The following is a 57,671-nucleotide window of genomic DNA, read 5'->3' on the forward strand; positions in this document are numbered from 1 at the left end:
ACCGGGCGTTCAGCGTCGCGCTGACCGTGCTGCTGGTCGGACTCGTGGGTATGGGCGGCACCATGTACCTCGTCACGCAGTACCTGCAACTGGTGGAAGGGTTGAGCCCGTTCGTGGCGGGCCTGTGGATGGGGCCGCCCGCGCTGGCGATGTTCACCGCCGGCATCGGCGCGCCCGTGCTCGCCCGGCGCATCCGGCCGGGCTACGTCATGGGCGGCACACTGGGCGTTTCGCTGATCGGCTATGCCCTGTTGGCCACCGCCGGCCTGGACGACGAGCTGCCGGTGGCCGCGGGGTTCGCATTCGTCTACCTCGGCCTGGGCGCGATCGCCGCCCTGGGCACCGACATCGTCGTCGGCGCCGCACCGGCAGCGAAGTCCGGTTCGGCAGCGTCGCTGTCCGAAACCGTCCAGGAACTCGGCATCGCCGTCGGCGTGGCCATCCTGGGAAGCCTGACCACCGCGATCTACCGCACCCACCTGACCGTGCCAGCCGGCCTGTCCGACGGAGAGGCAACGGCGCTGACCGACAGCCTCAGCAGCGCCGTCGCGATCGCCGATGACCTCCCACCCGCCGCGCTGGTCGATGCCCAGCTCGCCTTCACCACGGGGCTGAACGTCTCCACCGTGGTCGCCGGGCTCGCGATCGCCGCCGCCACGGTGCTGTGCCTGCGCATGCTGCGCCACGTGCCCCAGCTCGGACAGGCGCAGCACACCGACGCCGACGTTTGAACGATGGTCCGACTATCCTCGGGATGAAAGTCGTGAGGAGGTGGAGATGACCGGCCGGGACGACGCCGAACACGCCGACGGACGCTTCGCCCGCGGCGCGCGACGCCGAGGCGAGATCATCGAGGCCACGCTGGCGGTTGTCACCCGTGACGGCGCCGCGGGCGTCACCCACCGCACCGTCGCCAAGCAAGCCGGCATCACCACGTCCCTGAGTACGTACTACTTCTCGACTCTCGACGACCTGCTCGTCGCTGCCCTGACCAGCGTCGCCGACGTCTACACCGCCCGCATCCGCCAGATCATCGACGCCCCCGGGGACAAGCTAGCCGGCTTGGCCGAACTCATCGCCGAGACCGCCGGTGCGGGCCGCGAGCGTGCGCTGGCCGAACGGGAACTCGCCACCCTCGCAGCCCGCCGGCCCGCACTGCGGCCCGTGGCGCGCCGGTGGCGGGAGAACGTCGCCGAACTCTCCGCCACCCTCACCGACGACCCCGTCGCCATCGCTGGAGTGGTCGCTGCCTCCGACGGGCTTTGCACCGCGATACTCCTCGACAACGGACCCGCCGACCCGGAGCACCTTCGCGCGGTCCTGCAACGAGCACTCCACAACTGACCATCTCGACGCGCGGCGTTCTTGGCCGGTCTGGTGGGGCCCGCCTTCGTCAGGTCACACGAGGTCGGGCGTGGCGCCTTCCGTCGGGCGCGGGGGCGCCGCATGGTGCGCGCACTGGTCAGCCTCGGCGCCGTAACGGTCTTGCAGCCGCATCCAGGAGTAGGTCGGCTCCTGCGGCCACCCCTCGGGGGAGTCCTCCCAGGACTCCTGTCGTCCGTAGGGGGTGAGATCGAGGAGGTCGAACACGAGCATGAACGGCTCCTCGCCCCGGGCAAACGTCGACCACGAATGGAACACGCGGTCGCGGCGTCGGATGAAGACGCTGATCGCCTGCCGTTCCTCTCCGTCCTGTGTGGCCCCGAAGTCGTCGTTGAAGGTCGTTCCTCCGGAGGACACCCACGGCAGATCCCATCCCATCCGCGTGCGAAATGCCGTGAGCTTCTCGATCGGTGCACGGGACACGAGCGCGAACGATGTGCGTCGCGCCCGCAGGTGGCTGAGAGGGCCGATGTGGTCGGCCATCATCGAGCAGCCGTCACATCCTTCCTCCCAGTCATCGGCGAACATGAAGTGCTGCACGATGAGCTGCGGCCGGTCTCCGAAGAGGCCGAGGAGACTCACCGGGCCATCGGCCCCTTCGAAGACGTAGGGGGTGGTGACCTCCACGACGGGCAGCCGCCGCCGCATGGCCGCGACGGAGTCCTTCATCCGCGTGAGCGCCTTTTCCTGCAGGAGAAGCACGCGCCGTGCTTCCGCCCACGCTTCGGCATCCACGACGGGAGGCAGAGGAAGGTCGATCTCTGTCATGTGCCGCTCCATCCGTTTGTCCGTACACCTTGTCATGGCGGTGTGCGGCCCGTCAGGCTCGGCGGATCGGGGGCCCGGACGCTGATCGCGATCGCGCAGCAGACCAGGAGCACGATGAGGTCGCGTCCGCTGGGGGTAAATGTGTCAGACGCAGTCCGGCGCGGATCAGGTCTGCGGCCGGCCGGAATGGCAGGACGTCATGCACGGCCTGAAACCAGGCGGAAAGCTGTCCCGCCGGGAAGGTCACCGGAGAGAAGAGCATCACCGGGCGGCACGCGAACGGGAGCCGGGTGGGCGGGTCACCGGTCGACCGGTGACCCGCCCACCGTCCTCAGCAGGGGCCGTTGTCGGCCCAGACGTCCTGCGTGCCCGCGCCCGGCACGTCACCCTGCGTCCACCACCGGGCGGTCCACCGGCGGCCGGCGTACGAGACCTGGGCCCCGCCGGTGTACGCCGTCCCCGCCGACCAGGCCGGCGCGGTGCAGGACCCGCCGGGCGGGGTGGTGGTCGGCGACGGGCTGGCCGGCGGGGACGCGGTCGGGCTCGCCGGCGGGACGGTCGGGGACGCCCCCGCGCAGGGTCCCTCGTCGGCCCAGACGGCGGCGCTGCCCGGGGTCTCGCCCTGCGTCCACCACCTGGCGCTCCAGGTGCGCCCGCCGTGCGACACCCGCACCCCGCCCGAGTAGGCGGTGCCCGCCGACCAGGCCGGGGCGGTGCAGCTGCCACCCGGCGGGGTGGACCCGGTCGGGCTCGGCGTCGGGTTCACCGGCACGGCGCCCCGGGCGTGGTCGCTGGCCAGCGAGTACGTCTGCCCGCCGAAGGCGAGGGTGAAGTTGGCCGGGCCCGAGATCGGCAACTGGTAGTTGAGGGTCACCTCGGCGTACGCCCCCGGGGCGATGGCGGCCGGCACGGTGAGCCGCACCCGGTGGTAGTCGCCCCGCAGCCCGCCGACGTTGCTGCCCGTGTGCCCGGTGGAGACGACGCTCAGGGCCCAGCCGGACTGCTGGGTCAGGGTCGGCGTGGTGGTCGGGTAGTCGAACTCCAGTTGCGCCCCGGCCGGGATCGGGCTGCCGGTGTTGTTGGTCAGCCGCAGCTCGGGGTTGATCGGGTAGTTGTTGTCGCCGAGGGCGAAGCCGCCGAGCGTGGCGGTCACGGCGATGGTGCGGCTCGGCAGGGCGGTGGTCGCCCGCCGGGCCCCGTACGCGGGCGCCGCGCGGAACTTGTCGTGGAGCAGGCCGGTGAGTGTCTCGCCCATCACGTACTGGCCCTTGGCCTGGTCGTAGGCGTAGTCGCCGGCGAGTTCCCAGATCATCACCCCGCCGAGGCCCTTGTTCACCACGTAGTCGGCCTTGGCGCCGAGGGACTGCTCGTCCTCGGTGGAGAGGAAGACGCTCTTCTGCGCGTTCCACAGCCAGGGCGCGACCAGCGCGGAGGAGTAGTTGCGGGCGTAGCTGCCGCTGATCCGGTCGGCCGGGTCCGTGGCCGGGGTCAGGCCGTACGCCGACAGGTAGTCCGGGGTGATGCCGCGTTCCAGGTTCTTGGCGTGCCACATCGGGTTCGCCCCGGCGGGCACCTCCCTGCCCGCGTCGTCCAGGTCGTGCCAGAGGTTGTCGATGCCGACCGCGCCGTTGCCGCAGGGGGTGGTGGAGCCGATCGACGAGCCGGTGCCCGGCGGGCACTTGGTCTGGTCGGGCAGGGCGGCCCGACCCCACAGGCCGTTGGTGCCGCCGGTGACGCCCTGCCAGCCGCGGGTGTAGTAGGGCACGCCGATGTTGACCCGCCCGCTGGGCATCGCGCCCCGGAAGTAGTGGTAGGCCCAGTCGGTGTTGAGGTAGCCGATGTTGCCGTAGGCGCCGTAGACGCCACCGGCGATCAGCTCGGCGTCGTCGCCGTTGTCGTAGAGGGCGGCGTTCGGCCCGACGTGGTGGTTCCAGGACCCGTGCAGGTCGTACGACATGATGTTGACGTAGTCGAGGTACTGCAGCGCCTGGGAGGACTCCATCCCGCGCAGCAGCCACCCGGAGGCGGGTGCGGCGACGGTGAGCAGGTAGTGCTTGCCGTCCGTGGCGGCAGCCGCGTCGAGCTTCTCCCGCAGCGTCCTCATCAGCACCTGGTACGAGGCGTTGAGCCCGGCCCGCTTGGCGTCCGCCTGCGCGAAGTCGAGCGGGTGGCCGGCCTTGTTGTTCGAGGTCGGGTACTCGTAGTCGATGTCCACCCCGTCGAAGCCGTAGGTGCGCAGGAAGGCGACCACGGAGTCGGCGAAGGTGTTGATGCCGGCGGTGTTGATCGTGTTCGCGCCGCTCGTGGTCATCCGGTAGAAGCCGCCCGCGTCGATCCGGGTGCCGTTGGCGTCGATGTAACCGCCGGTCTCGGCCCACCCGCCGACGCTGATCAGCGTACGCACGTTCGGGTGCTGCTTCTTGTACTTGTTGAGCAGGTTGAAGTGCCCGGTGTAGGCGTACTGCGGATCCATCTCGGCGCCGGCGACGCCCGGCCAGGTCATGTTGGTGGCCGGGTTCTCCGCCGCCCTCGGGTCACCGACGGAGATCTTGTTGGCCGCGTCGACGTGTGCGAAGGCGTAGTTGATGTGGGTGATCTTGTCCCAGGGGATCTGGCTGGCCAGGTACGCCGGGGCGCCGTTGCGCCCGGTGCGCCAACTGGTGAAGTAGCCGATGATGCGCCGGGAATGGTCGGCGCCCAGCTTCTCCCGCCCCTCGGCGTCGTAGACGGTGCAGTACGGCACCGCCGCGCCCGGCGCCCGGTAGAGCCCGTCCGGCCGGCACGCCTCGTCACCCGCGGCGGAGTGCGCGGCGGGGGCGACGACCAGCACTGTCGCCGCGGCCAGCAGACCGACGGCGCCGCCGACGAGCAGCTTGTTCAACCGCTTTCGCAACGCGCCACCTCCAATGCTAAACAAACTTAACTATTAGGATAGTTAAATGTATACCTGGATGCCGGCCCGCGGCGCAAGGACGGGGTGTAGGCGGCGTCGCGCCGCCAGCGCCCGGCTGCCCGCCGGTGGGGTCAGCCCCGCACCGAGCGCCAGTCGTGCGACTCCAGCGAGTTGGCCTGCGGACCCATCATCAGCATGCCGCCGTCGACCGACCAGGAGGCGCCGGTGACGTACGCGGCGGCGGGCGAGGCGAGCAGCGCGACCACGGCGGCGACCTCCCGCGCGTCCCCCGGCCGCCCGACCGGTACGCCGGGACGTTCCTCGGTGAACGGGTCGACGTCCTCCTGCCCGGTCATCGGGGTGGCGATCTCGCCGGGGGCGACCGCGTTGACGGTGATGCCGTCGGCGGCCAGTTCCTGCGCCATCACCCTGGTCAGCAGGCCGAGCCCGCCCTTCGCCGCGCAGTACGCGGCCGAGCCGACCCGGGGCGCGTGCTCGTGGACGCTGGTGATGTTGACGATCCGGCCGCCCAGCCCGGCGGCCCGCATCCGCCGGGCGGCCCGCTGCCCGCAGAGGAACGGGCCGTCGAGGTCGACGGAGAGCACCTCGCGCCACTGCTCCCAGCCGGTGTCGACGAAGGGCGTGGACGCCCCGGTGCCGGCGTTGTTGACCAGCACCCCGAGCCCGCCGAGGCGCTCGGCCAGCTCGTCGACGACTGCGTCGGCCCCCGGCAGCCGGGTCAGGTCCAGGTGGGCGACCTCGCAGCGCCGGCCGGCCGCGCGTACCTCGGTGGCGGTCCGTTCGGCGCCCCCGGCGTCGCGGTACCAGGTGACGCCGATGTCGAAGCCGGCCCCGGCGAGGGCGACGGCACAGGCCCGGCCGATGCCGGAATCGGCGCCCGTGACGATGGCGATCCTCGGATAGTGCTCGTAACGCGATGGCATGCCGGCGCACTACCCGTTCCACGCGGACGCAACCCTGCGTCGATGCTCGTTCACGCAGGGGATTGTCTGCGTCGATGCGCTCTGACATCCTCCATCGTGGATGCTGCCAGCGGCGGTCGCCAATCCGGAGGGCCGCGCTGAGGTGGCGCCGTCACCTGCCGGAGGGACCTCGTGAAGCGCAGACGTCGCCATCTGCTCGCAGGACTGGCGGTCGGTGCCCTGGTGGCGTCGACCGGTCTCGTCGGAATCCACTTCGCCGGCGCCGAGGTGCCGACCCCCGCCGCCGCGACCGGCGACGGGGAGATGCCGGGGGCGCTCGGCGCCCACATGGAACGGCTGCGCCAGGCCGTGCCTGGCAGCGACGGCATGTCGCCGGACGGGCCCGGCAACGCCGCGCAGCAGGAGTTCCTGGAGCGCGCGTACCCGGCCAACACGATCAGCATCGCCCAGGTCGACCGCTCCAAGTCGGCGTACGCCGCCGCCGAGCGGCGCGCCGGCGGCACCCGGGGCTGGACGAACATCGGCCCCAGCGAGGCCCTCTACCCGTTCACCGAGTTCCGCAACGCCGGCAACTACGTCCCGAACGCGTACGTCGCGGGCGGCCGGGTCACCTCCATCGACATCGCCCCGGACTGCACCGCCCTGCTCTGCCGGGCGTACGTCACGCCTGCCGGCGGCGGCGTCTGGGGCACCCTGAACGTCCTCGCGGCCGAACCGAAGTGGTTCTACCTGGGCGGGCCGCTGGGCATCAACGCGGCCGGCTCGGTCAAGATCGACCGCAACGACAGGACGGGGCTGACCATCTACGTCGGCACCGGCGAGGCGAACACCTGCGCCTCCGGCTGCGTTGCCGGCGTCGGGCTCTACAAGTCCACGAACGGCGGCGTCACCTGGAAGGGCCCGCTGGGCAAGGACGCCCTCGCCGGCAAGGGCATCGGTGAGATCACCATCAAGCCGGGCGATCCGAAGACGCTCTACGTCGCCACCACCACCGCCCTGCGCGGCATGTCCGGCGCCTGCTGCACCGGTGTCACCCGGCCCGTTCCCGACGCCGAGAAGTGGGGCCTCTACAAGTCCACCGACGGCGGCGCCACCTGGCGGTTCGTCCACAACGGCTCGGCCGACGCGACCCAGTGCACCGGCAGCGCCGCGGAATACGCCAACACCGCCGCCTGCTCGCCGCGCGGGGTGCGCTACGTCAAGCTCGACCCGCGCGACGCGAACGTCGTCTACGCCTCCTCGTACGCCCGGGGGGTGTGGCGCTCCGCGGATGCCGGCGCCACCTGGACCCAGATCAAGCCGTCGCTCAACCCGGCGGTCTTCCAGACCCGGGCCGCGATCGACGTCACCGCCCTGCCGGACGGCAGGACCCGCATGTACGTCTACGAGGGCAACCTCGGCAACCCGTACTCGCGGCTGTTCCGCAGCGACGACGTGGCCGGCGGCGTCCCCGCGTTCGCCGACCTGAGCAGCGCCAACCCGGCCGACCCGGGCTACGCCACCTACAACCAGTGCACCGGCCAGTGCTGGTACGACGTGTTCGTGCACACCCCGGCCGGGCATCCCGACATCGTCTACACCGGCGGCTCGTACGTCTACGGCGAGACCGTCGCCCACAAGCGGGCCGTGGTGCTCTCCACCGACGCCGGCGTCAGCGGCACCGACATGACCTACGACGGCACCGACGAACTGCACCCCAACGGCCTGCACCCCGACCAGCACGCCCTGGTCACCAACCCGCGCGACCCGTACCAGTTCTTCGAGGCCAACGACGGCGGCGTGATGCGCTCCAGCGGCCAGTTCGTGGACCGCTCGGCCTGGTGCGACAACCCGGACCGCAACCTGGCCACCGACGCCCAGAAGAACCGCTGCCGGCAGATGCTGTCGAAGATCCCGTCGAAGCTGGACGGCATCAACACGGGCATGAACACGTTGCAGTTCATCGGCCTCTCGGCCAGCCCGCACGACCACCGCCTGCTCCAGGGCGGCACCCAGGACAACGGCACCTGGGAGAACAAGGGCGAGCGCCGGCGCTGGGTCAACACGATGATCGGTGACGGCGGCGCGTCGGGCTTCGACGTCGGCAGGCCGGAGTTCCGCTTCCACACCTTCTACGACGCCTCGCCCGAGGTGAACTTCGCCGGTGGCGACATCGGCAGCTGGATCTCGATCTCGGACCCGGTCTTCGGGCACCCGGGCACCCTGTTCTACGCACCCGTGGTCAGCGACCCGAAGGTCAGCGGCACGATCTTCGCCGGCACCTCGCGCACCGCCTACCGGACGAAGACGTTCGGCCTGGGCGACCGCAGCCTGGCCGAGGCCGACCGCATCTGTAACACCTGGACCGGCACCTTCGAGGCGCAGTGCGGCGACTTCGCGCCGCTGGGCACGGTCAACCTCACCGACGCCGCGTGGGGCGACCGGGCCGGCGGGGCCGTCTCGGTCGTCGAGCGCGTCGCCTCCGACTCGTCCACGGCGTACGCGGCCACCAGCACCGGCCGGGTGTTCGTGTCGCGCAACGTCGACGCCGAGCCGGCGTCGGCGGTCACCTGGACGCGCATCGACACCGCCGCCACGCCGAACCGCTTCGTCACCGGCGTCCACGTCGACCCGGCCGACCCGGCCCACGCGTGGGTCTCCTACAGCGGGTTCAACTCGAACACCCCGGCCACGCTGGGGCACGCGTTCGAGGTGCGGCTGGCGGGCGCGGGCGCGACCTGGACCGACCGGTCGTACGACTTCGGCGACCAGCCGATCACCGACCTGGTCCGCGACGACGTCACCGGTGATCTCTACGCGGCCACCGACTTCGGCGTGCTGCGGCTGGCGAAGGGCGCCACGACCTGGGCGAAGGCGGCCCGGGGCATGCCGAACGTGGAGGTCGCCGGGCTGACCATCGTGCCGGGCAAGCGGGTGCTCTACGCCGCCTCGCACGGCCTCGGCGCCTGGCAGCTCGCGCTCTGAGGAAGGCGACCATCGGCAACGACACGGTGCGGGGCCGCGCGCGCGGCCCCGCACCGCTGCCCGCGGCGGCCGGCCGCGCATGGCGCACCCTGGGCGCGGCCTTCGTCCTGCTCGTCTTCGTCCCGCCACTGCTGCTGCTGGTCTCCGGTTCGCTCACCGAGCCGGGCCTGCCGCCACCGCCCACCCCGCAGCTCGTGCCGCAGCCGGTCGCCACCACCGGCTACCAGCAGGCCGTCGAGCTGGGCGGGCTGCTGCGCGCCTCGCTCAACTCGGTAGTGGTCGCGGTCGTCGCCGTGCCGCTGAGCGTGCTCGTCGCCTCCCTGGCGGGCTTCGCGCTGACCCGGATCGCCCCGCGCGCCACCGGCGTGGTCGTGGCGGCGTCCCTGGTGGCGCTGATGGTGCCGGCGACGGCGCTGCTCGTGCCCCGATTCGCGATCTTCCGCGTGCTCGGCCTGACCGACACCCTGGTGCCGCTGGTCGCCCCGGCGCTGCTGGGCACCTCGCCGCTCTACGTCCTGGTCTATCACCTGGCGTTCCGGGCGTTGCCCAGCGACCTCTACGACGCCTGCCTGGTGGCGGACCTCTCGCCGCTGCGTACCTGGTGGCGGGTGGCCCTGCCGCTGGTGCGCCCGGTCACCGCCGGCCTCACCGCGCTGACCTTCGTGCTCACCTGGTCGAACTTCCTCGACCCGCTGGTCTACGTCTACGACCGCGAGCTGTTCACCCTGCCGCTGGCGCTGCGCTCCCTGTCGGTGCTGGACCCGACGAACTTCCCGGTGTTCCTGGCCGGTGCGGTGCTGGCCACGGTGCCGGCGCTGGCCGTCTTCGTGCTCGCCCAGCGGCGCTTCCTCCACCACGACGACCCGACGGGACGAGACTGACGATGCGACCGAGGACGGGACCGACGATGCGACCGAAGGCGCTGCTCGCGCTGCTGCTCACCGCGGTGCTGGCCGCCACCGGCTGCGGCTCCGGCGCCGGGTCGCCCGCCGACGGCCCGGTGCGGTTGCTGGTCTTCGGCGCCCCCGAGGAACTCGCCGCCTACCGCACCCTCGTCGAGGCGTACGAGAAGGCCCGCCCCGGCGCCGACGTGCAGCTCGTCGAGGCCAGCGACCGCAAGGACCTGCTGGCCCGGCTGGCCACGTCGGTGGCCGGCGGCGCCCCGCCGGATCTGTTCCTGATGAACTACCGCTTCTACGGCCAGTTCGCCGCGAAGGACGTCATCGAGCCGCTGGACGACCGGCTGGCCGCCTCGCAGGCCGTCGACCCGGCCGACTACTACCCGGTGGCCTGGAACGCGTTCCGCTGGCAGGACCGGCAGCTCTGCCTGCCGCAGAACGTCTCCAGCCTGGCCGTCTACTACAACCGCACCCTGTTCGCGAAGTACGGCGTGCCCGAGCCGAGGGCCGGCTGGACCTGGAACGACCTGGTCGCCACCGCGACCGCGATGACCCGCGACTCCCGCGGCGTGGTGGTCAGGGCCACCGAGAGCGAGGGCGCGGCGCTGCGCCCCGCCGTGCACGGCCTCGGCGTCGAGCCGTCGATCATCCGGCTCGCCCCGTTCGTCTGGTCGGGCGGCGGCGAGATCGTCGACGACCCGGTGAGGCCGACCAGGCTGACCCTGGACGGCCCGGCCGCCCGGGAGGCGCTGAAGAACCTCGTCGACCTGCGGCTGGCGTACGGGGTGGTGCCCACCGACGAGGAGGTGGAGGCCGAGGACGACGAGTCGCGCTTCGCCAACGGCCGGCTCGCCATGCTGATGAGTTCCCGCCGTTCCACCACCACGTTCCGCTCGATCACCTCCTTCGAGTGGGACGTCGCCCCGCTGCCCGTCTACAAGGAGCAGGTCGGCGTGCTGCACTCCGACGCGTACTGCATGACCCGGGGCGCGAAGCGCAAGGACGCCGCGTGGCGGTTCCTGGAGTTCGCCATCGCCGAGGAGGGGCAGCGGATCATCGCGGCCACCGGCCGTACCGTCCCGTCGCACGTCGGGGTGTCGCGGTCGCCGGCGTTCCTCGGCCCCGCCCAACCGCCGCGCAGCGCGAAGGTCTTCCTCGACGCCATCCCCACCGTCCGGGCGCTGCCGACCGTCTCCACCTGGCCGGAGATCGAGGACGTCACTTACGGCATCCTGGAGAACGCCATGCACCGGGGTGACCGGCTCGACGACGTCGTGCGCGAACTCGACCGGCAGACCCGCCCGATCTTCGCTCGCGGGGAGCACGGGTGAACGAGCCGGGCCTCGCCCTGACCGGCGTCTCGGCCGCGTACCGGGGCGCGACCGTGCTGCACGAGGTGGACCTGGCCGTCGCCCGGGGCGAGCTGCTGGTGGTGCTCGGTCCGTCGGGGGCCGGCAAGTCGACAGTGCTGCGGGTCGTCGCCGGCCTGGAACCGGTCACCGCCGGCCGCGTGCGCATCGCCGGCCGCGACGTCACCGCCGAGCGCCCGGGCCGGCGCAACGTGTCGATGGTGTTCCAGTCGTACGCGCTCTTCCCGCACCTGAGCGTCGCGGAGAACATCGCGTTCGGCCTGGAGGTACGCGACACGCCCCGCAGGGTGGCCCGCGAGCGGGCCCACGCGGCGGCCGAGACGGTCGGCTGCGCCGGGCTGCTGGACCGGCGGCCCGCGCAGCTCTCCGGCGGCGAGCGGCAGCGGGTGGCGCTGGCCCGGGCGCTGGTGCGCGAGCCGGACGTGTTCCTGCTCGACGAGCCGCTGTCCAACCTCGACCAGGCGCTGCGGGTGCAGATGCGCGCCGAGCTGCGCGCCCTGCACGACCGGCTCGGCGCGACGATGCTGCACGTCACCCACGACCAGACCGAGGCGCTGGTGCTCGCCGACCGGATCGCCGTGCTGCGCGACGGGCGCGTCGAGCAGGTCGGCACCCCCGACGAGATCTGGCGCACCCCGGCCACCACCTTCGTCGCCCGCTTCGTCGGCTCCCCGGCGATGAACCTGCTGCCGGCCGACGGCCCGCTGCACCCGCACGGTGCCGCCCCAGCCGGCCTGGGCGGCATGGAGCTCGGCTTCCGCCCCGAGGCGGTGGCCCTCGACGCCGCCGAGGGGACGGACGCCACCGTCGAGCGGGTCGAGGTGGTCGGCGAGGACGCGTACGCGTACCTGAGCCTCGCCGGCGGGCACCCGGTCGTCGCCCGGGTGCCCGCCGCCCGCCGGCCGGCCCGGGGCGCGACGGTACGCGTCGGCGTGCGCTGGGCCGACGTGCACCTCTTCCACGCCGGCTCGGGCCGCCGGTACGCCCCGTGACGGCGACCGACCGCCGCTCGCGCCGGCAGCTGGCGCTGATGCTGACGCCGTACCTGGTGGGCCTCGTCGGGCTCGTGCTGCTGCCCGCCGCGGTCACCCTGGCGCTGGCCTTCACCGAGTACGACCTGCTGCGCCCGCCGCAGTGGGTGGGCCTGGCGAACCTCACCGCGCTGCTCGACGACCCGGTGTTCCGGGTGTCGCTGACCAACTCGCTGGTCTTCGCGCTGGTGGCCGTACCGCTGCGGGTGCTCTTCGCCCTCGGCCTGGCGCTGCTGCTGCACCGCCGGGCGCTCGGCGTCGGCAGCGCCCGCACCGCGGCGGTGCTGCCGACCGCGGTCCCGGAGATCGCCTACGGGCTGCTCTGGCTCTGGCTGCTCAACCCCCTCTACGGTCCGATCAACCAGCTGCTGCGCGCGGGCGGGGAGAACGGCCTGACGGCGCTGGGACGCACCCCGCCGCAGTGGCTCACCGACCCCACCGACGCCCGGGCGGCGATCGTCGGAATGAGCCTGTTCACCATCGGCGAGACCTTCGTGGTGCTGCTGGCCGCCCGCCGTGCGCTGCCCCGCGACGTCTACGAGATGGCGGCGATCGAGGACGCCACCGGCTGGGACGTGTTCCGCCGGGTGACGCTGCCGCTGATGGCGCCGGTGCTGGGGCTGCTGGCGGTGCGCGACGCCATCCAGAGCCTGCACTTCTCCTTCGTGCCGGCCTTCGTGGTGACCGACGGTGGCCCGCCCCCGTACGCCACCACCTACCTGTCGCTCTTCGTCTACCGCACCGGGTTCGAGTACCTGCGCTACGGCTACGCGGCGGCGGCGACCCTGGTGATGATCCTGCTGACCGTGGCGGCGGTACTGGTGCAGTGGCGGCTGATCCGCCGCTACCGGGCGTTCTACCGGCTCTGAGCACCCGAAGATCCCGGGCGCCCGCCGCGGACGCCGTAGCAGCACCGGCCGACCGCTCGTGGCCGGAGGGGCACGGGGCGGTTTTCCCGTCGCGTGGTGGAGATCGTGACGGGTATCGTGGCCGGGCCGGCCGCGGGACTCCGGTGCGACTTCCGGAACCCGCCTCTAAAGCGATGCTTCGCAGTTCGTGCCCCCATTCCCCGGCCGGCCCCCAGGAACATCGCGTGAAAGGTGGGGTCACGGCCGTGTCACGGGCGGATCGGGTCGCGTGCGAGGACGTGGTCATGTTCGTCAACGCCGCGATCGCCTCGACGGCCCAGCGTGAGTTCCGCTCCGCCGCCGTCACCCAGCGGCTGTCGTTGGCGTTCCTGCACGAGTACGTGTTGGGCAACTACCGCGACCTGTATGCCGCGACCCTGGCCCTGGACGTCAACCACCTGAACACCGCCATGGTCGTGACCAACCTGCTCCGCACCGCGCGGGAGGCGAGCGACCAGCAGCGCGCGGTGGAGGGGCGGCTGATCGCGGCGCGGCTGCGGTCGTTGCCGCCGCACCGGGTGTACGGCGTGTTCCGGCAGCTGCGCCGGTTGGGGGTCAACAACCGGCGTACCCGCGCCATCGTGCGTGACTGGGTGGCGGCCCGCCCCGACCCGGCCTTCGACGCGGTCAAGTACCGCCGGTCGTTGTCGGTCGCCGCCCGGCACGCCCACCTGCCACTTCCCGGCGAGGTCGGCACGGTGCTGTTCGACTGGCGTCGCCCGAGACGCTACGAGACGCCGATCCTGGAGACGTGGCGACGCGCCCACTTCGAGCAGCGGGCCCTGTACGAGCTGCCGTACACCGTCGCCGAAGGGCTCGCCGCCCAGCACGGCATCGCCCGGGCCTGGTTCCTGTCCGGCATCGCGCCCATGCTCACCGCCGGCGAGCGGCTGCGGCTGCAGGGGACCGCCGCGCGGCACAAGGTCGAGGCGGTCGCCATGGACCTCGCCACCGCACCCCTGACCCGCCTCGCGATCTACGTACTGTCACTGGCCCGCCCGGAACGCGCCCGGCGTCGCGACGAGCTGACCGGCGCGCTCCGGGCCGCCGCGCGCCGGGCCGCGCGCCGGCAGGCCGGCACCTGGGGCCGGGTGGTGGCGGTCCTCGACGACAGCTACTCCGCCGCCGGCTCCGGCGTGAAGCACCGCCGGCCGCTCGCCGTCGCCTTGGCCACGCACTATCTGCTGGAGGTCCTCGCCGCCGACTACACGGGGCTGTGGCTGCACCACCGTGGCGATCCGCTGCTGGTGCACCCCGTCGGCGCCACGGGGCTGGGCGCGCGCGTCGTCGACGCCCTCGAACGCCGCCCCGACCGGCTCGTCATCGTCTCCGACGGCTGGGACAACGACCCACCGGGGCAGGCCGCCGAGGTGCTGCGGGTCTGGCGTACCCGCCTCGATCCCCGGCAGGCCACGAGCGTCGTACACCTCAACCCCGTCTACGACGCCGACACCTTCGACGTGCGCCGCCTCGCCGCCGGCGTGGCCACCGTGGGCGTCCGCGACGCCGAGGACGCCGCCGCGCTCGTCGAGCTGGCCCGCTTCGCCACCGGCAGCGCCGGCTTCGACGAGCTACGCCGCCACCTCGCCGACCGGGTCGAGCGGTTCCTCGGGACCGAGGAGACAGCGTCGTGACGGCCGCCACCGACAGGATCGATCTGACCGGGCTGACCGCCGGGCCCGCCCAGACGTGGGGCGCGGTCCGCCTCGTCCCGCTACTACGGTCGACCCCCATCACCGATCTGCGCCTGCACCCCCGCCTCTACGACTCCGGCGAACTGCCGATCGCCAGCACCGGGCCACGCACGACCTACCTTGCCTATGTCCCGCACGCGTTCGTCGCCACCTGGAGCACCGACGCCACCCCGGCCGCCGCCTACGGCACCCAGCTGCGCGAGCCCGACGACACGGGCGCTCCCACCGGCATCCGGCTGGCGTTCCGCCGCCGACTGGCTCGCCGTGAGGACAGGCGACGGCTGCGCTTCCTGCCGCTGCACCTGGCGATGGAGGGTTACCTCACGCTGCAGTTCGGCGGCCCGACCATCGCCTGGCAGGACTGGACCCGCAACGCCGTCACCCGTGGCCTGACCCCCCGCGTGGAGGCCAGCTACACCGGCGCCGCCATCACCGGCCTCGACGACGCGCTGCGCGCGTTCGAGATCCACCACGACCAGTGCGGCATGGTGCTCTACGTCGCCGACGCCCTCGCCGCCGCGTTCGTCGTTCCGCACCCGGACGACTACCGCGCCCTGCACCCCACGCTGTTGCAGGACTTCTACGGCGAACTGCTGTTCCACTACAACTATCTCTATCCGGCCGTACCGGAATTCACCGCCCGCCTCGACGACACCCGCATCGCCAGCATCGCCGACCTGCGCGACCAGTTGGCCCAGGTGGGCGCCGACTGGAGGGCCTTCCACGGCCTCATGGCCGAGGGGCTCTTCGGCGCCGAGCGGCTCACCGTCACGCCGGTACAACGGATGGGGCGCTTCACCCTGGCCCGGTTCCTGCCCGCCTTCGACCCCGAGGCAGAAAACCACATCGGTGAAACCATCACCGACGAGATCGGCCAGACGGCCTACCTCAAGACGTTCCGGCTGTCGGCGGCCCAGACCCGCCGCGGACACCTGCTGTCCCAACTCGCCGCCACCGACTGGGACCTCGACAGCACCGCCACCGCACTGCGCACCGACCGCGACGGACTGGTCCGACGCCTCGACCGCGCCGGTTTCGGCCACCTGCTCCGCCCCGACATCATCGATGCCTGCCGCAGGCGCGCCCGAGAACTGCGCAGCCAGGCAACGAAAGCAGGACCACCGAAGTGACAAGGCGCGCGCCGTGTCATCCCGCCCTCACGTCCTCGCGTTGTCGCACACGCCGCCGCCCGGCGTGAACCGTTGTCGCAGACCCCAGTGTCAGGCTGAGGAATGGTGACGGAAATTTGACTTACCGCTCAGGGCGGCGCGTACGCCGAGTAGCCGGCCGATAGTGTCACTCGCGGCATTGAGCTGAACTCGTGTTGCTACCGCAGCGGATCACCTTGGGGGGCCGATGGCACCGAGCAGACGTTGGGCAGTCCTGATCGGAGTCGATCAGTGTGGCCGTGATGTCCAGTTGCCTCCGCTCCGGTACGCCGAGAGCGATGCTCTCGCCCTGCGGGACGTGTTGTTGGACCAGGAAATCGGTACCTTCGACGACGGCGCGGTAAAGATGTTCGTGGGTCCCGACGCCACCTGGCGCGAGATCAAGGTTTTCCTCCGCGACCTGGCCCTGAAGTCCGCGCCGTCAGATGTCCTCTTCGTCTACTTCGCTGGCCATACGCTGGTCCCGCAGTGGAGTGATCAACTCGATGCGTACCTGGTCACGTCTGACCTTGATCCGGAGGGACTTTCCCGCGAGCCCGACAACGGGTTGCGGATGTCATTCCTCAAGCGGGACATCTTCGACGCCTTCGCGGGTGCCTCATTCCTGGTGCTCGATTGTTGCCACGCGGGTGTCTATGCCGATGCGGACCGACGCAGCATCAAAGTCCTGCAGACCTACGCGGAAGCGGTGGACCGTCCCCGGCACAATGCCCTGCTCGCCTGTCCCAGTGGATCGGTGACCCGGGAGAGCACCGAGCATGAGCACGGGACGTTGACCTACCACGTGCTGCGGGCGTTACGGGGCAGGGCAGGTGACGAGGCGGGACGTGTGTCGTTCGCGCAGCTGGCGACGTTCGTGGCCGAGCAGGGCATGAATCCGCCGCCTGTGCACACGGCACACGTCTACGGGGCCACCACCGTGCTGACCCAACCGCCCATGTCCCGGCACGACCGCCAGGCCCTCAACAGCCCGGCGAACCCCGGCATCACGCGCCCCTGCCTCAACCCACTCGAGGATCAGACGAGCTCGATCCGGCAGTTGCTGGGGCGTATGTTCCGCGCGGACGCACGCCCGGCGCACCGGGATCCTCAGAGCGAACGCGACGGACGTGTCGAACTCATCCGGCACGCGCTCGACGCGGAGTCGGCCGCGGTCGTGGAGTTCGTTGGCAGCAGCTTCGGTGTGGTCAACCGAACGGCGCGGTTCGACAAGGACACACTGTCGCCAATGCTCGAGGCCGCTGCCGTTGACGGGGCGAAGCATCCGAGGGCGACGCCCGGATACGTCGTTTCGCATGGGGTCGGCCGCCGAATGCTCTGCGTGCCTCTGTCATTCGCCGGCGGCCGTACTCTCACTCTTGCCGTGGTCGACCCGGCACTTGCCCAGCTGGATATAGGTGAACCGTTGGCCGTGATGCTTCGCGCGGTGTGGGAATCCGATCCGGTGGCCGATCCCATGCAGTCGGAGATGACCGTACTGACTGCCCTGCGCACCTCTTTCGGCCGACTGCCGCTCAAGCTGTACGAGGATGCCTTCAGCCTCTACCAACAGCTGGTCGGGTCGATGACCATGGTGTTTCAACCGGTCGTCGAGCTGGACCAGCGCGCGACCGGCGTGAGCGTCCAGAGTTTCGAGGCGTTGGCCCGGCGTAACGATGGTGAGCTGCGCGCACCCTGGTCCGCGCTACGGATGGCCCACGACTGGGGCGACCGGTTCGTCGTCGAGCGCGATGCCATCCTCGTGGCCAAGGCGATCCACTCCTACGCCGAGGCCGACGTCGCCTCGGGATGGCAGGGGACCAAGCCGTTGTCGGTCAACGTGGCGGTTCGTTCGCTGCTCAGCGACGCGTATCTCAAGCAGGTGAGCAAGGCGCTCGCCGAGGCGGGTCTGCATCCCCGCACCCTGACACTGGAGATCTCCGAGCAGGATCCGATCACCCCGGAGCCGGGCGAGCGATGGCCGCAGGAGCCCTTGGTCTACTTCCACAACCGGCTCACCACGCTCGCGAGAGAGCTGCGGATCAGCTTCGCGGTCGACGACTTCGGAGTCGGTTACGCATCGCTGGCGCGTATGGCCGAGCTGCCGCTCACCCAGATCAAGGTCGACCGCGCGATCCTGCACCACCCCATGGCCTTGGAGGAACTGACGCTCGTGGCGCGGGTCGCCCGCTACGCCAGCGACCAGGGGCAGACCGGGCAGCCAAGGACGGTCATCGTCGAGGGTTTCGACGATGACGCACCAGTCAGCCTGCACGAGATCTTTCGCTTGGGTATCCATCACGTACAGGGTTACTTCAGCGGTGCGGTCGCCTCGACCACACTGCGTGAACTGGAGCCAGCGGTTCAAGAGCGGATCGCATCGCTCGTGAGAGGGGAATAGTGACGAGTGTCAAGTTGCTGCTGCCGCCGGAAGTGATCGAGGAACTCGATCTTCCCTATGAGGGGGTTCGCGACGGCGGTGCCATCACCATGGCGATCGGGGGGATCGCCGTGCTGGCGAACCTCGCCAGCCTGGCCACGCTCCAGCCGCAGGCGGAGGCACTGGTTGCCGCGATACGCAACTGGCGCCTGCGCAACAGCCAGAGGCCGGCGGTGCTGACGGTCGAGGGTGCGAACATCAGTCTGCGGATCGAGTTACCGCCCAACGTCGATCGGGCGACCCTGCTTCGGCAACTGGAACCACTGCTCGAGGAAGAGGGCCGGTAGCCGCACCACATGCCTCCGCGGCAGCCACAAGGGACAAGAGACGCGTCGCCGAAGGCGCCCGAGGCGAAGGTTGACACAGAAACCCTGCGGGCCGATCGTGGTATCGATGCGGATCACTCAGTCCCGGACTGGGCCGCCATTGGTCCCTTCCCTGAACGCCGTCCCGGAAGGACATCCATGCGCAAACGCGCCAAGCGAGTCGCCGCGGGTCTCGCCGCCGCCCTGATCACCACGCTCACCGCGACGCTACCGGCGTCGTCCGCAGCCGCTGGCGAGCCGATCAAGAACCCCGACGAGGGCCTGGTCTTCTACTCGAGCTACCCGACCGAGGTGGTCGGCAGGCAGGCCACCCCTGACGACGTCTGCCGTCGGGTCCCGGCCGACGCGACCTGGCTGCTCGCCTGGAGCGGCGGCTTCCGTGCCGTCCCCGGCTACCGGACCCCCGACTGCAGCGGTGAGGCGTCCGAGCTCAACAACTTCCACAGCTGGCCGAAGGGCCACTACCTCACATACAGGGCCAGCTGACCAGTGTTCCCGGTGGTCGTGCGCGGACGACCACCGGGAGGGCGGCAGAGCGCCAAGTCCGGTCCCGACCGGGCTCGTACCGGGAACTGGCCGCCCTGAACTCGATGTCCTAGGACGGTTAGGGGCTGTGCCTCAGCGCCGTCTCGGCAGCGTGCGCCAGGACGACCGGTGGCGTGTGGCATCGTGGCGCGGATGATCGACAGTGCGGAAGCGTTGGAGGCCGTGGTCCGGCATGCCACGGAGTTTGAGGACGACTACGACGACATCGCGCCGATCCTCACCGAGTTGGCGGCGTGCGGGGACGTCACCCTGGTGTCCCGGTTGCACGAGGCGCTCGACCAGTTCCTCGACGAGCAGAACTTCTACGGTCGCGACCTCATCGCCGGCATTCTGGCCGGCGTACAGGGTCTGGCCGCGCTGCCGGCGCTACTGCGCGCGTCGGCCCGCGATCTCGGTGACGACCAGGACAGCTTGACTGCCGAGATCATCGACCTGCTGCACACGGACAAGGCAGCCGCGCGTCACACAGTGCTGGACCTGGCCGCCGGTGGCACCCCCGAGCTGCGCCGGGTAGGACTGTGGGCGCTCGGATTCGTGGTCGAAGCACAGGACGTCGAACTACTGGCCGCAGCCGCGGCCGATGCCGATCCGCGGGTCAGGTCCGTGGCGATCGGCTCGATTCCCGACCCTGCTGGCGATGACCGGGCATTTCAGGTGCTCGTCATGGCGCTGGGTGACCTCGACGATCAGGTACGCGTGTCGGCGGTCAGTAGGCTCGGCTACGCCGGCCGGGCAGACGCGGTCGCACCACTCGTCGCCCTCGCTGCGGACCCCGTGCCGCGGGTACGGTCCATGGTCGCGTACGCCCTCGGCAAGCTTCGCGAGGTCGAGGCAACCCCGGCGCTGCTGCGGCTGCGACACGACCCCGATCGGCACGTCCGCGAGAACGCGCTCGAAGCCCTCGGCTCAGTCGGCGGAGCGGCTGCCGTCGACGCGCTGCTCCTGACCGCCGTTGGCGAAAACCCGTTGCTGCGAGCCCAGGCCGCCCAGGCGCTCGCGAGGGCGGTGGACTCGGATCCGCGCATCCCACCGCAGCTCATGACGCTGACGCAGGACGACGAGCCGGCGGTGCGTGCTGCCAGCATCAGCGGACTCATCAGCACCGATAGCGAGCGGTCGCGCTGGGCGCCACTCGTGGTCGGGCTGGCGAACGACCCAGACCCGCTGGTCCGCCAGCGCGTCGCTGTCGCGGCACGCCGCCTCGCGCCCGACGCCGCCCCCGACATCCTCCGCCACTACGTCAGCGACCCTGATTCGACGGTGCGCCGCATCGCCGATCTGGAACTCGCTCGGCTGACTGATGCCGCCGCACGCTGAGCCGCGGTGACGACGCAGCGGCACCCGCTGGAGCCGGAGTTCCCCGGAGACGCTCGCCGACGGTGACCGGCCGGACCCGCACCATCGCGCTGCGCCGAGCTGAATCGAACGTCCGCATCCCCGGTCGGATCGACGCACGGATCGCGGACATGGGCAGGTTAAGCCCCGTCGACGGCGCCGGGCCGGCGCCGAGTTCAGCGCCGGGTTCGTCGCTGCTGGTCGCTGGAGCGGCGCACGACCAGCTCCGGCTGGAACACGACGTGCCGGTGCTGGTGGGTCCCGCCGAACTCGGCCTCCTCCAGCAGCAGTTGTGCCGCGGTACGGCCGAGCAGCTCGCGGGGTTGCCGCACCGACGACAGCGGCACCGCCGCCGCGCCCGCGAACTCGATGTCGTCGTAGCCGACGATGGCCAGGTCGGCGGGCACCCTCATGCCGCGCGCCGTCACCTCCTGCAGCACGCCGAGCGCGATCAGGTCGTTGGCGCAGAAGACGGCGGTGGGACGTTGCCGGGCGGGCAGGGCCAGCAGGTCCTCGGCGGCGCGTCGCCCGGCGGCGACGGTCAGGCTGGTGGTCGTCGCGACCCGCAGTTCGGCGTTGTCGCCGTGTTCGTCGAGCGCGGCGGCGGCGCCGGCGTGCCGTTCGGCGACCTGGGCGATGGCGAACGGGCCACCGAGGTACGCGATGCGGCGGTGGCCCCGATCCAGCAGGTGTTCCATGGCCAGCCGGCCGCCGAGCACGTCGTCGACGGCCACCGAGCAGCTGCTGGCCCGGCCCGAGCCCCGGTCGACGAGCACCACCGGGATACCGCGGTCGATCAGCCTGTCCAGGTCGGGCTGGGAGCCGTGCCGGACCGGGGTGACGAGTACGCCACGGACCCGCTGCTCCTCCAGTAGTTCCAGGTGCCGGCGTTCCCGGGCGCTGTCCTCGCCGCTGTTGCAGACGACGAGCATGGCGCCGGCCTCCTCGACCACCTGTTCGGCGCCGCGCACCACGTCGGTGAAGAACGGGTTGGCCACGTCCAGTACGACGATGGCGATGGTGCGGCTCTGCCCGGCGCGCAGTTGACGAGCGGAGTCGTTGCGGACGTAGCCGAGCTCGGTGATGGCCTCGAGTACCCGCTGGCGGGTGGCGGGGGCGACCGTGTCGGGCCGGTTGAGCACGTTGCTCACCGTGCCGAGGGAAACGCCGGCATGCCGGGCCACCTCTTTGATGTTCGCCGCTGCCATGGCTTCCTCGACGATCGGGTGCGGTGGTTGGTCGCGGCCCGCGGTCGGGTGCGGGCACCCGGTCGCGGTGCCGCCCGCTGCCGTACCGGCGGGTCGGGACGGGTCCGGCCGGGTGACGACCGGGAGTCTATAGCGCCTAAAACGTTTCATCCAGCGACGGACGGCTGTCGCGCTCCCGAGTTCAGGTCGAGGGGCGGATCCTGATCGCCTCGTGTGGGTTCCGCGCGGGCGGCAGGCGATGAATCGCCTCGAAGCTCTTGACGCTCGTCAATGTCTGCCTCTACGGTCCATTCAGGAGATTGAAACGATTCAGGAGGTCCGATGAGCCTCGGCGTACCGGGCGCGGAGGGCGCTCCACTGCTGGTACTGGACGGCGTGACGAAGTCCTTCGGAGCCGTCGCCGCGCTGCGCGGGGTGCGCCTGGCGTTGCACTCCGGTGAGGCCCACGCCCTCGTCGGTGAGAACGGGGCTGGCAAGTCGACCCTGGTGAAGATCCTGGCCGGGGCGCACGCCCCGGACTCCGGCCGGATGACCCTCGACGGCCGTCCGCTGGAGCTGCGCGGCCCCGCCGATGCGCGGGCCGCCGGTATCGCCGTGATCTACCAGGAGCCGACCCTGTTCCCGGACCTCTCGGTCGCGGAGAACATCTTCATGGGCCGGCATCCACTGCGCGGCCTGCGCCGCATCGACAGCCGGGCGATGAACCGCGACGCCGAGCAGCTGTTCCAGCGGCTGGGTGTCCGGATCGACCCGAGCCGGCCCGCCCGTGGGCTTTCGATCGCCGACCAGCAGCTCGTCGAGATCGCCAAGGCGCTCTCCTTCGACGCCCGCGTCCTGGTCATGGACGAGCCGACCGCCGCGCTCTCCGGGGTCGAGGTGGAGCGGCTCTTCGGCGTCGCCCGGTCGCTCTGCGAACGCGGCGCGGCGGTGCTGTTCATCTCGCACCGCTTCGACGAGGTGTTCGACCTCTGCCAGCGCGTCACCGTGCTGCGCGACGGGGCCTGGGTCTCCAGCGACAGCGCCGCCGACCTCACCGTCGACGAGGTGGTGCGGCGCATGGTCGGCCGGGACGTGTCCTCGCTCTATCCGAAACAGGACGCGCCGCTGCGCGACACCCTGCTGGAGGTACGGGGGCTCAGCCGGTCCGGCGTCTTCTCCGACGTGTCCTTCTCCGTCCGGGGCGGTGAGATCGTCGCCCTGGCCGGGCTGGTCGGCGCCGGGCGCAGCGAGGTGGCCCGCGCCGTCTTCGGTGTCGACCGCTACGACGCGGGTGAGGTTCGCGTCGCCGGTCGGGCCCTGCCGCCGAACAGCCCGCGCAGGGCGATCGCCGCCGGCATGGCCCTGGTGCCGGAGGACCGCCGGCAGCAGGGCCTGGTCATGGAGCTGTCGGTGGAGCGCAACGCCACCCTGGCCCGCCGCCGGGCGCTGAGCCGGCTGGGCCTGCTCGTCGGCGGCGCCGAGCGGGCCGAGGCCCGGATCTGGACCCGCCGGCTGCAGGTCAAGGCCGCCCGGTTGGCCGCGCCGGTGGCCACCCTCTCCGGGGGCAACCAGCAGAAGGTCGTCCTCGCCAAGTGGCTGGCCACCGAGCCCCGGATCCTGATCATCGACGAGCCCACCCGCGGCATCGACGTCGGCACCAAGGCAGAGGTCCACCGACTGCTGTCCGAACTGGCCGGCGAAGGCCTGGCCATCCTGATGATCAGCAGCGAACTGCCCGAGGTGCTCGGGATGGCCGACCGGGTCCTGGTGATGCACGAGGGACGGGTGGTCCGCGAGCTGCCGCGCGCCGAGGCCGACGAGACGTCCATGATGTTCGCCGCGACCGGCCAAGGAGCGACCGCATGAGTCTCACCGACACCGGTGCGCCCGCACGGGCCGATGGCGACCCGCCGCCCGGCCCCGGCCGGCCGCGCCGCACCCTCACCGAGCGGCTGCTCGCCGTGCGGGAACTGGGTCTGCTGCTCGCGCTCGGCGCGCTGATCCTGGTCACCACGCTGCGCAACGACCGCTTCCTCAGTGCGCAGAGCATCAAGGACCTGCTCCTGGGCTGCGCGATCCTGGTGATCCTCGCGGTGGGCCAGACCCTGGTCATCGTCACGCGCAACGTCGACCTGTCCGTGGGGTCGATCCTGGGGCTGGTCGCCTTCGCCACCGGCGACCTGTTCCTCGCCGCGCCCGGCACCCCCTGGCCGGTCGCCCTCCTGCTCGGCGTCGGGCTGGGGGCCGTGTGCGGGGTGATCAACGGTGGACTGATCGCCGTGGCGAAGGTCCCGGCGCTGGTCATCACACTCGGCACCCTCTACGCGTTCCGCGGCGTCGACTACTACTGGGCCGCCGGCCGGCAGATCAACGCCGCCGACATGCCCCGGTCCTTCCTGCGCCTGGGCAACCAGACGGTGCTCGGCGTGCCGGTGCTCTTCCTGGTCGCGCTCGTCGTGGTCGCCGCCGTCGGCTGCTACCTCCGCTGCTACCGCAGCGGCCGGGAGCTGTACGCCATCGGCTCCGAGCCGGCCGCCGCCCGGCTCTCCGGCATCCCCGTCGGCCGGCGCGTCCTCGCTGTCTTCGTGGCCAACGGCGCGCTCGCCGGCCTCGCCGGTGTGCTCTACGCCGCCCGGTTCGGCACCCTCGACGCGGCGGCCGGCTCGGGCCTGGAACTCCAGGTGGTCGCCGCGGCGGTGGTCGGCGGAGTGGCGATCTTCGGTGGCAGCGGAAGCGCCTACGGCGCCGCGCTCGGTGCCGTCCTGCTCACCACGATCGGCAGCTCGCTGGCCGTCCTGCGCATCGACCCGTTCTGGCAGCAGGCCGTCGTCGGCGCGCTCATCCTCGCCGCCATCGGTCTGGACCGGCTCCTGGCCCTGCGCACGGCGGCCCGGCTACGAGGGAGAAGCCTCCATGGCGCATGACAGCCTGTACGCCGCGCCGCCGTCCGGCGCGGACACCGAGCGGGGGGCGGGCCGTCTGGCCGGGCTGCGCGGCGCGCTCGGCACCTGGGACGCGGCGATCGTGGCCGTCCTGCTGGTGGCGGTGCTGCTGGCCAGCCTGTCGGTGCAGAACTTCGCCACCGGCCGCAACGTCCAGTTCCTGCTGCTCGACCTGGTGCCGCTGGCCCTGCTCGCGCTGCCCATGACGCTGATCGTCGTCACCGGCGAGATCGACCTGTCGGTGGCCAGCACGGTCGGCCTGAGCAGCACCCTGATGGGGCAGCTGTGGCTGTCCAGCGGGCTGTCCCTGGAGCTGATCTGCGTCCTGGTGGTGCTGGTCGGCGCGGTGCTCGGCGCGGTCAACGGTGTGTTCGTCACCGGCTTCGGCCTGCCGTCGCTGGCCGTGACCATCGGCACCCTCGCCCTGTACCGGGGGCTGTCGTTCGTCGTGCTGGGCGACCAGGCGGTGGCCGACTTCCCGGCCGGCTGGACCGCTGCCGCCGTGCGGGCCGTCCCCGGCACGTCGATCCCCGCCGTCGTCGTCCCGGTGCTGCTGCTCGCGCTGGCGTTCGGCGTCGTGCTGCACGCCACCCCGGTCGGCCGGGCGTTGTACGCCATGGGCAACAACGACGAGGCCGCCACGTTCGCCGGCGTGTCGGTGGCCCGGACCAAGTTCTGGCTCTTCGTGGTCTCCGGGGCCGTCGGCGGGCTGGCCGGGATCTTCTGGACCCTGCGCTACGCCAGCGCCCGTGGCGACAACGCCACCGGCCTGGAGCTGACCGTGGTGACCGCGGTGCTGCTGGGCGGCGTGTCCATCTTCGGCGGTCGCGGCGGGTTGCTCGGCGTGGTGGCCGGCGTCCTGCTCCTCGGGGTGCTGCGCAACGCGTTGCAGCTCGCCGATGTCGACGCCAACGCGCTGACCATCGTCACCGGGACTCTGCTGATCGTCTCCGTGGTACTGCCCAACGCCGTCGCGGACGTCCGCGCCCGGCTGCACCGCCGACGGCGACGCGCGCAGCCCAGCGTGTCGTGATCGTCGGCGCTTCCCCCACCACCACCCCGAGAGGATATCGATGTCCACGTACCGACGGCTCCGTGCCGGGGCCACCGCCCTCACTCTCGCCGCGCTGCTGCTCGGCGCCACGGCCTGCGGCGGCACCACCCGGGAGAACTCCGGCGACGACAGCGGCGGCGCGCAGGCCAGCGGCGCCGCCGACCCGGATGCCAGGCTCAGGGAAGGGCTCAAGATCGCCTTCCTGCCGAAGCAGGTGAACAACCCCTACTTCACCACCAGCGACAACGGCGGCAAGGAGGCGGTCACCGAGATCAAGGGGGAGTTCAAGGAGGTCGGCCCGTCCGAGGCCAGCGCCTCGTCCCAGGTCAGCTACATCAACACGCTGTCCCAGCAGGGCATGGACGTCATCGTGACCTCGGCCAACGACCCGAACGCGATCTGCGGGGCGCTGAACCAGGCGAAGGCGGCCGGCGCCAAGATCGTCACGTTCGACTCCGACACGAAGCCGGAGTGCCGGCAGATCTTCGTCAACCAGGTGACCGCCGAGGGCATCGCCGAGAACCAGGTGAAGCTCGTCTCCCAGCAGATCGGTGGCGAGGGCGAGATCGCCATCCTGTCCGCCACCGCCAACGCGACAAACCAGAACGCCTGGATCGCGCTGATGAAGGAGGAGTTGAAGAAGCCCGAGTACAGCAAGATCAAGCTGGTCACCGTGGCGTACGGCAACGACGACGACCAGAAGTCGTTCCAGGAGATGCAGGGCCTGCTGCAGTCGTACCCCAACCTCAAGGGCGTCATCTCCCCGACCACCGTCGGCGTCGCGGCCGCCGCCCGGTACCTCAGCGGGTCGCAGTACAAGGGCAAGGTCAAGCTGACCGGCCTGGGCACCCCCAACCAGATGCGGGAGTACGTCAAGGACGGCACCGTCGACGCGTTCGCCCTGTGGAACCCGGCCGACCTCGGCTACCTCGCCGCGTACGCCGGTGCGGCGCTCGCCTCGGGGCAGATCACCGGTGCCGAGAACGACAAGTTCAAGGCCGGCAGGCTCGGCGAGTTCACCGTCGGCAAGGACGGCGTCGTCGTCCTCGGCCCGCCGACCGTCTTCGACAAGAGCAACATCGACCAGTTTCAGTTCTGAAGCGCGGCCCGGCCGGCGCCGTCGCCCCTCGCGGGCGCCGGCCGGGCCGCCACGCGGAACCGTGACGTCAACAACCGCTGGCAGGCGGAGACGGCGTCCTTCTTCCTCAACCTCGATCCGGGAGAACAAGCATGAGCCAGACCGACGTCACGGTCCGGGAGCGGGTCAAGCAGGCCCTGCGCGCCCAGCGCATCGAAACCCCGTCCTGGGCGTACGCGAACTCCGGCACCCGGTTCAGGGTCTTCCCGCAGGAGGGCGTGCCGCGCGACCCGTACGAGAAGATCGCCGACGCCGCGGTGGTGCACCGGCTGACCGGCGTGGCGCCGACGGTGGCCCTGCACATCCCGTGGGACCGGGTCGACGACTACGCCGACCTGGCCGGGTACGCCGCCGACCAGGGCGTCGCCCTCGGCGCGATCAACGCCAACGTGTTCCAGGACAGCGACTACAAGCTGGGCAGCGTCACCAACCCCGACCCCGGGATACGCCGCAAGGCGATCGACCACCTGATCGAGTGCGTGGACATCATGGACCGCACCGGCTCCCGCGACCTCAAGCTCTGGTTCTCCGACGGCACCAACTACCCGGGGCAGGACGACATCCGCGCCCGCCAGGACCGGCTCGCCGCCGCGTTGCGTGAGACGTACGACCGGCTCGGCGGCAACCAGCGGATGCTCCTGGAGTACAAGCTGTTCGAGCCGGCCTTCTACACCACCGACGTGCCCGACTGGGGCACCGCGTACGCGCACTGCCTGGAGCTCGGGCCGAAGGCCCAGGTCGTCATCGACACCGGCCACCACGCGCCCGGCACCAACATCGAGTTCATCGTGGCGTTCCTGTTGCGGGCCGGCAGGCTCGGTGCGTTCGACTTCAACTCCCGCTTCTACGCCGACGACGACCTCATGGTCGGCGCCGCGGACCCGTTCCAGCTTTTCCGCATCATGTACGAGATCGTCCGCGGTGACGCGCTGCGCCCGGAGGCGGGCATCGCGTTCATGCTCGACCAGTGCCACAACATCGAGCCGAAGATCCCCGCGATCATCCGCTCGGTGCTCAACGTGCAGGAGGCCACCGCCAAGGCGCTGCTCGTCGATGCCGACGCGCTCGCGACCGCGCAACAGGCTGGCGACGTGCTCGGCGCGAACGCGGCCCTGATGGACGCCTACAACAGCGACGTGCGGCCGCTGCTCGCCGAGTTGCGGGCCGAACTGGGCCTGGACCCCGACCCGATCGCCGCCTACGCCCGCTCCGGCTACTTCGAGAAGATCCGCACCGATCGCGTCGGCGGCCAGCAGGCCGGCTGGGGCGCCTGAGCACCACCGAGAGACGCAGACAGAGGAAGAGGACGATGCACTCCGAGGTTCAGGCACTTGTCGCCCGCAGCAACCGGCTCGGCGCCGACCCGACCACGACCAACTACGCCGGCGGCAACACCTCGGCCAAGGGCCGGGCCGCCGACCCGGCGACCGGCGGCCCCGTCGAGCTGCTGTGGGTCAAGGGCTCCGGCGGTGACCTCGGCACCCTCACCGAGGCCGGGCTGGCGGTGCTCCGGCTCGACCGCCTGCGTGCCCTGGTCGACGTCTACCCCGGCGTCGAGCGGGAGGACGAGATGGTCGCCGCGTTCGACTACTGCCTGCACGGACGGGGCGGCGCCGCGCCGTCGATCGACACGGCCATGCACGGCCTGGTCGACGCTCCGCACGTCGACCACCTGCATCCCGACGCCGGCATCGCCGTCGCCACCGCCGCCGACGGGCCGGAGCTGACCAAGGCGATCTTCGGTGACCGGGTGCTGTGGGTGCCGTGGCGGCGGCCCGGCTTCCAGCTCGGTCTCGACATCGCCGCCGTCGCGCGGGCGAACCCGCAGGCGATCGGCGTCATCCTCGGCGGGCACGGCATCACCGCCTGGGGCGCCACCAGCGAGGAGTGCGAGCGCCACTCGCGGGAAATCATCCGTACCGCGCAGGCGTACCTCGACGAGCGGGGCCGGCCCGAGCCGTTCGGCCCGGTGATTCCCGGCTACGAGCCGCTGCCGCCCGACCAGCGGCGCGTCCGGGCCGCGGCGCTCGCGCCGGTCCTGCGTGGCCTGGTCTCGACCGACCGACGCCAGGTCGGGCACTTCACCGACAGCGACGTGGTGCTCGACTTCGTCGCCCGCGAACGGCACCCCGCCCTCGCGGCGCTCGGCACCTCGTGCCCCGACCACTTCCTGCGGACCAAGGTCCGCCCCATGGTGCTCGACCTGCCGCCGACCGCTCCGCTGGCGGACACCGTCGCGCGGCTCACCCGGTTGCACGCGGCCTACCGCGACGACTACCGCGCCTACTACGAGCGGCACGCCGGCCCGGACAGCCCGCCGATGCGTGGTGCCGACCCCGCGATCGTCCTCGTGCCCGGGGTGGGCATGTTCAGCTTCGGCGCGAACAAGCAGACCGCCCGGGTCGCCGGCGAGTTCTACGTCAACGCCGTCAACGTGATGCGCGGCGCCGAGGCCGTCTCCACCTACGCGCCGATCGACGAGGCGGAGAAGTTCCGCATCGAGTACTGGGCCCTGGAGGAGGCCAAGCTGGCCCGGCTGCCCAGGCCGAAGCCGCTGGCCACCCGGATCGCGCTGGTCACCGGGGCCGGTTCGGGCATCGGCCGCGCCATCGCCCACCGCCTCGCCGCCGAGGGCGCCTGCGTGGTCGTGACCGACCGGGACGCCGCCGCCGCCGAACGCGTCGCGGGCGAGCTGGGCGGTCCGGACGTCGCGGTGGCCGTACCCCTGGACGTGACCGATGCCCCGGCGGTGGCCGACGCGGTCCGCGCGGCCGTGCTCGCCTACGGCGGGCTGGATCTGGTGGTCAACAACGCCGGGTTGTCGCTGTCCAGGTCGCTGCTGGACACCACCGAGGCGGACTGGGACATCCAGCACGACGTGCTGGCCAAGGGCTCCTTCCTGGTCTCGCGCGAGACCACCCGGATCCTCGTCGCGCAGGGGATGGGCGGCGACATCGTCTACGTCTCCAGCAAGAACTCCGTGTTCGCCGGCCCGAACAACGTCGCCTACGGCGCGGCCAAGGCCGACCAGGCGCACCAGGTCCGCCTGCTCGCCGCCGAACTCGGCGGCCACGGCATCCGGGTCAACGGCGTCAACCCCGACGGCGTGGTGCGCGGCTCCGGCATCTTCGCCGACGGCTGGGGGGCGCAGCGCGCCGCCGTCTACGGGGTGCCCGAGGAGAAGCTGGGCGAGTTCTACGCCCAGCGCACCCTGCTCAAGCGGGAGGTGCTGCCCGAACACGTCGCCAACGCCGTCTTCGTGCTCACCGCCGGGGACCTGTCGCACACGACGGGCCTGCACATCCCGGTGGACGCCGGCGTCGCCGCGGCCTTCCTCCGGTGAGTGGCGTCGTCGACGTCGCCGCCGTCGACCTCGGTGCGGCCAGCGGCCGCGTCATGGTCGGCCGTGTCGGCGCGGGCCGGGTGGAGCTCACCGAGGCGTACCGCTTCGCCAACGAGCCCGTCCGGGTCGGCGGCACCCTGCACTGGGACATCCTCGCCCTGTGGCACGGCGTGCACACCGGGCTGCGGGCCGCCGGCCCGGTGACGAGCGTCGGCGTCGACTCCTGGGCCGTCGACTACGGGCTGCTCGACGCCTCCGGGGCGCTGCTGGGCAACCCGGTGCACTACCGCGACGCGCGCACCGACGGGGTGGCCGAGCGGGTGGCGGAGCAGGTGGGGCAGGAGCGGCTGTACGCCACCACCGGGTTGCAGCAGCTGCCGTTCAACACCCTCTACCAGCTGGTCGCGGCGGCCGGCACCCCCCAACTGGGCGCCGCCGACCGGCTCCTGCTGATCCCGGACCTCATCACCTACTGGCTCACCGGCCACGTCGGCGCCGAGCTCACCAACGCGTCGACCACCCAGCTGTACGACCTGCGCCGGCGGACCTGGGCCACCGACCTGATGGCGGACGTGGGCATCCGCGCCGGCCTGTTCCCGCCGCTGCACGGGCCGGGCACCCGGCTCGGCCCGGTCCGGGCCGAGCTGGGGCTGGCCGGTACGCCCGAGGTGGTGGCGGTCGGCTCCCACGACACCGCGTCCGCCGTCGTCGGCGTGCCGGCGGCCGGGGAACGGTTCGCCTACGTATCCTGCGGCACCTGGTCCCTCGTCGGCGTCGAACTCGACGCCCCGGTCCTCACCGAGGCGAGCCGACGGGCCAACTTCACCAACGAGGCCGGTGTCGACGGCACCGTCCGCTACCTGCGGAACGTGATGGGCCTGTGGCTGCTGCAGGAGTCGCTGCGTGGCTGGGGCACGGCCGACCTGTCCGACCTGCTGTCGAAGGCGGCCGGCGAGCCTGCCTTCCGGTCCGTCGTCGACCCGGACGACCCGGCGTTCCTGCCGCCCGGCGACATGCCGGCGCGGATCGCCGAGGCCTGTCGGCGCGCCGGCGAGCCGGTGCCGCACAGCCCGGCCGCCACGGTCCGCTGCATCCTGGACAGCCTGGCGCTGGCGCACCGGCGGGCCGTCCGCCAGGCGCAGGAGCTGTCGGGCCGGGACGTCGAGGCCGTGCACGTGGTCGGCGGCGGGGCCCGCAACGGCCTGCTCTGCCAGCTGACGGCCGACGCCTGCGGACTGCCGGTGGTCGCCGGGCCGGTGGAGGCCACCGCGCTCGGTAACATCCTGGTGCAGGGCCGGGCCGCCGGCGTCGTCGGCGGCGACCTGCCGGCGCTGCGGGCCCTGCTGCGCGACAGCCAGCACCTCGTCCGGTACGAGCCGCGGGGCGACCAGAGGGCGTGGCGGGCCGCCGAAGAGCGGATGGGGGGTCGAGGGTGCGTGTCGCGCTGTTCGTGACCTGCCTGGCCGACACCCTGTTCCCGCAGGCGGCGGTGGCGACGGTGCGGCTGCTGGAGCGCCTCGGCCACGAGGTCGTCTTTCCCGGGGACCAGACCTGCTGCGGGCAGCTGCACGTCAACACCGGTTACCCGGACGACGCGCTGCGGCTGGTCCGCCGGCACGTGCGCGTCTTCGCCCCGTACGACGTCGTGGTGGCGCCCTCCGGCTCGTGCGTCGGCTCGGTCCGGCACCAGCACGCGGTGGTGGCCCGGCGGGCGGGTGACGAACGGTTGGCCGCCCGGGCCGAGGAGGTCGGCCGGCGCACGTACGAGCTGTCGGAGTTCCTCGTCGACGTGCTCGGGGTGACCGACGTGGGCGCGTACTACCCGCACCGGGTGACGTACCACCCGACCTGCCACTCGCTGCGGATGCTGCGGGTGGGGGACCGGCCGCTGCGGCTGCTGCGCGCGGTCCGCGGGCTGGAGCTGGTGGAGCTGCCGCAGGCGGAGCAGTGCTGTGGCTTCGGCGGTACGTTCGCGGTGAAGAACGCGGACACCTCGACGGCGATGCTCGCCGACAAGATGCGCCACGTGCTGGCCACGCGGGCGGACGTGTGCACGGCCGGCGACGCCTCCTGCCTGATGCACATCGGCGGGGGCCTGTCCCGGCTGCGGGCCGGCGTGCGGACCGTGCACCTGGCCGAGATCCTGGCCGCGACAGAGGGCACCGGGGCCGCTGGCGAGCGGGAGCGACAGGGGGTGCGACCGTGACCCGGACGTTCCTGGGCATGCCGGCCACGGCTCCGCGCGGGGTGGGACAGCTACGTGGCGAGGAGCCCTTCCCCGCCGGGGCCCGCCGCGCCCTCGGCGACGCGCAACTGCGGCGCAACCTGCGGCACGCCACCGGCACCATCCGGGCGAAGTCGGCGGCGGTGATCGACGAGGTGCCGGACTGGGCGGAGCTGCGCGCCGCCGGCCGGGCGATCAAGACCGACGCCATGGCCCGCCTGCCGGAGCTGCTGGAGCAGTTGGAGGCCGCGGTCACGAGGGCCGGCGGCACGGTGCACTGGGCCGCCGACGCGGTCGAGGCCAACCGGATCGTCACCGACCTGGTCCGGGCGGCCGGCGCCGACCGGGTCATGAAGGTCAAGTCCATGGCCACCCAGGAGATCGGCCTCAACGAGGCGCTGGAGGCCGCCGGGATCGAGCCGGTGGAGACGGATCTCGCCGAGCTGATCGTGCAGCTCGGTGACGACCGGCCGAGCCACATCCTGGTGCCGGCGATCCACCGTAACCGGGCGGAGATCCGGGAGATCTTCCTGCGGGCGATGCCCGGGGTCGACCCGGCGCTCACGGACGAGCCGGCGGCCCTGGCCGCCGCGGCGCGCCGGCACCTGCGGGAGACGTTCCTCAGCACGCGGGTGGCCGTCTCCGGGGCCAACTTCGCCGTCGCCGAGACGGGCACCCTCGCGGTCGTCGAGTCCGAGGGCAACGGGCGGATGTGCCTCACCCTGCCGGAGACCCTGATCACCGTGCTGGGCGTCGAGAAGGTCATCCCCACCTGGCGGGACCTGGAGGTCTTCCTCCAGTTGCTGCCGCGGGCGTCGACGGGGGAGCGGATGAACCCCTACACCTCGATGTGGACAGGCGTCACCCCGGGCGACGGCCCGCAGGCGTTCCACCTGGTGCTGCTCGACAACGGGCGCAGCGCGGTGCTCGCCGACGAGGTGGGCCGGCAGGCGCTGCACTGCATCCGCTGCTCGGCCTGCCTCAACGTCTGCCCCGTGTACGAACGTACGGGCGGGCACGCGTACGGGTCGGTCTATCCGGGGCCGATCGGGGCCGTGCTCTCCCCGCAACTGACCGGGGTGGCCGACAACGCCTCCCTGCCGTACGCCTCGTCGCTCTGTGGCGCCTGCTACGACGCCTGCCCCGTCATGATCGATATACCGTCCATCCTGGTCCACCTGCGTGGCCAGGCCCCGCATCCGCGCGCCGAGGCGGCGGCGATGACCGCCGCCGCGTACACCATGGACCACCCGGGGCTGTACGCGGCCGCGCAGCGCGCGGCGAGGCTGAGCCGGCTGGCCGGCCCGCGCGGCCGTGGCCTGCCGCCGCCGCTGTCCGGCTGGACGGCCAGCCGCGACCTGCCGGAGCCGCCGCCGCGGACGTTCCGACAGTGGTGGGCCGAGCGGTGACCGCACGGGACCTCGTCCTCGGTCGGCTCCGTGCCGCCCTCGGTGAGCCCCGGCCGGTGCCGGCCGAGGTGCCCCGGGGCTACCGTGCTGCCGGATCGGTCGCCGTCGACCTCGACGTGCTCGTGGGCCGCCTCACCGACTACCGGGCCACCGTGCACCGCTGCGCCGACACCGACGTCGCCCGCGTCGTCGCCGAGGTGCTCGGTGGCCGGCAGGTCGTGGTGCCTCCCGGACTGCCCCGGCACTGGCTGCCCGACACCGTCAGTGCCGTGCCGGACGACAACCTCCCACCGGGCCGGATCGCCGCCGCGGACGGGGTGGTCACGGCGGCGGCGGTGGCCGTGGCCGAGACGGGCACGATCCTGCTCGACGGGGCCCCGGACCAGGGCCGCCGGGTCATCACGCTGCTGCCGGACGTGCACGTCTGCGTGGTGCGGGCCGACCAGGTCGTCGCCACCGTGCCGGACGCCCTCGCCCGGGTCGCCCCGCACCGGCCGCTGACCTGGATCAGCGGACCGTCCGCCACCAGCGACATCGAACTCAACCGGGTCGAGGGCGTCCACGGCCCCCGGCACCTTCACGTGGTCGTCACGACCAGGTAGTGCACTCTCGCACTAACCTAACTATCGCTTGGTTGGTAAGCTCGGCAGCCATGCTGGCTCCCAGTTTCGCGTGTCGGGGGAGCCGCCTCACTACGCAAGGAGACCTCACGATGAAGGTGCTCGTGGTCGGTGGAACCGGCATGATCGGGGCCCACACTGCCCGCCATTTGCGGGACCGGGGAGACGACGTCACCGTCGCCGCCCGAGGGGCGGTCGAGGCGGACTCGCCCGTCGCCGACCTGCCCGTCCTGCGCGGGGACTACACCCGCCAGACCTTCACCCGGGAGGACCTGGCCCCCTTCGACGCGGTCGTCTTCGCCGCCGGGCAGGACGTGCGCCATCTGCCCCGCGACGTGGACGAAACGCGGTTCTGGAAGGAGACCCAGAGCGCGGGGGTGCCGGCCTTCGCCGCGCTCGCCAAGAGCGCGGGTGTCTCCCGCTTCGTCCAGGTCGGCAGCTACTACCACCACCTGCGACCCGACCTGGCCGACGCCAACGCCTACGTCGCCGCCCGGCGCGACGCCGACGAGGGCGCCCGGGCGCTGGCTGACGCGTCCTTCACGGTCTGCACCGTCAACCCGCCCTCGATCATCGGTGCCATCCCCGGCATCACGGCCAGGCGCTACCGCCGGATGGTGTCCTGGGCCGCCGGCAACGAGCCGCAGATCCCCGACCACGCACCGGCCGGCGGCACGAACTACCTGTCGGCCCGGTCCCTGGCCGAGGCGATCGGCGGCGCGCTCGACCGCGGCACGGCGGGCGCGGCATACCTCGTCGGCGACGCCAACCTCACGTTCGCGCAGTTCTTCCAGCTGCTCGTCGACGCGGCCGGCGGCAACCGCACCATCGTCGAGCGCGACGAGCCGCACCCCTTCATGCCCGACTCGATGATCGTCCAGGGCCGGGGGACGGTCCTCGCCTACGAGCCGGATCCGGCCGAGACCGCCCTGCTCGGCTACACCCGTGGTGACTGCGAGCGCGCCGCCGCCGAGCTTGTCGCGGTCGTGCGCGCGGCGACCGCTCCCGCGTCGTGACCGGCCTCGACGCGGCCGACCTCGCCGCGCTGCGCGTGCTCTCCGAGACGTATGCGGCGGCGGCCGACGACCGTGACACGGCCGCGGTCGGCTCGCTCTTCGTCCCGAACGGTGTCCTCGTCGTCCCCGAGCCGCCGGCTCACCTCGACCCCCACGTGTCCCACGTCGGCCGTCCCGCCGTCGTGGCCGCGCTCGGGGCACTCGCCGGCACCCTGGCGACGACCCACGTCGTGGCCGGGGCGCGCTACCTGCCGACGCCGACCGGGGCCCGTGGCCGGGTCCGCGGCACGGCCCACCACCTGCTGCCCGGTCGCGAAGGGCCCTCCGACCTCGTCTGGTTCCTGCACTACGACGACGAGTACGCGCGCACCGACGACGGATGGGCCTTCACGCGGCGCGCGGTGACCATCAACTGGATCGAACGCCACCGCGTCTGGGTGACCCGGACCGACGGGGAAGGGACCGGCGGATGAGCGCCACCCGCAGGCTCGAGGACCAGATCGCGGTCGTCACCGGCGGTGCCCTCGGGATCGGCGGCGGCATCTCCCGCCGGCTCGCCGCCGCGGGTGCCCACGTCGTCCTCGTCGACATCGACGGGGAGGCCGCCGCCGACACCGCCGCCGACATCCGTGGCGCCGGCGGCGAGGTCGAGGTCGTCCTCGCCGACGTACGCACCGCCGACGGTGTCGCCACCGCGGTCGCCGCCGCGTCGGCCCTCGACTCGGGGCGGGTCGACGTGCTGGTCAACAACGTCGGCGACTTCCGCCCGGCCGCCAGGACCTTCCTGCACTCGACCCCGCAGCAGTGGCAGGCGCTCTACGAGATCAACCTGTGGCACGTGCTCGCGATGACCCACGCGCTGCTGCCCGGCATGGTCGAGCGAGGCCGTGGTGCCATCGTCAACAACTCGACCGTCGAGGCCTTCCGGGGCATCCCGGCGTGCGCCCCGTACTCCGCCTACAACGCCGGGGTCAGCGCCTTCACCAGGAGCCTCTCCGTCGAGGTCGCCGGCCACGGGGTGCGGGTCAACGCGATCGCACCCGACCTTGCCGACACGCCCCAGACGCCGGCCGCGGCGATGCTGCGCGGACGTGACCCGGAGCTCGTCCGCACCTGGATCCCCGTCGGGCGCTTCGGCGCGCCCGACGACTACGCCGCCGTCGTCGAGTTCCTGGCCAGTGACGACGCCCGCTTCGTCACCGGGCACACGATCCCCGTCGACGGCGGGACCCTGGCCGCCTCGGGCTGGTACGCGCGGGCCGACCGCAAGGGCTGGTCGAACATGCCCAACGAGGCCTGACCGGGCGCACGCGGGGCCCGGGCCGGTGCGTACGGGCTCAGGCCCCGGAATCGACGGCGCGGGCGAGAATGTCGCGGCCCTCGTCGGTGCCGTCGAGCTGGCGGTTCCAGCGGTGGGTCACCTTCCAGCCCTCGTCGGTGCGGGTGAACTCCCACCGGTTGGAGCCGGTACGCCAGATCCGGTAGCCGTTCTCGTCCGGAGCGTGGAGCACGAGCTGCGAGTAGTTCGTCACGACGGCCCGGTCGCCGTCGACGACGATGTGCGGCAGGCCCATGAGGTGGGCGGCGCCGGAGTGGATCAGGGCCTGGTGCCGCTCACCGGTCACCATGCCGCGCAGCGCGTCGCGGCCGTTGAGCACGACCGGGTAGGTGTCGTACACGCCCTCCTCGGTCCACATCCGGGCGGTGACCTCGGCGGAGCCGCTGTCCACGGCGGGGCCGTAGCCGGCGACGATCCGCCACAGGGCGAGCTGGTCCTCGGCGGCGGCGAGGCGCCGTTCGGCCTGCTCGAGGCGTGCTTCGAGCCGGGCGAGCCGGTCGGGCTGCGAGTCGGTCATGGCGGGTTCCTTCCGAGCGGGCTTCTCGCGGGCCGTTCCGGCCGGTGGCCGGTCAGGTCGTGGACGCGTTCGTCTCGAAGCGTTCCGGGGTGAGGTCGCGCAGCGCGGCCATCTGCGCGAGGTGGTGGGCCGCCGAGGTGGCCACGAGGCTCGCGTTGACCGCGGTCGCCCCGACGGCGTCGGCCGTGTGCAGGCGCTCGCGGGAGCCGTCCGGGTCCCCGAGCGGGTCCAGCGGCGGGATCTGCAGCACGAGGTCGAAGTCGTCCGGGCGCTCCACGGAGGCCCACAGGCGGGTCAGCTCCTGCGGCCCGAGGCCGAACGGCGCCCACCCGGTGCCGTGCGCCACCGCGCGGCGCAGCGAGCGGCGGGTGCGCCCACCGAACCACAGCGGCACCGCGGTGCGCGGCGCGTGCGGTTCGACGACGAAGTCGGTGAACGTGAACCGGGGCCCCTCGTGGTGCGGCACGGCCCTGCCCCATGCGGCGCGCAGGGCCGCGATCGCCTCGTCCGCGACCGCGCCGCGCCCGGCGAACTCGGCGCCGAGCAGGTCGAACTCCTCTTCGAGGCTGCCGACCCCGACCCCGAGGATGACGCGCCCGCCGCTGAGCAGGTCCAGGGTGCCGTAGGTCTTGGCGAGGGCCAACGGGTGGTGGTAGCCGATGACGACGACGTTCGTCGCGAGCCGGACGCGGCGCGTCGCCGAGGCGAGGAACGACAGCGTGGCCACGGGGTCGAAGTACGTCGCGCCCCGCTCGGCGGCGATCGGGGCGGGCACCGCGACGTGCTCGCTGCACGTCAGGTGGTGGTAGCCCAGGTCGTCGGCGGCGCGGGCGATGGCCAGCAGCGCACCGCCGACGTCGGGGCCGGCCAGGACGTCCCGCTCCCAGGCGGCCGCGGTGCGCGGGTGCTGGACGACGACCGGGGTGAGCAGGCCGATGCGTGCGGTCATGGCAGGGTCTCCGATCCGGCGCCGCCGCGCGTCGCGCCGGTGGCCTCGTCGCCGGGGCCGCCGGTCGCGGGCGGATCGCAGGCCGCGGCACTCGTCGGGATGCGCCGGAGGCGTACCAGCAGCGCACCGAATTCCTCGTCGTCGGCCGGGTCGAGCGGCAGCCCGAGCCCGAGCCCGTCGGCGAGCCCGCCGTAGGCCTGCCCGAGCACGCCCGGCAGCTCGGCATAGGTGCCGTGCGGGATGAGTGTGGCCAGCGTCTCGTCGTCGAGGGTGTCGGCGAGTCCCGCCCAGCGCCCGGAGGCGGCCATCTCGGCGAGCCGTTCGCCGACCCGGCCCAGGCCGAGCCGGTCCAGGGTCGTGCGGTAGGCCGGGGTGGAGAAGAGGAACGCCAGCTCCTGGCGGGCGGAGTCGCGGCTCGCGGCGACTGCGGCCGGCGTCGGACCGGTGATCGACTTGGACACGACGACGACCCGCGGGATCCCGGCGCGTCCGGCGCGCTCGGCCCCGGCGCGCAGCGCGGGGAGCACGACCGTGCGCAGGTGACTCGGGTGCGAGTTCGTCGCGTGGGTGACGAAGCCGTCGGCGAGCTCGCCGGCCACCTCGCAGACGCGCCGGTTGACCCCTCCGGTGTAGAGCGCCGGGGCCGCGGTCGACAGCGGGCCGGGGTTGAAGTAGGGCTGGAGCCGGGTGAAGCGGTAGTGGCTGCCCTCGTGCTCCAGGGGCCCGCCCGTGGCGAACGCGGCGAAGATCGCCCGGATCGAGGCAAGGTAGTCGCGCAGGTTCTCGGCCGGCCGGTCCCACGGCACCGAGAAGCGGCCGACGATGTTGCCGCGTACCTGGGTGGCCAGGCCGAGCTGGAAGCGACCCCCGGAGAACCGCGCGAGGTCCCACGCGGCGTACGCGGTCACCATCGGGCTGCGGGGGAAGGCCAGCGTCATGCTGGTGCGTACGGTGATCCGGCTGGTGTGCTCGGCCGCGAGCAGGGCGACCGCCAGGGAGTCGTGCGTCGTCTCGGGGACGTGCACGGTGTCGAAGCCGAGCCGTTCGATGCGCGCCACGACCGCGGGCACCTCGCGCAGCGCCGTCGTCGGCGGCAGCGTCGTGGCCAGCTCCATCCGGGTGGTTGACGCCTGTGCCGCCGTCATGGGATGCGGCCCGCCAGGGCGGCGTTGACGACCTCGTCGCCACCGACGATCCGGGCGAGCTTCTCCAGCCGGGGCGCGCGGCGCAGGTGCGCCCCGCCCTCGACCGGCAGGCACGCGCCGGTGATCCACGAGGATTCGGGACCACACAGGAAGCGGACCGCGGCGGCGACGTCCTCGGCGCGTCCGACGCGCGACAGGGGCTTCTCGGCGACGGTCGCGGCGGCCAGCTCGGGGTCGGCCAGCAGCAGGCCCGGGTTCTCCCCGTCGGTGGCCACGATGCCGGGGCGCACGACGTTGACCCGCACCGCGAGGTGGCCGAGCTCGTCGGCGGCGACCCGGACGAGCGCCTCGAGCGCGGCCTTGCTCACCGAGTACGACGGCATGAACGGGAAGGAGTGCCCGCCCGCGCTCGAGGAGGTGCACACGATCGAGCCCCCGCCGCGTGCGGCCAGGGCCTGTCCGCCGTGCCGGATCGCGTGCAGCGCCGTCGTGACGTTGCGCCGGAAGTCGTGTTCGAGGGTCGCTGCGTCGAGGGCGAGCACGGGACGGAAGGTGCCGCCGCCGACGGTCGTGACGACGGCCGCCAACGGGGTCTCGTCGGCGACGCGTACCGCGGCGGCCACGTCCTGCTCGAGGGCGGAGTCGCCGACGCTGACCCGCACCGGCGGCGCCCCGGGAGCGGCTGCGGCGATCGTCGCGGCCGCCGCCCGCAGCGTCGCCCCGGTGCGCCCCATGATCGTCACCGCGGCCCCGTCGGCGGCCAGCGCGGCGGCGATGGCGCGGCCGAAGCCGCCGCCCCCGCCGATGACGAGCGCGCCGCGGCCGGCGAGCGGACCGGGTGTGGCGCTGGTCGGGTCGGGACTCGTGCTCATGCCCGCTCCCGCGGGAGTCGCCGGAACTTCTCCCGCGTCGACGGGTCGTCCATGAGCACGAAGGTGCCCGTGGCCGTGACGCACGTCAGGTCCCCGACGCGCAGCTCGCCGGAGCTGCGCACCTTGCGCCCGTCGCGCCCGTCGTGCCGGGCCAGGATCGTGATCGTCGAGCCGATCGGGATGGCCGCGCGGAAGGAGATGTCGAGCCCGACGGTCACCGCGGCATACCCGGCGCGGGCGTTGGCGATGCCGAGGGCGTGGTCCATGAGCATGGCCGAGGTGCCGCCGTGCACGTGCCCCGGCGGGCCCTGGAAGGCCAGCCTCAGGGTGACCTCGCCGCGCAGCGAGCCGTCCGGCTCGACCCAGAGACTCACCGGCGGCGACAGCGGGTTCTCGGTGCCGCCGGCGGGGTCGAAACGGCCCGGGCCGGGCTGGCGCCACATCGTCGCGATCCGCTCGGAGAGGTCCGGGGCGTGGGCGTCGATCCGGGCGGTGAGCACGTCGAGGTCGGCCACGATCCGATCCGCGTCAGCGTCGATGGCCCCGCCCGCGCGGGTGATCGCGTCGACGAGCCGGCGGGTGGCTGAGGCGACGGCGTCGATGCCGGTGTCGCGGGGCAGTGCCGTGGCGAGGGTGGCTTCCACCGGGCGGACTCCTTTGGCCGGTCAGGGCAACCAAGCGCTTGCTTGATCGCACCTTAGCGACCCGGTGGCGCCCTGGCAACGGCTGCGCCCTGGCGTCGTCATTTCGTCGGTCGCGGCGGCTTCCGCCCGTGGGGCGCGGCGGCGTCCGCCTGTGGGGCGCGGCGGCTTCCGCCCGCGTGGGCTGCGGCGTCCGCCCGTCGGTCGCGTCGTCGTCCGCCCGTGTGCGGGCCGCGTCGTCCGCCCATTGACGCGCCCGCGCCCTGCCCTTACCGTCCCAATCGAGCGCTTGGTTGGATCGTGGGGCGGCCGTACGCCGGCAGCCTCGGGGACGCCGTGCGCCGATCAGCTCCAGGTGCGTACCACACCGCCGACGCATCCATCACCCACCGTGACCACCGCGCCCGCACGGCCACTGCCGAACGACCCGCCGGTACCCCCGCCGCGCCCCAGGCGTCCGGGACCCCGCCGGCGGCCGCGGCGCCGCTCCCGGCTCGGACCGCTGGTCAGGAAAGGAGCATCTTGTCCCGCCTCCCGCACCACCGACGCCTCGCCGTCGCCGCCAGCCTGCTCGCCACCCTCGCCGTCGGAGCCTGCTCCGGCACCCCGACCAGCGACCCGGGCGCCACCGGTGCCGCCACGGGTGAGATCGACCGCGACGCCGTCCTGCGGGTCACGGCCTCGTCCCCGTTCCAGAACCTCGACCCGGCCCAACCGGCCCCCGGCGGCTACCCCTACCTCACGCTGATCTACGACCGGCTCACCATGGTCGACTCCAGGGACGAGATCGTCCCCGGTCTGGCGCTCTCGTGGACCTACGCCAAGGACGGCTCCCACCTCGAACTCGCCCTGCGCGACGACGTCACCTTCCACGACGGGACGCCCTTCGACGCCAACGCCGTCAAGGTCAACATCGAGCGCGGCCAGACGCTGCCGACGAGCACCATCAAGCAGGACCTCGCCGCCATCACCGGCGTCACGGTCGTGGACGCGCACACCGTGCGCCTCAACCTCAAGCCGGGCACCGGCGCCGTGCTCCCCTCGGCCCTGGCCACCGCCGCCGGCATGATGGTCTCGCCCAAGGCGATCGCCGACGGCGTCGACCTCAAGCGCACCCCCGGCAACGCCGGCTCGGGCCCGTACGTCGCCACCGAGTTCGTGCCCAACGAGAAGTACGTCGTCAAGCGGGCCGAAGGCACCCACTGGGACCCGAACGCCGGGCGCCTCGCCGGAATGGAGATCACCCGCGTCCCCGAGGGCGCCACCCGGCTCAACGGCGTCATCAGCGGTCAGACCGACCTCAGCTTCGTCTCCTCGGCCAACGAGGTCGTCCAGGCCCGCCAGCTCGGCGACGCCGGCCAGCTCAAGGTGACCACCCGCCCGTTCCGCAACGTCCTCGGCATCCTGCTGCGCGCCGACATGGGCGACCTCAAGGACAAGCGGGTCCGTGAGGCCATCGCACGCTCGGTCGACCCGGCCGCCATCCGCGCGCTCTTCGCCGACACGTGCACGCCCACCCGCAGCATCTACCCGGGCAGCCCGTGGGAGGACCCGGCGGCGACCTACCCGTACGAGTTCGACCTGGCCAGGGCCAAGGCGCTGATCGCCGAGGTCGGCGGGGCCAAGGTGTCGATCAGCTTCTCCGCCGGCACCAACACCGAGCAGCCCGCCACCGCCATCCAGGCCGCCATGTCCCAGGCCGGCATCGACGCGAAGCTCAACCCGACGCCGAACTCCGAGACCGAGGCCCGCTTCATCGCCGGCGACTTCGAGCTGGAGGTGTCCAACACCTTCAACCCGCGCCTCGACCCGGCGGGCACGGTGGACAACTACTTCACCGGCAACTACAAGCTCGCCACCGACCCCGAGGCCATCGCCCCGATCGCGGCCAGGGCCGCGGACCCCCGCTCCAGCGTCGGGGAGCGTGCCAAGCAGTACCACCAGCTGTGGGAGCGGCTGTTCACCGAGGCGTGGTTCATCCCGGTCTGCAACCTCACCAGCGCCACCATCGCCTCCCCGAAGGTCGTCGGGGCCGAGCAGCTGCCGTGGACCAACCTCGGCCTGTTCGACCTGCGCACCGTCGCGATGACGAAGGGCTGAGCGCCAGCTCCCCACCCGTCGGGGGGGGGGGGGGGGCCCCCCCCCCCCCCCCCCCCCCCACCCCCCCCCCCCCCCGGGGGCGGGGGGCGGCCCCCCCCCCCCCCCCCCGGCGGCGGCCCGGCCCCCCCCGCCCCCGCCCGGCCCGAAGAAAGGCAGCCAGAGCCAGTGACCCGTCCCGCCGCCACCCCCCTCCTGCCCGCCCTGTCCCGTCTGCTCGACGAGCAGCCGGACCTCGCCCTCACCCTCGCCGGCACCCCGTTCACCGTGGCTGAGCTCGATGCCGCGTCGCGTCGCCTCGCCGGGTTCCTCGCCGACCGCGTCGCTCCCGGGGACCGCGTCGTCGTCCTCGCCCGCAACGGCCGCCTGGCCCTGCTCTCCTGGTGGGCGACGACGCTCTGCGGCGGTTTCGTCGTCCCGCTCAACACGAGCAACCGCGGCCCCGTACTGGCCCACCAGGTGCTCGACGCCGACCCGGTCGCGATGATCGTCGAGGACGAGTTCGTGCCCGTCCTGGACGACGCCCTCGCCGGCACGGGGCTACGGGCGCCGGTCCTCGTCGGCGCCCCCGACGCCGGCCGGGCCTCCTCGGGCCCGGTGCCCGCCTGGGCCACCGAGGTCGTCGACTTCGACGCCGCCGTCGCCGGGGGCTCCGCGGTGACGACCACCCCGGACCTCGACGCGTACGCCACCAGCCACCTCATCTACACGGCCGGCACGACCGGACCGTCCAAGGCGTGCCTGGTCAGCCACGGCTACGTGGCGAACATGGCCCGGCAGATGCACGAGAACCTCGAGCGCCACTCCGGTGACGTGCTGTGGTCGGCGATGCCGTTGTTCCACATGGCCGCCGTCGGGCACGTCATGGGCTCGCTCCAGCTCGGCTCGGCCATGGACATCGCGCAGCGCTTCTCGGTCAGTGGCTTCTGGGACGAGATCCTGCGTTCCCGCGCGACGATGGCCGCGCTCATGGGCTCGATGCTGCCGATGATCGTCGGCGCCCCCGAGTCCGAGGCCGCCCGCGAGGCCTTCGGCCAACTGCGCGTCGTCTCCGGCTCGCCGGTCACCGCCGAACTCGCCGCCCGCTGGACCGAGCGGTTCGGCGTCGAGCGGGTCGGCTCGGGCGCCTACGGCCTGACCGAGGCCAGCCTGATCACGCTCACCCCGCCGGGGGGTTACCGCGCCGGGGCCGCCGGCAAGGTCAACGACTCCTTCGAGGTGCGCATCGTCGACGAGCACGACAACCCGCTGCCCGTCGGCGAGGTCGGCGAGATCGTCGCCCGCCCCACCCGCCCGGCGATCATGTTCAACGGCTACTGGCGCCAGCCGGAGAAGACCCTGGAGGTCTTCCGGGGCCTGTGGTTCCACTGCGGTGACTACGGCCGTCTCGACGAGGACGGCTACCTCTACTTCGTCGACCGCGGCAAGGACTACCTGCGCCGCGGCGGCGAGAACATCTCCAGCTTCGAGATCGAAGGCATCGTCGCGGCCCACCCGGCCGTCGGTGAGGTCGCCGTCCACGCGGTCCCCTCCCCGCTGGCCGAGGACGACCTCAAGGTGACGGTCGTGCCCGCGCCCGGCGCGCGGATCGATCCCGCCGAGCTCTTCGGGTGGTTGCACCCGCGGATCCCGCGGTACGCCGTCCCCTCCCACATCGAGGTCCGCGCCGAGCTGCCCAAGAACGCCGTCGGGCGGGTCCTCAAGCGGGTCCTGCGCGACGAGGGCGTGACCCCGCAGACGTGGAGCACGGACCCCCGCGCCGTGACCGGCACCCCGGTCCCGGCCGGCGCCGGGGAGCAGGCGTGAGTGCCGTCCCCGGCCCGGTCCCCGGCCAGCGGTCCGCGGGGCCGCTGGCCGGCCTGCGCCTGGTCGAACTCGGTGGGCAGGGGCCGGTGCCGTTCGCGACGATGATGCTCGCCGACCTCGGTGCGCAGGTCGTGCGGGTCGACCCACCCGGCGAGCCCGACCGGCGGAAGCGCGCGCAGGTGAACGCGATCGACCGCGGCCGTACGACCGTCACGCTCGACCTGAAGTCCGGGGCCGACCGGTCGCTCGTGCACCGGCTGCTCGCGGACGCGGACGTGCTGCTCGACCCGTTCCGTCCCGGGGTGCTCGAACGTCTCGGCCTGGACCCGGCCGAACTCACCGAGCGGTACCCGCGCCTCGTCGTGGCGCGGATGACCGGCTGGGGCCAGGACGGTCCGCTCGCCGCGGCCGCCGGGCACGACCTCAACTACATCGCCGTCTCCGGGGTGCTCGACACCATCGGCCTGCCCGGGTCCGGCCCCGTCGTGCCGCCGATGTACCTGGCCGACTTCGCCGGCGGCGGCATGGTGCTGGCCTTCGGCGTCCTGGCCGCCCTGCACGAGCGCGTCTCCTCCGGGCGCGGGCAGGTCGTCGACTCCTCGATGCTCGAGGGCAGCGGGCTGCTCACCGTCGTCATCCAGTCGATGCACGCGCGGGGCGCCTGGAACCTCACCCGCGGGACGAACTACCTCGACGGCGGGGCGCACTTCTACCGGGTGTACCGCACCGCCGACGACCGGTTCATGTCCGTCGCGGCCATCGAGGCGAAGTTCTACCGGACGTTCCTGCGCACTCTCGGCCTCGAACCGGAGGACGGGCCGGGGCAGTTCGACGAGTCGGGGTGGGCCGGCTGGGCCGAGCGGATCGCGGCGGTCTTCGCCGGACGCACCCGGCAGGAGTGGACAGGCGTCTTCGCCGGCGTCGACGCGTGCGTACACCCGGTGCTGGACATCGCCGAGTCGGCCGGGCACCCGCAGGTGCGGGCCCGGCGCGCCGTCGTCGAGGTCGAGGGGGTCGCCCAGCCGGCCCCGGTGCCCCGCTTCTCGCGGACGCCCGCCGGGATCCCGCGGGCCCCGCGGCGCCGTGGTGAGGACACGGACCGGGTGCGCTCGGCGCTCGCCGGGGCCAGCCCGTGGGAAGCCCTGTGCAGGCCTTGACCTGCGTCACACCCCACCCTACGATCTCGACCAAGCGCTTGCTTGTTACCGCTGATCCGCATTCGACGACGAACGAGACGGAGCGACGTCAATGACGACTCAGACTTCGGTGGCCCGAACCTCGGGGCCCGCCGTCTTCGGCGACATCGTGCGCGGGCGCTCGGGTGACGACCACCCGGGCCTCCTCTTCGAGGGCCGCACCATCTCGTGGGGCCAGGTCGTGCGGGAAGCCGCCGACCGGGCCGCCGCCCTGGCCGACGTGCCCCGGCCCGAGGGCCGGCCGCTGCACCTGGGGGTGCTCCTGGAGAACACCCCCGACCACGTGTACTGGATCTGCGCGGCGGCGCTGTCCGGCGCCACCGTCGTCGGGATCAACCCGACCCGACGCGGCGCCGAACTGGCCCACGACGTGCGGCACACCGACTGCGACCTGCTCATCACCGAGGACCGCCTCGCCGGCCTCGTCGACGGGCTCGACCTGGGCATCCCCGCCGAGCAGGTGCGCAACGTCGACTCCCCGGAGTACGCCGCCTGGCTGGCCCGGCACGCCGGCGCGCCGGTGCCCACCGACGAGGTCGACCCCGGCGCCAACCTGCTGCTCATGTTCTCCTCGGGCTCGACCGGGGCACCCAAGGCGGTCATCTGCTCGCACCGGCGCCTCGCCGCGGTCTCCGAGGCGCTGCTGGCCCGCACCGAGCTGACCCGCGACTCGGTCAGCTACCTGTCGATGCCGCTGTTCCACGGCAACGCCGTCATGCTCAACCTCGGGCCCGCCATGGTCTGCGGCGCGACGATCTGCATGGTCCGCAGGTTCTCCGCGTCCGGCTTCGTGCGCGACGTGCACGAGCACGGCGTCACCTACTTCAACTACGTCGGCCGGGCCCTCGCCTACGTCCTGGCCCAGCCGGTCGACCCGCGCGACGCGACGAGCACGCTGCGCCGCGCCGTCGGCACCGAGGCCTCGGCCACCGACATCGCCCGCTTCACCCGGCGCTTCGGCGCCGTCATCTCCGAGGGCTACGGCTCCAGCGAGGGCGTCATGCGGATCAACCGCACCCCCGGGACGCCCGACGAGGCGCTCGGGGTGGCCGTCGCCGGCGCCGAGATCAAGGTCATGAACGAGACCACCGGGCTGGAGTGCCCGCCGGCCAGGCTCGACGGGACCGGACGGCTCGTCAACGCCGAGGAGGCCATCGGCCAGCTCGTCGGAGTCGGCATGGCCGCCCGGTTCGAGGGCTACTACAAGAACCCCGAGGCCGCCGCCGAGCGGATCCGTGGCGAGGACTTCTGGTCCGGGGACCTGGCCTACCGCGACGCCGACGGCTACTTCTACTTCGCCGGCCGCTCCTCGGACTGGATCCGCGTCGACAGCGAGAACTTCGCCGCCGGGCCCGCCGAGCGGATCATCGAGCGCTGGGACCGGGTGGCGGTCGCCCCCGTCTTCGCCGTGCCCGACCCGCGCACCGGCGACCAGGTCATGTGCGCGCTCCAACTGCGCGGCGGCGCCAGCTTCGACCCCGAGGCGTTCACCGCCTTCCTCGACGCGCAGGCCGACCTCGGCACCAAGTGGCGGCCCCGCTTCGTGCGGATCGTCACCGAGATTCCCACCACGGGCAACAGCAAGGTCGCCAAGCAGGTCCTGCGCCGTGCCGCCTGGGTCACGACCGATCCCGTGTACGTCCGCGACGGCGCGTCCACCGCGTACCGCCCGCTCACGGCGGCGGACGTCCAGGACCTCGAGAAGCAGTTCGCCGACAACGGGCGCACCGCGCTCCTGCCGGCCACCTGACCCGCCGGCCCGCCCGGCCCGCCGACGGGCGCCCCACGCCCCGAGAAGAGGACATCCATGTACCTGGAGTACACCCCGGAGCATCGAGAGCTGAGCCGGGAGCTGCGCGCCTACTTCGCGCGCCTGCTCACGCCCGAGGTCCGCGAGGCGCTGGGCGGCACCAACGAGGACCGTCCGGCATACCGCGAGATCATCCGTCAGATCGGCAGGGACGGCCTGCTCGGGCTCGGCTGGCCCAAGGAGTACGGCGGCCAGGGCCGCCCGGCGCTCGACCAGTACATCCTCTTCGACGAGATCAACCGCGCCCAGGCGCCGTTCCCCTTCGTCACCATCAACAACATCGGCCCGATGCTCATGCGCTACGGCACCGAGGAGCAGAAGCGCACCTACCTGCCGGGCATGCTCACCGGGGACGTCATCTTCGCCATCGGCTACAGCGAGCCGGGCTCCGGCACCGACCTCGCCTCGCTGAAGGCCAGGGCCGAGGCCACGCCCGAGGGGGGCTGGGTCGTCAACGGTCAGAAGGTCTTCACCAGCGGCGTCAGCCAGGCCGACTTCGTCTGGATGGCCGTGCGCACCGACCCCGACGCCCCGAAGCACAAGGGCATCAGCATCCTCATCCTGCCGACGTCGGACCCGGGCTTCAGCTGCACGCCGATCGCCACCAGCGGCATCACCCACACCAACGCCTCCTACTACGAGGACGTGCGCGTCGGCCCCGAGGCCCTCGTCGGCGAGGTCAACGGCGGCTGGCGCCTCATCACCGGCCAGCTCGGTCACGAGCGGGTGGGCCTGGCCGCCATGGGCGGGCGCACCGAGCAGCTGTGGACCGACGTCGCCGCGTGGGCCGCCGAGCCCGACGCCGACGGAAACCGCGTCCTCGACAAGCCGTGGGTGCGCACGGAGCTGGCCCGCGACTACGCCGAGCTGACCGCGATGCGCCTGTTGAACTGGAAGATCGCCGTCGTCGGGGAGGGCCAGAACCCGGCCCCCGCCGCCGCGTCGGTCGCCAAGGTGTACGGCACGGAGACCCACGACCGGGTCTGCCGCAATCTGGTCTCCGTCGTCGGACCCCGCGCGACCCGGCGACCCGGCGCCCCGGACGCCGTCCTCGGCGGACAGCTCGAGGCCTACACCCGCGGCTCCTACATCAACACCTTCGGCGGCGGCACCAACGAGGTGCTGCGCGACATGATCGCGGTCGCCGGCCTCGGCATGCCGAGGAAGGGACGGTCCGCATGAGCACCACGACGCGGACCCCGGCCACCGACGTCACCGACGAGGAGGCCTTCCTCGCCCGCCTGCGCGAGTTCGTCGGCCTGGAGGCCACGCCCACCCGCTACGCCCAGGACGCCGTCAACCAGGCGATGATCCGCCACTTCGTCGAGGCGATGGGCGACGAGAACCCCGTCTACGTCGACGAGCAGGCCGCCCGGGACACCGGCCGTGAGGGTGTCGTCGCCCCGCCGCCGATGCTGTCCACCTGGCTCATGGTCGGCTACCGGGCCCACGCGGCCGCCGCCGCGGGCGCCACGGCGGACACCCCCATGGCCCGGCTGCTCGCGATCCTCGCCGAGGCCGGCTTCGTCGGGGTCGTCGCGACCAACGACGAGCACGAGTACGTGCGCGAGCTGCGCCTGGGCGACGAGATCAAGATGACGACGGTCATCGAGGACGTCTCCCCGCGCAAGACCACGGGCCTGGGCACCGGCCACTTCATCACGACGTTGCGCACCTACACCGACCAGGACGACGAGGTCGTGGCCCGCCAGCGGTTCCGCATCCTGCGCTTCGACCCGTCCCGCGCCAGGCCCCCGGCACCGGCCGCCGCCGACCCGGCGCTGCGGCACAAGCCGTTTGTCCTGCGCGACAACGCCTTCTGGTTCGAGGCCGCCGCACAGCGTCGCCTCGTCATCCAGGCCTGCACCGACTGCGGCACGCTGCGCCACCCGCCCGGCCCGGTCTGCCCCTCCTGCCACTCGTACGCCTGGCACGAGGTCGAGGCGAGCGGACGCGGCACGGTGCACAGCTACGTCGTCAGCCACCACCCGAAGGCGCCCGGGTACGACTACCCGCTCACGGTCGTCCTCGTCGACCTCGAGGAGGGCACCCGCCTGGTCGCCGACTTCGTCGGGGCCGCCGACGAGGTCGAGATCGGCATGCCCGTGCAGGTCGACTGGCTCGACTACGACGAGGACCTCACCCTGCCGCGTTTCCGGGCCGCGACCTCCGCAGCGGAGCCCGCCGGAGAGGAGAAGAACTGATGGACTTCCAGCTCGCCGAGGACCAGGTCACGGTCAACGACCTGGCGCGCGACGTCTTCTCGCGCAACGGCGACCCGCAGCGCCTCTTCGACGTCGAGGCCGGGCAGGACCGGTTCGACCGCGTCCTGTACCGCGACCTGGCCGAGTCCGGCGTCCTCGGGCTGCTCGTGCCCGAGGAACACGGCGGCTCCGGGCTCGGCCTGTGGGAGGTCGCCGGGGTCTTCGTCGAGCAGGGCCGCACGCTGGGCACCGTCCCGCTGTGGGAGACCCTCGCCGGCGGCGTTCTGCCGCTGGTGCGCTACGGCGACGCCAAGCAGCAGGCCGAGTGGCTGCCCCGGGTCGCCGCCGGGGACGCGGTCCTCACCGTGGCCGTCGACGACCTGGCCGACGCCCGGCCGTACGGCGCCCGCGTCCGCGCGCGGTCCGGCACCGGGCCCGGCGGTGCGGGGGTCACCCTGAGCGGCACCGCCGTCGGCGTCCGCTCGGCGCACCTCGCCGACGCGATCGTCGTCCCGGCCACCGACGAGGAGGGCACGGTCGGGCTCTACCTCGTGCCGACCGCCGGCGCGGGGGTACGCCGCGACACCTTCGAGCGCACCGACCGGGGGCTCGCCTCCGACGTGCACCTCGACGGCGCCGCCGCGGAGCTGCTCGCCGAGGGCCCGGGGGAGGACCGGATCGACTGGCTGCTGCGCCAGGTCTGGATCGCCGTGGCCGCCCTGCAGAGCGGCGTCAGCCAGGCCGCCGTGCGCCAGGCCGCCGACTACACCTCGGGGCGCGAGCAGTTCGGTGTGCCGATCGCGACCTTCCAGGCCGTCGCCCACCAGATCGCCGACTGCCACATCGACACCGAGGCGATGGAGGTCACCTACCTCAACGCGCTCTGGCGCGAGACGACCGACCGGCCGCCCCGCGCGGCCGTGCACGTCGCGAAGTACTGGGCCGCCGAGGCGGGCGACCGCGTCGCGCGCACCGTGCAGCACGTGCACGGCGGCATCGGTGCCGACGTCACCTACCCGATCCACCGCTACATGCTCTGGACGACCCAACTGGCCAACACCGCCGGCTCGGGGGCCTGGCACCTGCAGCAGCTCGCGGACCTCGTCGACGCGGGGGAGCAGCTGTGAGCGGCACGCAGATCACCGTCGAGCAGGTGAACGTCGGCGACACGCTGCCGGAGCTCGAGATCCCGCTGACCCGGACCCTCATCGTCGCCGGCGCCCTCGCGACCCGCGACTACGAGGACGTGCACCACGACCCGGCCCAGGCCGAGCGGCGCGGCACCCCCGACACCTACATGAGCATCAACAACACCAACGGGCTCGTCGGCCGCTACGTCACCGACTGGGCCGGCCCCGCCGCGCGCATGGTGCGCCTGAGCACCCGCCTCGGGGTGCCGAACTTCCCGGGTGACGCGATGCGGCTGACCGGCGAGGTCGTCGGCGTGGAGGAGGACACCGTGCGCGTCGCGGTACGTGGCATGAACAGCAGGGGCGCGCACGCCGTCTCCGAGGTGACCGTGCGCCTGCCCCGCGGAACGGAGCAGTGACGTGACGTCCAACTTCCTGTCGGGGCGCACCGCGATCGTCGGCATCGGCGCGACGGAGTTCTCCAAGAACTCCGGCCGCAGCGAGCTGCAACTGGCCGTCGAGGCCGTCTCGGCCGCACTCGCCGACGCGGGCCTGAGCCCCGCCGACGTCGACGGCATGACGACCTTCACCATGGAGACCAACCCGGAGAACATGGTCGCCCGCAGCCTGGGCATCCCCGAGCTGAGGTTCTTCTCCCGGATCCCCTACGGCGGTGGCGGCGCCTGTGCCCCCGTCCAGCAGGCGGCCATGGCCGTCGCGAGCGGCGTCGCCGACGTCGTCGTGGCGTACCGCGCCTTCAACGAACGCTCCGGCGTCCGCTTCGGGCAGGGACCGCCTCCGGCGAAGACCCAGGCCACCTCGGACAACGAGTACCGCTCCTGGGTCAACCCGTACGGCCTGCTCACCCCGGCCCAGCACACCGCGATGTTCGCCCGTCGCTACATGCACGAGTACGGCGCGACCAGCGAGGACTACGGGCGGGTCGCCGTGCTCGCCCGCAAGCACGCCGCGAACAACCCCAGGGCGTGGTTCCACGGCAAGCCGCTCACCCTCGAGGAGCACCAGGCCTCCCGCTGGATCGCCGAGCCGCTGCACCTGTTCGACTGCTGCCAGGAGACCGACGGCGGCCAGGCGATGGTCGTCGTCAGCGCCGAGCGCGCCAAGGACCTGCCCGCCACCCCGGCCTACATCGTCGGGGCGGCCCAGGGCCTGGGACCGGACCAGTACCAGATGGTCAGCTACTACCGCGAGGACCTGACCCGGATCCCCGAGGTCGAGCTCTGCGCCCGGCAGCTGTGGGCCCAGTCGGGCCTCGGACCCGCCGACATGGACGCGGCGATCCTCTACGACCACTTCACCCCGTACGTGCTCAACCAGCTCGAGGAGTACGGCTTCTGCGGTCGCGGCGAGGCCAAGGACTTCATCGCCGACGGCAACCTCGAGGTCACCGGCTCGCTGCCGACCAACACCCACGGTGGCCAGATCGGTGAGGCCTACCTGCACGGCACGAACGGCGTCGCGGAGGGCGTCCGTCTCGTCCGGGGGACCTCGACCAACCAGCCCGACGGCGTACGCAACGTCCTGGTGACGGCGGGCGTCGGGGTTCCGACCAGTGCACTGATCCTCTCCGCGGAAGGCTGAGACGCCGGGTGACCGAGCGCCCGGCGGTCACCACCCCACAGACCCTGAAGGCCGTCACAGCGACCCACCGAACCCGCCCGCAGCCGCCGGGCGGGACAACACCACCACCGATCGGCCGGAACGAATCGGCCCGTGTTCCTGGAAGGACGAAAATGGGCGTCAACAACAAGGCCAGGGGACGCCTGGTCGCGCTGATCGCCATCGGGGCTCTCGCCGTGGCCGGCTGCAGCTCACCGGACAACTCCGGCACCACGAGCGCTCCCGGGGGCGAGATCGACACCTCGGCCGTGCTCAAGTTCGCGTCGGCGGGTCCGCTGCGCGACCTCGACCCGGCCCTCCAGACGAGCTACGGCGCCTGGGGCTACCTGTTCCTCGTGTGGGACCGGCTGACCATGCTCGACAAGGACGACAAGATCGTCCCGGGCCTGGCCAAGGAGTGGAACTTCGTCGAGAACGGCAGCGTCCTCGAACTCAAGCTGCGCGACGACGTGAAGTTCCACGACGGCACGCCGTTCGACGCCGAGGCCGTCAAGGTCAACATCGAGCGCGGCAAGACCCTCGCGGGCTCGACCCTCAAGGGCGACCTCGCCGACATCGAGTCGGTCGAGGTCGTCGACGCGACGACCGCGCGCCTCAAGCTGGCCAAGGGCAAGGGCGTCCAGCTACCCGCGTCCTTCACCGGCACGGCCGGCATGATGGTCAGCCCGAAGGCCATCAAGGACGGCGTCGACATCAAGACCAACCCCGGCACCGCCGGCTCCGGCCCGTACGTCGCCACCCAGCTCGTACCCCAGGAGAAGCTCGTCCTCAAGCGGGCCGACAGCTACTGGGACCCGAACGTCGGCCGCCTCGGCGGCATCGAGCTGCAGCGCGTGCCCGACGCCGCGGCCCGCCTCAACGGCCTGCAGAGCGGGCAGGTCGACCTCGCCCCGCTCAGCTCGGCCGCTGAGATCGCCACGGTCGAGAAGATCGTCACCCCGGGCAGCGGCCTGCAGCAGCACCAGGTGAAGTTCAAGAATCTCGTCGGGATCTACATGCGCGCCAACAAGGGCGCCGTCGCCAAGCCCGAGGTCCGCCAGGCGATCGCCCACGCGGTCGACCCGGCGGCGATCAGCGCGCTGTTCAGCGGCTACTGCACGCCGACGCGCCAGCTCGTGCCCGAGACGGACCCGAGCCGCATCCCGAACTACACCTACCCGTACGAGTTCAGCGTCGACAAGGCCAAGTCCCTGGTGCAGCAGGCCGGCGGCGCCAAGGTGTCCGTCACCTTCGCCGCGGGCACGAACGCCGAGCAGCCGGCCAACGTCGTGCAGGCGTCGCTGCGGGCCGTCGGCATCGACGCGTCGCTCAACCCCGTGCCCAACACCGAGAACGAGCCGCGCTTCATCGCCGGTGACTTCGAGCTGATGGTCGCCACGTCCTGGAGCCCGAAGGCCGACCCGGCGGCGACGGCGAACACCTACCTGCTGAACACCTACAAGCTCGCCGCGGACCCCTCGCTCGTCGCGGCCAAGGCGGCCGAGGCCGCCAACCCCGCGCTGTCGATGGACAAGCGCGCCCCGCTGTACCACGACATCTGGAAGACGACGCTCGAGCAGGGCTGGTACGTGCCGCTGTGCAACCAGACCAACGCGAGCGTCGCGAAGGCGAACGTCGTCGGCCTCGACAACATCCCGATGTCGAACATCGGCATCTGGGACCTGCGCAACATCGCCGTCACGAAGTGACCGGTCGCTCCTGACCACCCGGTGGTGCCGCCGCCGGACCCCACCCGCCGTGGCGGGGTCCGGCGGCGACACGACAACGCCCGCGCCGGCACCAGGCCGGGCGAGCCTCCGTCCCAGGCACCACGCTCAGAGTCGAGGTAGGACATGCTCCGCTACGCCGGCAGGCGACTACTCGCGGCAATACCCCTGCTGTTCGTCGTCCCGCTGCTCGTCTTCGCCCTGATCGAGCTCGCCCCGGGGGACCCGGCCGTCATCCTCGCCGGTGACGAACCGACCCCGGAACGCGTCGAGGCGATCCGCGAGGAACTCAACCTCAACGATCCGGTCCTCCTGCGCTACCTGATGTGGATCGGCGACGTCGTCCGCGGTGACCTCGGCACGTCCTTCCTCTCGGACCAGACCGTGACCGAGCTGCTGACGCGGCGGATGGCCACGACGCTGTCGCTGGTGCTCGTCGCGATGATCTTCGCCATCGTGCTCGGGGCCACCCTGGCGCTCGTGGCCACGCTGCGCTCCGGCGGCATCGTCGACCGGATCGTCAACGGGTTCGCCTCGATCTCGATCGCCATCCCGGGCTTCTGGTTCGGCCTCGTGCTCGCCTCGGTCTTCGCGGTGGGGCTGCAGATGTTCCCGGCGTTCGGCTACCAACCGCTGTCCGACGGTTTCTGGCCGTGGCTCTCGCACCTCATCCTGCCGGGCATCGCCCTCGGTCTGCTGCCCGCCGCCGAGGTGACCCTGCAGCTGCGCTCGGCGCTCGGGCAGGTCATGAAGACCGACTACGTCCTCAACGCCGAGGCCAAGGGGTTGTCGCGCTCCAGCGTCGTGTTCAAGCACTCCCTGAAGAACGCGTGCATCCCCGTCATCACCGTCCTCGGCTTCCGCGTCGCGGAGGTCCTCGCCGGGTCGGTGACCATCGAGATGATCTACAACATGCCGGGTCTCGGGCGCACCGCCGTCGAGGCCGTGCAGGGGCGCGACGTCCCGGTGCTGCTCGGATTCGTCCTGTTCAGCACGACGATCGTCGTGCTCGTCAACCTCATCGTCGACATCTCCTACGGCTACTTCAACCCGAAGGTGCGGTCATGAGCGCGAACCAGAGCCCCACGTCTCCGGTGCCGGGGAACGACCCGCTCGACACCGGCGCGCCCGCGGGCGGCCTCGCCGAGACCGTCCTCGCCGAGGTGCCCACGGCGGCCGTCGGCGCGGGTGACCCGGAGCCGGTCGCCGCCCCCGGCATCCTCAGGAGCATCGTGCGCCGCCCCGCGACGATCGTGGCCGGCGTCTTCCTGCTCGTGCTGGCCCTCGTCGCGATCTTCGCCCCGGCCCTGGCGCCGTACGACCCCGACGTGCAGGACCTGCTGCAGCGGCTCAAGCCGCCGAGTGCCGAGCACTGGCTGGGGACCGACGACTACGGCCGGGACGTGCTCAGCCGGCTCATCTTCGGGGCGCGGGTCTCGCTGTGGGCGGCGTTGCAGGCCGCGGCCGTCGCGCTCGTGCTCGGCCTGCCCGCCGGCATGATCGCGGGCTACCGCGGCGGCTGGGTCGACGCGATCCTCACCCGCCTCATGGACGCGCTCATGAGCGCCCCGTCGCTCGTGCTGGCCATCACCATCGTGGCGGTCCTCGGCGCCGGCATCACCAACGCGATGCTCGCCATCGGCCTGGTCATGGCCCCGCGCTTCTTCCGGGTGGCCCGCGCCGGCACGATGGACGTGCGGCACGAGACCTACATCGAAGCCTCGATCGCCCTGGGCTGCAGCACCCTGCGCACCACGGTGCGGCACGTGCTGCCCAACGTGCTGCCGCCGATCATCCTCGTCATCTCGGTGTCGTTGGGCACCGCCGTCGCGGCCGAGGCGAGCCTCAGCTTCCTCGGGCTGGGCGTGCAGGCCCCCGCGGCGAGCTGGGGCTCGATGCTCTCGACGGCCTCCTCGAACATGCGCCTCGCGCCGTACCTCGTGTGGCCGCCCGGCGTGATGATCTTCCTCGCCGTCCTCGCCTTCACCTACGTCGGTGACGGTGTCCGTCGCGCCCTCGTGCGCACCCGGTCGGGCAATTGACCGGTCCGGCAACCACCAGGAGCTGACATGGCACGTGAAACGGCACCCGGCGCGACCGCCGGCACCAGGACCGGCGCCACCGAACCGGCGGCGGACCTGCTGCGCGTGGAGAACCTGAGCGTCGAGTTCCCCGCTCCCTCGGGCGGGTGGCAGACGACCGTCCAGGACGTCTCGTTCTCGCTCAGGCCGGGGGAGTCGATGGCTCTCGTCGGCGAGTCCGGGTCGGGCAAGACGGTGACCTCGATCGCGGTGATGGGCCTGACCGGGGCGACCGGCGGGCGGATCGCCTCGGGCCGGGTCGTCTTCGACGGCGTGGACCTCACGGCGGGCACCCAGAAGCAGTGGCGGGACCTGCGTGGCCCGGGCATGGGCATGATCTTCCAGCAGCCGATCCGCAGCCTGAACCCGGCCTACACCGTCGGGGACCAGATCGCCGAGTCGGTGCGCAAGCACCTGGGCATGAACCGCAGGCAGGCCCGGGCCCGCGCCGTCGAGATGCTCGAGATGGTGCAGATCCCGCGGGCGGCGCAGCGGGTCGACGAGTACCCGCACGCGTTCTCCGGCGGCATGTGCCAGCGCGTCATGATCGCGATGGTCATGGCGTGCAACCCGCGCCTGCTCATCGCCGACGAGCCGACGACGGCGCTCGACGTGACGGTGCAGGAGCGGATCCTCGAACTGTTGCGCGACCTGCAGGAACAGACCGGTGTGGCGCTGCTGTTCGTCAGCCACGACCTCGCGGTGGTGGCCGAGCTGTGCCAGGAGGTCGTGGTCATGTACGCCGGCGAGGTGGCCGAGAACGCGCCCTCGGAGCAGCTCTTCTTCAACCCGCGGCACCCCTACACCTCCGGCCTGCTCGGGTCGATCCCGAAGCCGGGCCTGAGCACCGACCGGCGGCTGCGCGCGATCCCCGGTGGCATCCCGTCCCCGGGCGCCTGGCCGCACGGGTGCCGGTTCAGCAGCCGGTGCGAGTACGCCCAGCCGGGCCGGTGCG

At 72.4% G+C, this 57,671-nt stretch carries 48 protein-coding genes (2 of these 48 only partly in view); 39 read left to right on the plus strand and 9 right to left on the minus strand.

Annotation, left to right across the window (positions count from 1 at the left end; translation table 11 throughout):
• Both ABZ809_RS08090 and ABZ809_RS08095 read left to right on the plus strand, forming a co-directional pair.
• Nucleotides 1-731: the 3' portion of an MFS transporter gene (locus tag ABZ809_RS08090; RefSeq protein WP_357561729.1), read on the plus strand. Its footprint begins 793 nt before the window's first position; the window shows 731 of its 1,524 coding nt (coding positions 794-1,524); the start codon falls outside the window, past its left edge; it ends in the stop codon at nt 729-731.
• Nucleotides 732-777: 46 nt separating this feature from the next.
• Entirely contained in the window at nt 778-1,344 is a 567-nt protein-coding gene (locus tag ABZ809_RS08095; protein ID WP_357561730.1) for a TetR family transcriptional regulator, read from the plus strand.
• 54 nt (nt 1,345-1,398) lie between these two features.
• Here ABZ809_RS08095 and ABZ809_RS08100 read toward each other — a convergent pair whose 3' ends face one another.
• The 3 genes from ABZ809_RS08100 to ABZ809_RS08110 all read right to left on the minus strand — a co-directional run bounded on the left by ABZ809_RS08100 (nt 1,399) and on the right by ABZ809_RS08110 (nt 5,988).
• Nucleotides 1,399-2,151, minus strand: a complete 753-nt coding sequence (locus ABZ809_RS08100; protein ID WP_357561731.1) for a DUF899 domain-containing protein — start codon at nt 2,149-2,151, stop codon at nt 1,399-1,401.
• Between the two features lie 331 nt (nt 2,152-2,482).
• Nucleotides 2,483-5,044 (minus strand): glycosyl hydrolase family 18 protein, encoded by a 2,562-nt coding sequence (locus ABZ809_RS08105; RefSeq protein WP_357561732.1) that lies wholly within the window; start codon nt 5,042-5,044, stop codon nt 2,483-2,485.
• A 131-nt stretch (nt 5,045-5,175) separates the two neighbouring features.
• The gene (locus ABZ809_RS08110; RefSeq protein WP_357561733.1) at nt 5,176-5,988 is read right to left on the minus strand and encodes an SDR family oxidoreductase; all 813 of its coding nucleotides are present in this window, start codon (nt 5,986-5,988) and stop codon (nt 5,176-5,178) included.
• A 171-nt stretch (nt 5,989-6,159) separates the two neighbouring features.
• Between ABZ809_RS08110 and ABZ809_RS08115 the strand changes: the two genes are divergently transcribed.
• The 11 genes from ABZ809_RS08115 to ABZ809_RS08165 all read left to right on the plus strand — a co-directional run bounded on the left by ABZ809_RS08115 (nt 6,160) and on the right by ABZ809_RS08165 (nt 20,631).
• Nucleotides 6,160-8,952 (plus strand): exo-alpha-sialidase, encoded by a 2,793-nt coding sequence (locus ABZ809_RS08115; RefSeq protein ID WP_357561734.1) that lies wholly within the window; start codon nt 6,160-6,162, stop codon nt 8,950-8,952.
• 26 nt (nt 8,953-8,978) lie between these two features.
• Nucleotides 8,979-9,833 (plus strand): carbohydrate ABC transporter permease, encoded by an 855-nt coding sequence (locus ABZ809_RS08120; protein ID WP_357561735.1) that lies wholly within the window; start codon nt 8,979-8,981, stop codon nt 9,831-9,833.
• A 26-nt stretch (nt 9,834-9,859) separates the two neighbouring features.
• Nucleotides 9,860-11,182, plus strand: coding sequence for a sugar ABC transporter substrate-binding protein (locus ABZ809_RS08125; protein WP_357561736.1), 1,323 nt, complete (start codon nt 9,860-9,862; stop codon nt 11,180-11,182).
• Nucleotides 11,179-12,213 (plus strand): ABC transporter ATP-binding protein, encoded by a 1,035-nt coding sequence (locus tag ABZ809_RS08130; protein ID WP_357561737.1) that lies wholly within the window; start codon nt 11,179-11,181, stop codon nt 12,211-12,213. The genes ABZ809_RS08125 and ABZ809_RS08130 overlap by 4 nt, the downstream gene beginning before the upstream one ends.
• Nucleotides 12,214-12,251: 38 nt before the next feature.
• A complete protein-coding gene (locus ABZ809_RS08135) occupies nt 12,252-13,121 on the plus strand; it encodes a sugar ABC transporter permease (RefSeq protein ID WP_357561824.1) in 870 nt (289 codons plus the stop codon).
• Between the two features lie 245 nt (nt 13,122-13,366).
• Entirely contained in the window at nt 13,367-14,794 is a 1,428-nt protein-coding gene (locus tag ABZ809_RS08140) for a hypothetical protein (RefSeq protein WP_357561738.1), read from the plus strand.
• Nucleotides 14,791-15,984, plus strand: coding sequence for a hypothetical protein (locus ABZ809_RS08145; RefSeq protein WP_357561739.1), 1,194 nt, complete (start codon nt 14,791-14,793; stop codon nt 15,982-15,984). Before ABZ809_RS08140 ends, ABZ809_RS08145 begins: the two co-directional genes overlap by 4 nt.
• A 226-nt stretch (nt 15,985-16,210) precedes the next feature.
• Nucleotides 16,211-18,403, plus strand: a complete 2,193-nt coding sequence (locus ABZ809_RS08150) for an EAL domain-containing protein (RefSeq protein ID WP_357561740.1) — start codon at nt 16,211-16,213, stop codon at nt 18,401-18,403.
• Nucleotides 18,403-18,729: a hypothetical protein gene (locus tag ABZ809_RS08155; RefSeq protein ID WP_357561741.1), complete on the plus strand. Its 327-nt coding sequence runs from the start codon at nt 18,403-18,405 to the stop codon at nt 18,727-18,729. The genes ABZ809_RS08150 and ABZ809_RS08155 overlap by 1 nt, the downstream gene beginning before the upstream one ends.
• Before the next feature lie 177 nt (nt 18,730-18,906).
• Nucleotides 18,907-19,254, plus strand: a complete 348-nt coding sequence (locus ABZ809_RS08160) for a hypothetical protein (protein ID WP_357561742.1) — start codon at nt 18,907-18,909, stop codon at nt 19,252-19,254.
• Nucleotides 19,255-19,446: 192 nt separating this feature from the next.
• Nucleotides 19,447-20,631 carry a HEAT repeat domain-containing protein gene (locus tag ABZ809_RS08165; protein ID WP_357561743.1) on the plus strand — a complete coding sequence of 395 codons (1,185 nt, stop codon included), beginning with the start codon at nt 19,447-19,449 and terminating at the stop codon, nt 20,629-20,631.
• 194 nt (nt 20,632-20,825) lie between these two features.
• On the opposite strand, the gene ABZ809_RS08170 is transcribed toward ABZ809_RS08165, so the two are convergent.
• On the minus strand, nt 20,826-21,857 hold the full coding sequence (locus ABZ809_RS08170; protein WP_357561744.1) for a LacI family DNA-binding transcriptional regulator: 1,032 nt from the start codon (nt 21,855-21,857) through the stop codon (nt 20,826-20,828).
• A 321-nt stretch (nt 21,858-22,178) separates the two neighbouring features.
• Between ABZ809_RS08170 and ABZ809_RS08175 the strand changes: the two genes are divergently transcribed.
• The 13 genes from ABZ809_RS08175 to ABZ809_RS08235 all read left to right on the plus strand — a co-directional run bounded on the left by ABZ809_RS08175 (nt 22,179) and on the right by ABZ809_RS08235 (nt 36,882).
• Nucleotides 22,179-23,702 carry a sugar ABC transporter ATP-binding protein gene (locus ABZ809_RS08175; RefSeq protein WP_357561745.1) on the plus strand — a complete coding sequence of 508 codons (1,524 nt, stop codon included), beginning with the start codon at nt 22,179-22,181 and terminating at the stop codon, nt 23,700-23,702.
• Complete coding sequence (locus tag ABZ809_RS08180; protein ID WP_357561746.1) at nt 23,699-24,760, plus strand: ABC transporter permease; 1,062 nt, start codon at nt 23,699-23,701, stop codon at nt 24,758-24,760. The genes ABZ809_RS08175 and ABZ809_RS08180 overlap by 4 nt, the downstream gene beginning before the upstream one ends.
• Nucleotides 24,750-25,811 carry an ABC transporter permease gene (locus tag ABZ809_RS08185; protein WP_357561747.1) on the plus strand — a complete coding sequence of 354 codons (1,062 nt, stop codon included), beginning with the start codon at nt 24,750-24,752 and terminating at the stop codon, nt 25,809-25,811. Before ABZ809_RS08180 ends, ABZ809_RS08185 begins: the two co-directional genes overlap by 11 nt.
• Before the next feature lie 40 nt (nt 25,812-25,851).
• A complete protein-coding gene (rhaS, locus tag ABZ809_RS08190) occupies nt 25,852-26,931 on the plus strand; it encodes a rhamnose ABC transporter substrate-binding protein (RefSeq protein WP_357561748.1) in 1,080 nt (359 codons plus the stop codon).
• A 131-nt stretch (nt 26,932-27,062) separates the two neighbouring features.
• Nucleotides 27,063-28,244, plus strand: coding sequence for an L-rhamnose isomerase (gene rhaI, locus ABZ809_RS08195; RefSeq protein ID WP_357561749.1), 1,182 nt, complete (start codon nt 27,063-27,065; stop codon nt 28,242-28,244).
• Nucleotides 28,245-28,279: 35 nt separating this feature from the next.
• A complete protein-coding gene (locus tag ABZ809_RS08200; RefSeq protein WP_357561750.1) occupies nt 28,280-30,313 on the plus strand; it encodes a bifunctional aldolase/short-chain dehydrogenase in 2,034 nt (677 codons plus the stop codon).
• The gene (locus tag ABZ809_RS08205; RefSeq protein ID WP_357561751.1) at nt 30,310-31,767 is read left to right on the plus strand and encodes a rhamnulokinase family protein; all 1,458 of its coding nucleotides are present in this window, start codon (nt 30,310-30,312) and stop codon (nt 31,765-31,767) included. Before ABZ809_RS08200 ends, ABZ809_RS08205 begins: the two co-directional genes overlap by 4 nt.
• Nucleotides 31,746-32,519 carry a (Fe-S)-binding protein gene (locus ABZ809_RS08210; RefSeq protein WP_357561752.1) on the plus strand — a complete coding sequence of 258 codons (774 nt, stop codon included), beginning with the start codon at nt 31,746-31,748 and terminating at the stop codon, nt 32,517-32,519. The genes ABZ809_RS08205 and ABZ809_RS08210 overlap by 22 nt, the downstream gene beginning before the upstream one ends.
• 17 nt (nt 32,520-32,536) lie before the next feature.
• On the plus strand, nt 32,537-33,946 hold the full coding sequence (locus ABZ809_RS08215) for a lactate utilization protein B (RefSeq protein WP_357561825.1): 1,410 nt from the start codon (nt 32,537-32,539) through the stop codon (nt 33,944-33,946).
• A complete protein-coding gene (locus ABZ809_RS08220; RefSeq protein ID WP_357561753.1) occupies nt 33,943-34,548 on the plus strand; it encodes an LUD domain-containing protein in 606 nt (201 codons plus the stop codon). Before ABZ809_RS08215 ends, ABZ809_RS08220 begins: the two co-directional genes overlap by 4 nt.
• A 110-nt stretch (nt 34,549-34,658) precedes the next feature.
• Entirely contained in the window at nt 34,659-35,582 is a 924-nt protein-coding gene (locus ABZ809_RS08225) for an NAD-dependent epimerase/dehydratase family protein (protein WP_357561754.1), read from the plus strand.
• Nucleotides 35,579-36,055 carry a nuclear transport factor 2 family protein gene (locus ABZ809_RS08230; RefSeq protein ID WP_357561755.1) on the plus strand — a complete coding sequence of 159 codons (477 nt, stop codon included), beginning with the start codon at nt 35,579-35,581 and terminating at the stop codon, nt 36,053-36,055. Before ABZ809_RS08225 ends, ABZ809_RS08230 begins: the two co-directional genes overlap by 4 nt.
• Complete coding sequence (locus ABZ809_RS08235) at nt 36,052-36,882, plus strand: SDR family oxidoreductase (protein WP_357561756.1); 831 nt, start codon at nt 36,052-36,054, stop codon at nt 36,880-36,882. Before ABZ809_RS08230 ends, ABZ809_RS08235 begins: the two co-directional genes overlap by 4 nt.
• 37 nt (nt 36,883-36,919) lie before the next feature.
• On the opposite strand, the gene ABZ809_RS08240 is transcribed toward ABZ809_RS08235, so the two are convergent.
• The 5 genes from ABZ809_RS08240 to ABZ809_RS08260 are packed head-to-tail and all read right to left on the minus strand — an operon-like array spanning nt 36,920 to nt 41,048.
• A complete protein-coding gene (locus tag ABZ809_RS08240; protein ID WP_357561757.1) occupies nt 36,920-37,438 on the minus strand; it encodes a nuclear transport factor 2 family protein in 519 nt (172 codons plus the stop codon).
• A gap of 52 nt (nt 37,439-37,490) precedes the next feature.
• The gene (locus ABZ809_RS08245; protein ID WP_357561758.1) at nt 37,491-38,387 is read right to left on the minus strand and encodes a TIGR03619 family F420-dependent LLM class oxidoreductase; all 897 of its coding nucleotides are present in this window, start codon (nt 38,385-38,387) and stop codon (nt 37,491-37,493) included.
• A complete protein-coding gene (locus ABZ809_RS08250) occupies nt 38,384-39,532 on the minus strand; it encodes a TIGR03617 family F420-dependent LLM class oxidoreductase (protein ID WP_357561759.1) in 1,149 nt (382 codons plus the stop codon). Before ABZ809_RS08250 ends, ABZ809_RS08245 begins: the two co-directional genes overlap by 4 nt.
• On the minus strand, nt 39,529-40,404 hold the full coding sequence (locus ABZ809_RS08255) for an SDR family oxidoreductase (RefSeq protein ID WP_357561760.1): 876 nt from the start codon (nt 40,402-40,404) through the stop codon (nt 39,529-39,531). Before ABZ809_RS08255 ends, ABZ809_RS08250 begins: the two co-directional genes overlap by 4 nt.
• Nucleotides 40,401-41,048 carry a PaaI family thioesterase gene (locus tag ABZ809_RS08260; RefSeq protein WP_357561761.1) on the minus strand — a complete coding sequence of 216 codons (648 nt, stop codon included), beginning with the start codon at nt 41,046-41,048 and terminating at the stop codon, nt 40,401-40,403. Before ABZ809_RS08260 ends, ABZ809_RS08255 begins: the two co-directional genes overlap by 4 nt.
• 519 nt (nt 41,049-41,567) lie before the next feature.
• Between ABZ809_RS08260 and ABZ809_RS08265 the strand changes: the two genes are divergently transcribed.
• From ABZ809_RS08265 to ABZ809_RS08325, 13 genes are all read left to right on the plus strand, one after another.
• Nucleotides 41,568-43,145: an ABC transporter substrate-binding protein gene (locus tag ABZ809_RS08265; RefSeq protein ID WP_357561762.1), complete on the plus strand. Its 1,578-nt coding sequence runs from the start codon at nt 41,568-41,570 to the stop codon at nt 43,143-43,145.
• Nucleotides 43,146-43,310: 165 nt separating this feature from the next.
• Nucleotides 43,311-44,948 (plus strand): AMP-binding protein, encoded by a 1,638-nt coding sequence (locus tag ABZ809_RS08270; RefSeq protein ID WP_357561763.1) that lies wholly within the window; start codon nt 43,311-43,313, stop codon nt 44,946-44,948.
• On the plus strand, nt 44,945-46,105 hold the full coding sequence (locus ABZ809_RS08275) for a CaiB/BaiF CoA-transferase family protein (protein ID WP_357561764.1): 1,161 nt from the start codon (nt 44,945-44,947) through the stop codon (nt 46,103-46,105). Before ABZ809_RS08270 ends, ABZ809_RS08275 begins: the two co-directional genes overlap by 4 nt.
• A gap of 91 nt (nt 46,106-46,196) precedes the next feature.
• Nucleotides 46,197-47,894 carry an AMP-binding protein gene (locus tag ABZ809_RS08280; RefSeq protein WP_357561765.1) on the plus strand — a complete coding sequence of 566 codons (1,698 nt, stop codon included), beginning with the start codon at nt 46,197-46,199 and terminating at the stop codon, nt 47,892-47,894.
• Between the two features lie 57 nt (nt 47,895-47,951).
• Entirely contained in the window at nt 47,952-49,136 is a 1,185-nt protein-coding gene (locus tag ABZ809_RS08285) for an acyl-CoA dehydrogenase family protein (RefSeq protein ID WP_357561766.1), read from the plus strand.
• Nucleotides 49,133-50,158: a MaoC family dehydratase N-terminal domain-containing protein gene (locus tag ABZ809_RS08290; RefSeq protein ID WP_357561767.1), complete on the plus strand. Its 1,026-nt coding sequence runs from the start codon at nt 49,133-49,135 to the stop codon at nt 50,156-50,158. Before ABZ809_RS08285 ends, ABZ809_RS08290 begins: the two co-directional genes overlap by 4 nt.
• Entirely contained in the window at nt 50,158-51,285 is a 1,128-nt protein-coding gene (locus ABZ809_RS08295; RefSeq protein WP_357561768.1) for an acyl-CoA dehydrogenase family protein, read from the plus strand. Before ABZ809_RS08290 ends, ABZ809_RS08295 begins: the two co-directional genes overlap by 1 nt.
• On the plus strand, nt 51,282-51,707 hold the full coding sequence (locus ABZ809_RS08300) for an acyl dehydratase (RefSeq protein WP_357561769.1): 426 nt from the start codon (nt 51,282-51,284) through the stop codon (nt 51,705-51,707). Before ABZ809_RS08295 ends, ABZ809_RS08300 begins: the two co-directional genes overlap by 4 nt.
• A gap of 1 nt (nt 51,708) precedes the next feature.
• Nucleotides 51,709-52,890: a lipid-transfer protein gene (locus ABZ809_RS08305; RefSeq protein WP_357561770.1), complete on the plus strand. Its 1,182-nt coding sequence runs from the start codon at nt 51,709-51,711 to the stop codon at nt 52,888-52,890.
• A gap of 152 nt (nt 52,891-53,042) precedes the next feature.
• The gene (locus tag ABZ809_RS08310) at nt 53,043-54,617 is read left to right on the plus strand and encodes an ABC transporter substrate-binding protein (protein ID WP_357561771.1); all 1,575 of its coding nucleotides are present in this window, start codon (nt 53,043-53,045) and stop codon (nt 54,615-54,617) included.
• Between the two features lie 144 nt (nt 54,618-54,761).
• The gene (locus ABZ809_RS08315) at nt 54,762-55,703 is read left to right on the plus strand and encodes an ABC transporter permease (RefSeq protein ID WP_357561772.1); all 942 of its coding nucleotides are present in this window, start codon (nt 54,762-54,764) and stop codon (nt 55,701-55,703) included.
• Nucleotides 55,700-56,677: an ABC transporter permease gene (locus ABZ809_RS08320; RefSeq protein WP_357561773.1), complete on the plus strand. Its 978-nt coding sequence runs from the start codon at nt 55,700-55,702 to the stop codon at nt 56,675-56,677. The genes ABZ809_RS08315 and ABZ809_RS08320 overlap by 4 nt, the downstream gene beginning before the upstream one ends.
• A 27-nt stretch (nt 56,678-56,704) precedes the next feature.
• On the plus strand, nt 56,705-57,671 hold the 5' portion of the coding sequence (locus tag ABZ809_RS08325) for an ABC transporter ATP-binding protein (protein WP_357561774.1). It continues 101 nt past the right edge of the window; only the first 967 of its 1,068 coding nucleotides appear in the window; its start codon is at nt 56,705-56,707; its stop codon lies beyond the right edge, outside the window.

It is taken from the genome of Micromonospora sp. NPDC047074, from assembly GCF_040643815.1.
Taxonomy (GTDB): domain Bacteria; phylum Actinomycetota; class Actinomycetes; order Mycobacteriales; family Micromonosporaceae; genus Micromonospora.

Coding starts and splice junctions, on each gene's coding strand:
- ABZ809_RS08095 (WP_357561730.1), top strand. CDS start 778: ATGACCGGCCGGGACGACGCCGAACACGCCGACGGACGCTTCGCCCGC.
- ABZ809_RS08100 (WP_357561731.1), bottom strand. CDS start 2,151: ATGACAGAGATCGACCTTCCTCTGCCTCCCGTCGTGGATGCCGAAGCG.
- ABZ809_RS08110 (WP_357561733.1), bottom strand. CDS start 5,988: ATGCCATCGCGTTACGAGCACTATCCGAGGATCGCCATCGTCACGGGC.
- ABZ809_RS08125 (WP_357561736.1), top strand. CDS start 9,860: ATGCGACCGAAGGCGCTGCTCGCGCTGCTGCTCACCGCGGTGCTGGCC.
- ABZ809_RS08135 (WP_357561824.1), top strand. CDS start 12,252: ATGCTGACGCCGTACCTGGTGGGCCTCGTCGGGCTCGTGCTGCTGCCC.
- ABZ809_RS08150 (WP_357561740.1), top strand. CDS start 16,211: ATGGCACCGAGCAGACGTTGGGCAGTCCTGATCGGAGTCGATCAGTGT.
- ABZ809_RS08160 (WP_357561742.1), top strand. CDS start 18,907: ATGCGCAAACGCGCCAAGCGAGTCGCCGCGGGTCTCGCCGCCGCCCTG.
- ABZ809_RS08165 (WP_357561743.1), top strand. CDS start 19,447: ATGATCGACAGTGCGGAAGCGTTGGAGGCCGTGGTCCGGCATGCCACG.
- ABZ809_RS08170 (WP_357561744.1), bottom strand. CDS start 21,857: ATGGCAGCGGCGAACATCAAAGAGGTGGCCCGGCATGCCGGCGTTTCC.
- ABZ809_RS08175 (WP_357561745.1), top strand. CDS start 22,179: ATGAGCCTCGGCGTACCGGGCGCGGAGGGCGCTCCACTGCTGGTACTG.
- ABZ809_RS08180 (WP_357561746.1), top strand. CDS start 23,699: ATGAGTCTCACCGACACCGGTGCGCCCGCACGGGCCGATGGCGACCCG.
- ABZ809_RS08185 (WP_357561747.1), top strand. CDS start 24,750: ATGGCGCATGACAGCCTGTACGCCGCGCCGCCGTCCGGCGCGGACACC.
- rhaS (WP_357561748.1), top strand. CDS start 25,852: ATGTCCACGTACCGACGGCTCCGTGCCGGGGCCACCGCCCTCACTCTC.
- rhaI (WP_357561749.1), top strand. CDS start 27,063: ATGAGCCAGACCGACGTCACGGTCCGGGAGCGGGTCAAGCAGGCCCTG.
- ABZ809_RS08200 (WP_357561750.1), top strand. CDS start 28,280: ATGCACTCCGAGGTTCAGGCACTTGTCGCCCGCAGCAACCGGCTCGGC.
- ABZ809_RS08215 (WP_357561825.1), top strand. CDS start 32,537: ATGCCGGCCACGGCTCCGCGCGGGGTGGGACAGCTACGTGGCGAGGAG.
- ABZ809_RS08225 (WP_357561754.1), top strand. CDS start 34,659: ATGAAGGTGCTCGTGGTCGGTGGAACCGGCATGATCGGGGCCCACACT.
- ABZ809_RS08235 (WP_357561756.1), top strand. CDS start 36,052: ATGAGCGCCACCCGCAGGCTCGAGGACCAGATCGCGGTCGTCACCGGC.
- ABZ809_RS08240 (WP_357561757.1), bottom strand. CDS start 37,438: ATGACCGACTCGCAGCCCGACCGGCTCGCCCGGCTCGAAGCACGCCTC.
- ABZ809_RS08245 (WP_357561758.1), bottom strand. CDS start 38,387: ATGACCGCACGCATCGGCCTGCTCACCCCGGTCGTCGTCCAGCACCCG.
- ABZ809_RS08250 (WP_357561759.1), bottom strand. CDS start 39,532: ATGACGGCGGCACAGGCGTCAACCACCCGGATGGAGCTGGCCACGACG.
- ABZ809_RS08255 (WP_357561760.1), bottom strand. CDS start 40,404: ATGAGCACGAGTCCCGACCCGACCAGCGCCACACCCGGTCCGCTCGCC.
- ABZ809_RS08280 (WP_357561765.1), top strand. CDS start 46,197: ATGACGACTCAGACTTCGGTGGCCCGAACCTCGGGGCCCGCCGTCTTC.
- ABZ809_RS08285 (WP_357561766.1), top strand. CDS start 47,952: ATGTACCTGGAGTACACCCCGGAGCATCGAGAGCTGAGCCGGGAGCTG.
- ABZ809_RS08290 (WP_357561767.1), top strand. CDS start 49,133: ATGAGCACCACGACGCGGACCCCGGCCACCGACGTCACCGACGAGGAG.
- ABZ809_RS08295 (WP_357561768.1), top strand. CDS start 50,158: ATGGACTTCCAGCTCGCCGAGGACCAGGTCACGGTCAACGACCTGGCG.
- ABZ809_RS08310 (WP_357561771.1), top strand. CDS start 53,043: ATGGGCGTCAACAACAAGGCCAGGGGACGCCTGGTCGCGCTGATCGCC.
- ABZ809_RS08315 (WP_357561772.1), top strand. CDS start 54,762: ATGCTCCGCTACGCCGGCAGGCGACTACTCGCGGCAATACCCCTGCTG.
- ABZ809_RS08320 (WP_357561773.1), top strand. CDS start 55,700: ATGAGCGCGAACCAGAGCCCCACGTCTCCGGTGCCGGGGAACGACCCG.